The organism is Brevibacillus sp. BC25 (assembly GCF_000282075.1).
Classification (GTDB): Bacteria; Bacillota; Bacilli; order Brevibacillales; family Brevibacillaceae; genus Brevibacillus.
Genome location: NZ_AKIX01000110.1, coordinates 115,343 through 166,058 on the forward strand (window position 1 = coordinate 115,343; position 50,716 = coordinate 166,058).

Genomic DNA, 50,716 nt, shown 5'->3' on the forward strand with positions numbered 1-50,716 from the left:
GTCACCTTGTCCATTTTAAACAAGGGACTCGAGCAAAAAGATGCTGCCGACGTCATGGCGCAAATCGGCAATCTCGTTTATCACGTATATAGCCAGAAAGCGTAATCCATGTGGCCTGCCATCTCCATTGGCGGGCTTTTCTCTTTGAAACGTTGAATGAGAAAAAATAAGCAGGCATTCCTTTCACCAAGGAACACCCGCTCGTTATGGACTTATTCTTTTTCCAAGATCAGCTTGGAAACATTCATTGCGCTAGAGAAAGACAGCTCAGACAGCTGACCTTGTCCTTCACACCAGTCACCCGCGAAGAACAGGTTGCGATAATCTGGCAGGAAAGTAGGCATTGGCTTCTGATTCATGGTCCATTTGATCTCCTGTACAATTGCACGAGCAGAAACGCGCGGCACAACCAGTTGCTCACGCCAGCCTGGGAAATGCTTGTCATACAGGTTTTCAATCTCTTGTTTGCGAATTTCAGCTGCTTCCTTGTTCCCTACTTCATCCTGACGCATGTAAGCAGTCGCCTGCAGCAACTGCCCGCCTTCAGGTACACAAGTACGGTCATAATACGAAATATCGGTAATGAAAATATTGTTTGCTTTTTCGTAGATGTAGGAGAACGGTACGTCAATTCGCTCTTTCAAGCCAATGTCATACACCATAACAACAGTTGGCTCGTATTCAGCATGCTGTGCAATCGCATGTTCCAGGCGCGTCTCCGCAAAGACCTTCGCCATCTCCTTCGGCGGAATACAGCAAATAAATTCATCCGCCGTAAATTCTCCCTCCGGTGTCACCACTCCAACCACACGATCATTCTCTACTTGGAACTTTTCTACTTTGGTTTTGATCAGAATCGTCCCCTGATTTGCTTCAATCACACGCACGAATTCATTGATCAATGCTTGCCAGCCGCCACCGATATACGATACCGGTTTATTCGTTGTAAACAAACGGCTGTAGTAAGAAAAGAAAACGTCAGAAGGAATCTTTTCAGGCTCACGTGTGAAGAAGTTGGAAGAAGCAAGCGTCAACATCATTTCACGCACTTCTTCGTTGACTTGCTTTTTCTCCATCCACTTTTGAATCGACATATGTGGATGGCCTTTCTCCATTTTTAGCATCGTTTTCAAAATCTCAAACGTGAACAATACTTTGTCCATGCCTTTTAAGAGCTTCGTTTGGAAAAGTCCTTGTACATTCGCCGGAACTGCAGTCAGATCGCTACCAATATCGTACTTGGCTTTTGTCGGATTGAAATCCTGCCAATCGATGTTCAGACCCAATTCTTTTTCAAACGTTCTCAAAACGGAGCTGTCGCGAGCATAAATGGCGTGGGCACCGAAGTTGAAGTTAAATCCTTTGATCTTCAGTGTAACGGCACGTCCACCCAATTGACCGCGTTCCAAAACTGCAACTTTTTTGCCTTTCGACGACAGGTAGGCGGCACTGGATAGACCAGCAAGTCCTGCACCTACAATAACAACGTCATAGTGATTGGTTGTCATACACAATCTCCCCTACGCGCTAGCGATGTTGATTACATAAGCTTAAACCCTATCCTAGTCTAAGGGATGGATAAGGTGGAAGTCAACCATTATTGAACTGTGTCTATTTTTATACTGACTTATACCAATATTTGCCTAATAAACCAACTTGTTTACTGCTCTTCTTGAAGCAGTATGCCCTGCTATTCGCCGTATATCCAATCAGCGAAACCACGACAAAAAAGCCCTCTATAGCAATAATTTGCTTGATAGAGGGCTCTTACGCAACTGGAAGCAGCGAACTAATCGTTTCGGCGAGTCATTTGCTGCCAAACGGTACCGCTAGCCGCCTCGCCACTTTCAATGCGCTGCACGGCCATTTGGACTTGCAAGCTGACCTCGAACTCGGGATCGTTCTGTGCGGCACGCAAAGCGTCCAAGGCAGTATCATCCCCCACCTCAAACAAGTAGCGAGCAGCGCGCCAACGTACCAGCTTGTTTTTATCCTTCAACGCTTCACACATCGGTAGAATCGCGCGCGTGTCCCCCAAGTCGGACAAGGTATCGCCTGCTGTGCGTCGTACAGAGACAGAATCATCGCGGAGCGCTTCAAACAGCAGTGGGAAGACATCATCGCCACCGATCATGCCCAGATACACAACCGCAAGCCTGCGAATCGACGGCTTGCTATCACGAAGCGCTTTTTCCAAAACAGGCAAATCCTCTTCGGTAGGCTCCATCCGATCCAGCGCTTCATATCTTTTTTGCCAATCTGGATCATCGAGCATCTCCAGCGTAACGACTTTCTTTTCACGCACGACTGGCTCTGGGGTTTCCCCGGGACCAAGCACCATGGCCTGTTCCACGATTTCTTCCACACGGCTCTCCGGATAGGAGGCATCGACTTCCAATGCGACCTCCTCGCCAATCTCGCGCAAATCGCCATAGCGCACGCCTTGCTCTACCCATTTTCGCTCCATGATGAGGTTGGGCGATGCAGAGCCTGCACGCACGGCTGCCTGTCCAAAACGCTCTGGCAACGCTGCACGAATCTGTTCCGTTCCCATGGTCACCTTAACCTGCATCGGTACACCGCGGAACATTTGAATGTACACTTGCGCCTCTCCAAATGCCCCCGCTTCCTCCGCAGACATGTCAGGAACAGCCGCTCCTCCACCTACTTGCAAAACCTCGCGCGCGACAGTCAAAATACGCTGCCAATCTGCATTGGATTTTCGCTCCAGCGCGAGAAAATCTGCCGTATGAAAAATGGAGGTAACCCCTTCGATCTCCAAGAGCTTGTTCATGAGTTCTGGTGCTTTACTCGTATCTTTCTTTGTATAGACATGTTGGACCCCATCCGGCAAACGCTCGTCTACATTCAGCTTCATGACGTTTGGACTCGGCGTCGGTTCGATGGACAACAGTTTCATAGTGAGTCACTCCTTTTTACAGCGCACTTGCTTTCTCTTCTATCGTAGCATGTATCCTGATATGTTTTCCAACCTGAGAGATGGTCAAAAGCAGTTTGCCCGCTACAATGCCAGCTTGTAGTAATCATTGGCCGACTTTACAAAAAAGCCGCATGATTCATACAGCCCCAGAGCATTGCTGTTTTCACAGGCTACCTCAAGTGATATTTGCGGACATCCCTCACCCACCAGCATCTCGATCGTTTGTGCCAAAGCCTGGCGTCCATAGCCTTTCCCTTGGTAATCTGGGTGGACACAAAATCCATAAATAAACGCCTTGCCCTCATCCTTGTTCACGCTTATTTTTCCAACTGCCTTGTCATCGACAATCATCAAATGCGTGGTGGACTTGGGATCACCCGCCATGTTTTTGGCCATTTCCCTTGCGCGTTCTTCCTCCATTTGAAAACCATGGACGTTCAGCCAAATCAATGTTTCGTAGTCACTGGCAATCTCCGGTCGAAGCAGCACGTTTCCAGAAACCGTTGCTCTTTGCTTCTCCCCTAAATCCATCCAATATTCCGAGAATTGATACTCCCCGCCGATTCGCTCCATATATGACTTACCGCTTTGCGAATCTCGCTGAACGATAAACAACTGCGACGGAATGCCTCTTCGTCTGCATGCTTCTGCGGCTTGTGCTTGCAGCGCTGTGAATATGCCTTTTCTTCTGTAGGCTGGATGGACCATGCCGGCCACTTCTGCCTCACCGCCGTGAAACACGTAGAGCCCTAGAAAGCCAACCAGCTTTCCATCCGCATAACATACAAAATCTTCTTCATGCTCTCCCGAACGCTTTTCCAGCATACCCGGGTTTACTTTGAGATCAATGCCATCCTGCTCATTGCAAATCGCAACCAATTCTTTAATCTGTGCCAGTTCCTCTGAGGTGAGTGTTTTTCTTGCCGTGATCGTATACGTCATAGCGTAAGCACCCTTTCTATGATTAGAAGTATCGTCGTTGCATTTCAGCAACCATCTCTTCCAAATTATTGGCGACCTGCGGAATCGAATAGCCTACGTAAAGAGGCGAGGTAACAAATCTCGGAACTACTTTGGCGATCAGCTTTTCTCCCCAATGGTAAAAGAAAAAATTGTAGCTTTGGTTACGCGGATTGACATGAGTCAGTATCCAATGTGCTAAAATTTGTAAGTAGTCTGCCATTTTCGGCAATCGATCAAAGTCCGATAGAATGACATTGTATTCAAAAAATCCTGCACGCGGATGCGTAGACAGATTGCATTCAATCCCCGCCTCCTGATCGATGGTCATGCCAATAAAATCACTGTCTTTTACCTGATCTAGATAGTTGTAGTCATGTAATCCGACGATCTGCATGTGCGGATGACGGATGCTCCCCCCAGAATACGGGCCGTGGTTTTTGAAAAACAGAACGGAACGATAAGACTTGCTTTGCTCCATTTCAAGCCATTTCTCTACCCCGAATGCCAGCAATGCTCGTACATGCTCTTTGGAATAGACAGACCAATCCCCTTGGCATTCATCCGTCTCAATCAAAACAGTCTGATGTGTATCCTCCAGAACTGGAAATTTGTTCATGAGCCAAATCATGGAGCCCCGCTGCTCCAAAACGTCTGTGAGACTGTTTCGATCACAAAAAGGACAGGCCGTTTCTGTGTTGTTTACACTCACTGGCTTTTTTCTGCCTATTTGCATGTTAAAGTGCAAGTGCGTCTGCTTCATTCCCGTGTCCCTCCAGTTTGTGCTTACTTCCACTTTACACGCATTTCCTGGGAAAATCATGACGTTTTTTGCCCAGACGACACTTTTGAAACCTCAATTGGACTGCCTATTTTTCAATGCCTGTGGCGTTTGTTTCTTTTTTTATCTCAAATGTTTTACATACAATGGTAAGCAGTGAAACCTGGAAAGGTGTTGGAATTGGATGGAAAAATCATTTTATTATCCTGTTAGCTGGAGCGAGGCCCAACATTACAAAACGTTGCTTGATCAAGAGGGAGTCCCTTATGAAATTCAATCCCCGCTCGATTTGCCTGTCTTGGAAGAAGGTAAGCTGGCCATTGTCTTTCCTTCCATTCCTTTACGGATGTACGTCTGGGTGCGAACCTTGTTCTACCGTGACGGCCTGCGCTATCCGGATACGTTTTCGTTAGATTTCAAATTACATTAATCATGAGAGGAAAGGTACCGGTTCCGTTGGCTTTCATAACATAGTAAGAGCGGCATTTCGTATCGTCTGTGGGGGAGGTGAAGAAACTGCCGTCCTACAACATCCGCATCTCGATTGCGAAGCTACGTCTTGATTTGTTCGATGGAAACCGACTCATCCGCTCTTATCCTGTTGCCTTGGGCAAAATTGCCACTTCGACACCACGCGGGGATTTTACCATCATCAACAAAGTCCCCTATCCGAATTCCTATCCGGGAGGTCCTTTGAGTGCTTTCGGCACCTTATGGATGGGACTAAGCAAACCACACTATGGCATTCACGGTACGAACGATCCTTCTTCTATCGGCAAGTATGTATCTCACGGCTGTATTCGCATGTATAATAAGGACGTGAATGCGCTGGCAAAAATCGTGCCCATAGGTACGCCTGTTCGAATCAGACAGCAATAAACATAGACATAGACATGCAAAGACCCGCCTCTCTTAAACCAAGGCGGGTCTTCTTTACATAAGATGAGTCTTTTTCGTTCTTTCTGCTTCCGTTTCATCCGCTTCCAAGTATACAAGAAATCTTCTCGCTTGCTTATACATGATCGATAACGTCATTTCCCTGATCTTGTTCATGATCACTTCTTTATCCTCTGGATGCACTTCGGAAGAGAGCTGCTGTTCTTGCAGCTCTAGGTAAGACATCACCCATTCCGGGTCTAACTTATAGGCAGGCAACGACAGCGACTCCTCTACTCTAGTAATCTACTCTAGTCTACAGGTCGAAGCGTCGCTTTCCCAGCCCTCAATTACTGGCTACGCCACTAATTATTTCCCTTGCTCCAATTCCTCTACCAATGCTGATAATTCCGCCCAACGCTCAACGGTTGCCTCCAGCTCTGCCGCCACTTGCTGTTCTTCTGCATAGAGCTTTTCAATTTTGCCATAATCGCTGCCAGACGCTGCAATCTCTTGCTTTAGCTTGACGCTGCGCTCTTCCAAAGCCGCGATCTTGCCTTCAATCGCATCCCATTCCTTCTGATCCTTGTAAGACAGCTTGCGCGTGCGGTTGTTGCCGCGATTAGCTCCGCTGTTGCTTTGCGTCTTTTCTGCCTGTTGATCCGCTTCTTGCACCTGAGTTGCTTTTTCCTGGCGTCTTTCTTCCAGATACTCGGAGTAGTTGCCGAAGTATTGACGAATGTTTCCTTGCCCCTCAAAAGCAAACAAATGGTCGACTGTACGATCGAGGAAATAGCGGTCATGCGATACCGTGATGACTGCGCCTGGGAACTGCTCGAGATAGTCTTCCAAAATACTGAGCGTTTGAATATCCAAATCATTCGTAGGCTCATCTAAAAACAGCACATTCGGCTCTCCCATTAGCGTACGAAGCAGATAGAGACGTCTGCGCTCTCCCCCAGACAGGCGGGAAATCGGTGTCCATTGCATATGCGGCGAAAACAAGAACCGCTCAAGCATTTGCGAAGCCGTGATCGACTCGCCATTGCTCGTCTGAATGACCTCTGCTGCTTCCTTTACATATTCGATGACGCGCAGCTTTTCGTCCATCTCGACATTATCTTGCGTGTAGTAAGCGATTTTAACGGTCGTCCCGATTTCCAATGAACCGCTATCCGGTTGAATTCTTCCTGCGAGCATGTTCAAGAGTGTCGTTTTTCCGCTTCCGTTTGGCCCAATAATCCCTACACGATCACCCGGCAGGACAATATAACTGAAATCGTTGATCAGTTTTCGCTCACCGTACGCTTTATGGATGTTCGTAAGCTCGATTACCTTTTTGCCGAGACGGCTGGCCCCGAGTGCCATTTCCATCTTGGTAGCTGGTCCATCTACGGCTTTATCTCGCAACTCCTCAGCCCGTTGCACACGCGCCTTTTGTTTGGTCGTCCGCGCTTTTGCTCCACGACGAAGCCATGCCAGCTCGCGTCGAAGCAGATTTTGCCGCTTACTCTCAACGGCCGCTTCGTTTTCTTCACGCTCCGCTTTTTTCTCCAGGAACATCGCGTAGTTGCCTTCATAGCTGTACAGCTTGCCGCGATCCAGCTCAAACGTGCGGTTCGTCACGCGATCCAGGAAGTAACGATCATGGGTGACGAGCAGCAAAGCACCCTTGTAGCGGGACAAATACTCTTCCAGCCACTCAACTGTCTCATTGTCAATATGGTTCGTAGGCTCATCCAAAATGAGCAGGTCTGCTGGTTGGATCAGAGCACGTGCCATTGCTACCCGCTTTTTTTGTCCACCAGAGAGCTCTCCTACCTTTTGCGAGAAATTGTGCAGACCAAGCTTGGTCAGGATCATTTTGGCTTGCGTATTGCTCTCCCACGCATCAGCCGCATCCATCCTGTTTTGAACTGCAAACAATCGCGCCTGCTTTTTCTCGTCGTCAGGAGATTCCTGAACAGCCTCTAGTGCTGTTTCATAATCACGCAAAAGCTGAATGAGCGGAGAATCGCCGTAAAATACTTGTTCCAGTACGGAGGAGTTTTCGTCAAAATCGGGATTTTGCGGTAAATACTCCACACGGAAATGATTCGCGTGAACAATTTTCCCGCTATCCGCCGTATCCAGGCCCGCCACGATTTTCAAGAGCGAGGATTTTCCCGTACCATTGACACCAATCAGACCAATACGCTCTTGCTCGGCAATATGAAACGAAATGTTATCAAACAATACTTTTTCTCCATAACCTTTGGAGAGGTTTTCTACTGATAATATTTGCATAAACGTCACCTGTACTTTTCTATTTGCTTATCGAGAAGCCATATGAATCTTACACTCGATGGTATCATGTTTTTCGCGGAAGCTCTAGGGTGATTCAAATGGATCAAGCAAATATCGGAATGTTATCTCACTAATGGTAAAATATTGAATATTAAGTAATAATGACACCTGTATAAAAATAAAATAAGAAGCGTCACCGCAATAAGGCATGTCAACGAGCCCAAACAGGAAAAGCGTACTCTTTTCATCGAGCACGCCTGCTTTTATTTTCCTAACGACTGTCCTACTCTTTGCAGCACGTCGCCGATCCGTTCATTTTGGATGACCTCATCTGCCCACGCATCCAATGGGGTTGGTTCCTGATTGACGATGACCAGTTTGGCTCCTCTTTCTTTTGCATGCTGCGGAAACCAATTGGCTGGACTCACCGTAAGCGAAGAACCTAATACGATGAACAAATCGGCTTGTTCGGTCCACGAGATGGCCTGATCGACTTGCGATTGCGGCAAAGATTCGCCAAACAAGACAACACCCGGACGCAAAAATCCGCCGCATGCGCAAATCGTCCCTTGATCCTCCAGATAACGTGTATTGGCATACTCGGTCCCGCAGGCAAAACAGCAGATTTTCGCAAGGGAGCCATGGAGTTCGGCTACAGCCAAGCTTCCCGCCGTTTGATGAAAGCCATCTACATTTTGTGTAATGATCCCATGAACCAATCCACGCCGCTCCCATTCAGCTAAGCATTCGTGTCCGGCGTGTGGCTTACAAGACAGTAGTCCTTGAATACGCATCTGATAAAATTCCACAAACGCTTCCCGATTCTCCATCATCGCGCGTGTACTCGCAAGTTGCATCGGATCTTTGCCGCGCCATAACCCGGACTGTGAACGAAAATCAGGCAAGCCACTCTCTGTCGACATGCCTGCTCCGGTGAATACAACTGTAAAGGAAGATGTCCGCAACCAGTGTGCCAGATGATCCATCATAGTCTCCCCCTTCTTCTTTGAAAATGTGCTTCTCCTGATTGTAATAGAAGAATGCCGGATTTGGGAGACCTGCCCATCAAGACACTATCTGTCTTTCCATTCAATAGGATGGGTAAACGGGTTGGGGCAGGTATCCGGTATGGTAGGGATTCGTGCCATATTGCGGATAACCAGTCGGCTGTTGATAGACTGGGTGCTGTCCATACCCACCATGCTGCCCATAGTTGGCATCGTAATAACCGTAACTGTCTGGCAACTGGCTCGAGTAGCCATGGTACGGGTACTGACTTGAGGCAGCTCTATCTGGCAACTGCCCCTGCTGCTGACATCCTACTGGTGGGCCAATCACAACTGTTTTTGTAATAGGTGCAAAAGTTTCTTTTACCCTTGCTTCGTCTAAACAATACGTATGTGCCCACACACTTGCTGGAGTCAACCGTAAAATATCGGAGCCAAAGATCACCTCAGGAACAGGCGCATCAAAAATAGCCAGTAGATGCGTATCGTCTGTCAAAGCCATTTCATAATGCCACCAGCCCTGCGGGATATTAGCAACTTGTCTCGGTTTAATATTGTAGTTGAGCAATTGATTGGTAAAAGGATTGATTAAGGACACAATGGCCTCACCAGCGATGCAATACACCAGTTCCGCTGCATTTTGATGAATGTGTGGCTCGACAACATTTCCCGTTGTCAGAAAAATATCCAGCAGTGAGCTGTTGCCTAATGTATTTAATTGTGCGATCCCCAAGGCATCGATGAAATTCCGATCGTCCTTTTTGAAAAACAGATTATTTCTCATATCGTACGTGAACTGAGTATTTGGGGATGTATAGTCGCGATAGGAAGTAGCCATCTGTCGTTTGATCCTCCCACCCTATGGGTCTTTGACTCATTATGCATCTCTATTCCGGTTCACAAAATATGTGCACCCATCTATTCCATCGAGAAAGAGACACACCTTTCACCCTCCACTTTACACAAACATATCCTACTAAAAGGCATAACGGGTACTCGAGGAGGGTGATCTTGTTTGACTACTTATTTAGTCTCGGACATACATGGTCAGAATCAGGCTTTTCAAAAGGCGCTGCGGGACGTTTCCTTCTCTCCCCAAGCTGGCGATCATCTGTATGTATTGGGGGACATGATTGATCGAGGACCGGAATCAAAGGAAGTATTGCTCGATCTACTCGCTCTTCGGCAGACGTATCCGAACCAAATCTATCTCATAAAAGGCAACCACGAGCAAATGCTCGAGGACTGGCTATCCGGCAACGGCAATCCGGAGTTATACCTGCGCTACAATGGCGGCGATGCCACCATACGTTCTTTCTTAGGGAATCACCCGCTTCGGCGAGCTTTTCTTAACCGGATGCCTTCTATGCAGGACCAAGAAGAAGCGCGGCAATTCATCCTTTCTCGCTATCCAACAATTTTGCCAGCCTTGTCGTCTCTTCCTTTGTATATAGAGCTGCCAGCCGATCCGCGAACAGGAGCTCCAGCCGCACTTTTGGTACACGCAGGCATTCGACCCGGCATCCCCTTGCAGGAACAAAATCCGCAAGATTTACTATGGATTCGCGAGCCTTTTTACCTTTATTATGATGGAGAACTCCCTGTCATCTTTGGCCATACCCCTGTTCCAGGATTGCCTCAATACACAGGCAGCGGTCCTTGGCGCAGAAACAATATCGTCGGCATTGATGGTGGCGCAGGATATTGGCGAGGCGTCATGCTCGTCGAATGGCCTTCTCTTCAACCCATTTTCGTACCGATTCGGGATAGGCAATCCTCTCCACAAGTACGGGTCTACTGATCATGATCAGCAAAAACTGGGAGCTTTCGCACTGGTGCTCCTACCTGCTGCAAGCGCATCGGGTAGTGCATCCAGTATGATGCGAGAGACAAGCCCATTCGTTCAACAAATTATTACTTTTTATAATCTACTTTCGATTTGTAATATGTTAAGATATGGACGAGGTGTTTATATGAAACGTCAGCAAATCGTGGAACAAGCCATGTTTGCCGCTTGGGGAGTCTCCCTAATCGCAACAGGAGGCAGTTTGTTTTTTTCAGAGGTGTTAAAGTACATACCGTGTGACCTGTGCTGGTACCAGCGAATCTTGATGTACCCGCTCGTCATCTTACTCGGGGTGGCCACCGCGAAGAAAGATGACAAGATCGCGTCGTACGCCTTGATTCTCTCCATCATAGGAGGACTCACATCGCTGTATCATTACTCGATTCAAAAAATACCTGCCCTGCAAGATCTGGGTAGTGCTTGCGGCATTGTACCATGCAACACGGACTATATTAACTGGCTAGGCTTTATCACAATTCCGTTCCTTGCTCTCATTGCCTTCACCTTGATCAGCATCCTGCTTGTCATCGTTATGAAAAATGCAAAGGAGAAATGATTCATGAAGAAAGTCATCTTTCTATCCATCCTTGTGGCTGCGCTCCTGATCGGTGCGATTGTGTACTCTGACATTTCGAACCGTCAGCTTGCGGAAGGAAACCCTTACGGTAAAGCCAATTTGCACCCCGCTACTCTGGAACAATTGAGTGACCCGCTGTACGATAATCTCATTATGCCTAATGAGCTCAAAGGTAAGCTCGATAATCAAGAGGACGCGTTTGTTTACTTTTACAGCCCGGTTTGTGAGCATTGCAAAGCAACTACCCCCGTCCTAGTACCGATCGTGAAAAGCTTGGACATCGATATGAAAAAGCTCAATTTGCTGGAATTTAACGCCAGCTATGGTGAATACAACATCGAATTCACTCCGACCCTCGTTCATTACAAGGGCGGCAAGGAAGTAGCTCGACTCGTCGGTGGACGCGAAGCAAGCGAATGGAAAACTTGGTTGGAAGAACAGAAAAAATCATAACATTTGGTAGCCTCCCTCGATTCTTTGCGGGAGGCTCTTTTCATATTGGACATACGTGACAAATATGTGAAGATTTCCGTTCCCTTGGAAGAAATAGCCCGAACGAGTCATTAGGCTTTTCCAGTTATTTGCCTATAATGAGTACTGGGGATAATCCTTGAAAACGGAGGTAATCGCATGACCCTCACTTATTTCACTGAAACCTTTGGCTTTCGGGCAACATGGAATCCAGAGCTGATTCTTTTGACCTTCTTGATCGGTCTGGCTTATTTCTCATTGACCGGACCATTACGCCAAACTTTTCAAGATTCCACACCTGTTACACGAAAGCAAAAGACTTTTTTCACCCTCGGCTTAATTGGTTTTTACTTTAGTATGGGGAGTCCTCTGAACGTAGCTGGGCATTTTTTATTTAGTGCCCACATGCTGCAGCAATCGTTGCTCTATCTCGTAATGCCCTTGCTCCTCTTGGCAGGGACCCCGTCATGGTTGATCCGCGGCCTGTTCTATCGCCGGGGGCTCAAGCTGTTCATGCGCATAGCGAGTCACCCGATACCTGCTATTCTCATGTTCAATGCCCTGTTCTCGTTTTACCACATGCCTGTTATTTTAGACTTGGCAATGAACAACTTGGCCCTACATAATTTGATTCATTTACTGCTGCTGGTGACTGCGATTTTGATGTGGATGCCGGTTGTCGCACCGATACCGGAAATTCACCGTCTGTCGGAACTGCAAAAGCTTGCCTACATCTTTGCTAACGGCGTTTTGATTACGCCTGCATGCGCACTGATTATTTTTTCTGCAACACCGTTGTATACGACATATGTAGACGGTCCTTCCATGCTCTGCGCTCCATTCTTTTCCACGCCGATTGACAAATCGATGTTTGCCGTTCCTCTTCTCCCTCTCGAGGATCAACGGCTGGGCGGAATTGTGATGAAGCTCATGCAGGAACTGACATACGGAGTCGTCCTGGCTTACATCTTCTCTACCTGGTATCGAAAAGAAAAGAATCAGGAAGAGGACGGCCTCATGACGCCATAGCCAAAAAGAAACAGAAAGGAGGCGCCACACACGTGAATATCGCCCCTGCTACCGCAATCCGAATCCGACGGTTGCTCTTGTTGTTACCCGTCCTAGTCCTTGTTGCTCTTGTCGCTTCTTGGGTGTGGTTCGGGCCCAAAAACGCCCAGGCGAAATTACCTGATGTGACTCTGCAAACCATCGATGGACAATCCTATTCGCTAGCACCGCAAAAGAAAACGGTTCGCTTGGTAGAGCTGATTTATACCCGTTGCCCGGATATTTGTCCCACAACAACGGTAAAAATGGTTCAGTTGCAAAAGCGCTTGCTCGAAGCAAACTTGATGGGGCATGATGTTGAGTTTTTGACCATCACGATTGATCCACAAAACGACACCCCTGATGTCATGCGCTACTATGCCAAGCAGTTGGGGATTCAAGAACAAGGCTGGACCCTGCTTCGGGGTGATGAGGAAACGATCAAAACGGTGACAAATTCGCTTGGCTTTTTTGCCAATAAGATGGATGATGGATTTATCTCTCATACATCGAGTACGTATCTCGTGGATGATAACAATGCCGTCATTCAAAAATTCGGCATGGGTGACGATTTCGATCCCGAACAAATTTATCAGGAACTGTTGAAATTGAAGAAGGAAGGGTAATCCAACATGAAACGTACGATGATTCTGCTCTTATCCATGCTTATGCTCCTTTTAGCCGCTTGTGGAAAAGAGAACGAGCAACAAGCTTTTCAACCCGGAGCTCCCGTTGACGCTGCCTTTACATTGGAACCAAAGGAGCTTGTAGCGGGCGACACAGTTACCTTCTCCGTTAAAGTCACACAAGCTGGCCAACCCGTGGACGATGCCAAGGAAGTAAAGTTCGAATGGTGGAAAGATGGGCAAGAAAAGCATGAAACGATCCCGGCTTCACTGCAAGGAGACGGTGTCTACACGGCCCAACAAACCATTAGCGAGCCAGGTTCTTATTTTGTCTATTACCATGTAACGGCACGTGATTTCCACAATATGCAGAAGACCCCGTTTACCGTAAACAACAAGACTGGCGAGACGCCTGAGGCGACGCCATCCGCACCTCCAGCTGACGCAGGTCAGTCCCATGATCATGGGGCGGCAGGTCACGCGAATGGTGAAACAGTTGATTATCATTTCTCTCCAGCCGACAATATTCAAGTAGCAACGCCAGCTGCTCTCACCGTTCATCTGATGAAAGACAACAACGCGTTGGACAAAGCAACAGTCAAATTCGAGTTCTGGCGGGGAAATGACGAGAAGCACAGCTTCGTCGATGCAACGGAAACTGCGGCAGGCCAGTATGAAGGCAACGTACAGTTCCCTACTGCCGGGGATTATACAGTGAAGGTCCATGTGGAAAAAGGAGAGATTCATGATCACAAAGATTTCTCACTCTCCATAAAATAAGTCCTTCAAAATAAAAAGGCCATCCTCCCAGGGAATGGCCTTTTTGCTTGTGAATGAAGTTAGCATGTAAAATAGGCGATTCGATCCAAGTCTGTCCCGTAATACTCCCATCGATTCCCTCTCCAGCGATAACCGGTTACAGAGTTACGACTGACATAGACGGGGTAGAACCAGAAAGAGCGACCATTTCGCAGCCAAACGTACGTGTAACGATATAAACAGGGATAGAATCCGCCAGCATCGATCCGACGTGTTCCCCCATAGCCTCTTGCTCCCGGTGCACTTGGCGTCCTGCTCGGTGGAGGGCCTGGTGGCGGAGGGGGAAAACCTCTCGGTGAACCGGGGGAACCTGGGGAACCTTCTGGACCGCCAGGGGGAAATTGATATGACATGACGTGTCACCTCCTACTAGTCTCCCTATAGGAAATGCAGCAAACGCACAGATGGTATGTGCGTTTGCCCGCCGTCATTCACCTATTTTTTCCGCAATAGCCTGTATATAAAGTCCTTGTCCGTCACCCCGCAAGCGTCCCCACTCTTTCACCCTTTCGGAGTGTTTCGATTGGCTGTTACTCTGCACAAAAACTGTACAGTCTCTCCCATTTTCAACCGATTTGATCCTTTTACGAGGAAGGCTGTATTTGGCTTCAGCTGTTGTGCTAGACGACGATGCAAGCCTGCCTTGCTCAAGCAATGCCTGACCCGATTTGCCGGAAAACCGGAGAGAATCGCTGCTCTGGCAATATACCTAGCACTTCTTCCCAGCGTATATAAGTAGTCTACATTTTTTTGACTCAAATATTTCCCGACATCCTCATGACCTTTCACGTCGTATGTGCCCATTTCCAACATACTGGCGAGCACCGCGATCTTTGTGGAATGCCCTACCTGGCTTAACACATCAATCGCAGCCTTGGCCGCATCCGGATTCGAGCTGTAGGTATCATCCAGCACTTGAATGTTATTCGCGAGTCGATAGCTGGTTAGTCGTTTTCGCTGGCCGCGAAACTGGCTTAACCCACGCCGAATATCATCGACAGGAATCCCCATCGTATGTGCGACTGCGATAGCAGCCAGCGCGTTGTACAAATTATGCTCGCCGGGAATGGGGACAAAAAATGATTCCTTTTCTCCGCGCAAAGAACATTCGAATTGAAACCCATTGCCCTCTATTTTCGTTCTCCCCGCCTTATAGTCCGCCTCCTGCTCCTTGCCAAATGTTATGATTTTTCCCGTGAACGAACCCAGATAAGGCTGTTGAATAAACTGGCGAGAATAGGGACAATCCCAATTCAGAAAAATGGTTCCCGTGGATTTCATATGACGAATTAACTCCGTTTTTGCTAACGCTAGCTGCCTGGCATCACCACCAAAATTTCCGATATGAGCCGTGCCAATATTCGTAATGACTCCCATCGACGGCTGTATGATTTTGCAATGCTGTCGCAAATGACCACTTCGATAAATACCGTACTCAAGCACTGCGGCCTTGTGCTCGTCCCGAATTCTTTTGGTATGCGCTCTTGTATTTCCCAGGAAGTTCTTGTTGTACATCGATTTATATGTGGGCATACGTAGATTCAGGATGGAATAGATCATTTCTTTTGTTGTGGTCTTCCCTGCACTTCCCGTCACAGCGATAACCGGCTTGTCGAGAATCAGTGTCTTTACAGGTACAGCAACAGCTCTTCTCTTCTTTTTCACGGGTTTCACCCCTTTGCCTCGTTCTTCTCACGATCAGCTTTCCTATTGTATGAACGACATAGACAGCCTGTATAGACCATTATCTATGAAAACGTTCCGCTACAATCCAAATCAGACGGACGACTTCTGGAATAGAGTAGGAGGGGAGGTGAAGCGAATGAAAAAGAAGGCCACCATCGCCGCTGTAGGTGACATCCTGATGTGGAAAGAACAGGTGGCAACTGCCAGACTGCCAGGTACAGATCAATTCTCTTTTACGGATATGTTTCATCCCGTGGCACCGATTCTCTCAGCGGCAGATCTCACGATTGGCAATTTAGAAACCACCTTTTCCGGGAAAACACAGCCTTATCAAATCGGTTCGGCACGAACCGGTTACCCTCGGTTCAACTGTCCAGATGAATTGGCTCGGGACTTGAAAACTTCTGGATTTGACGTATTGACTACAGTGAATAACCACTGTCTGGATGGTGGAGTAACCGGACTTTGCAGAACTCTTGATGTTTTGGATCGATACAAGCTTGCTCATACCGGAACCTATCGAAGCCCCGAGGAGGCAAATAGCTACCTGATTAAGGATGTAAACGGCATTCGCATCGCCATGCTTGCATACACCTACGGGACAAACAAGCAGGTGATCCCCGCTCATACACCATGGATTGTCCGACTTCTTCATCTTGACACGATATTATCCGACCTGAGAAAAGTCCGTCCTCTCGTTGATGTTGTGATCATCTCCCTTCACTTTGGGATTGAATTCCGCTATACACCAACGACGCGCCAGCGACAGCTCGTACAAAGCCTGCTCGACAACGGTGCTGATGTCATCCTCGGAGCTCATCCACATGTTCTGCAACCTGTTGTCACCCCGAGTATCACGACTGCTCACGGAACAAAGAGACAAACACTAGTCGCGTATTCTTTGGGCAACTTCACATCAGAGAAAATGCTCTCGTTTGATCAATCTCAGTGCGGAGCAATCCTGCGATTTACTGTCGAAAAAGATGAGAGGAATCAGATTTCACTCGAGCAAATTTCCGTCATCCCGACGTTTTCGCAACGGTATGTAAGTCAGGGACGTATATGCTTTCGTGTCATCCCCATGCGTTCCTATTTGAAAAGCCCTGATCTGTATGTGCGACCCCTGCAGAGAAAAAAGCTCCAGTTGCTGTGGAATCGTGCCGTCCGCATCATAGGCAGGTCGCGTGGCGTATTGATTGAATAACACTGGAGCAAACGAGGGAGCAGGCAGTTTGCTCCCTACCCTTCCTCTTTTCCTACATTGATCACGATTGACGATTCACAGAACATTTTGGTAAAATCTCCTTGTAACCAATAAATCAACTTTAGATGGTTACAAAACAAAGGAGAGATGACCTGCATGATCACCGTTCGCCGTATCCACTCGGAGGATTTACCTGCATTTCTTGCCTTCCCGGACCATCTTGCGTCCGTTCGGGATGATATAGCTGCTTACCTTGACAAAATGTTCACACAAGGAGCCATGCGTCAGGACTGGTGCTTCGTTCTGGAGGTACAGGGTGAGATCGCTGGTCGTCTTGCCTTCTGGACATTGCCTGGCAGTAATCAAGCGACTGATTTGGTTTTGTGGGAGCTTCCATGGAAAAAGACAGAATGTCCTTCACTTGGAGCTCATTTCTTACGCGAAGTCTTTACACTCATGACAGGGAATCTTTCGGAGAAAATCGGCTATGTTCTGGATTCACCTTCCTCCTCTCCCCAATGGCAAACGGATCACCAAGAGCGAAGAAATGTTCTGGAAGCGCTCGGCTTTCGAATTATGCGGGAAACAAACCGCTTCGAATGGCATGCACCGATTGAGGCAACTGTTATACCGTCAAACGAAACCCATGATCCGATCGTGTACCGCAGTCTTCCTGAGGTTGGCGAGGTTGCATTTGTGGATGCCATCATGCGCGTCTCACAATTCACCCATGATCAACAAATTACAGAGGAGTGCTTGGAAAAAGGCCCTCTAACCCAAGCACAGGAAATGTTCAAAGATTTACAACAAATGAAGTACGAACCGGAATGGTGGCAGCTTGCCTATACAGCAAAAAATGAGCTTATTGGTTTTTTGATGCCTACGGTGAGCCCTACCTTTGCCACGATTGGATACATAGGTGTTCTCCCCGAGCAAAGAGGACACGGCTATATAGATCGATTGCTGAAGCAGGCCACAGACGTTCTTGTACAAGCAGGAGAAACATACATCCGCGCAGATACCGATGTAAAAAACACGCCAATGGCCAAAGCCTTTTTACGTGCTGGATACCACCAGTTTGCCAGTCGCCAAGAATTTTCCCTGGATTCTGGCTTGTTGCTGTAATTTGACATACAAAAAAGGGGGCGATTGTAGTAACAATCACTCCCCTTGCTTACCTCATATGGACAAAATTTATGGCACAATCTCAGACATTTCTTCTGGGCATACAGCTTGCTTTAGCATCACTGTTGCCTGACCCGTATCTACGTCTTTTACCAGTTCAATCTCACTAATGAGGAGCTGCTGCGCATTATCGAGCATCACTTTGTCACTCGTTCCCAATACCTTTTCTTTACTCATACCAACCAAATCGCGAATGACCTCAGATTGCTCGTAAATATCGCCACTCTTCATTTTTTCTGTATGAAGCTTGTAGCGCTGCGCTGCATTCAAGGTGGTGTCGCGTTGCCCCTCTCGCATGGCGGCCAAAACATTCTCCAGAATGTCGGCTTCGACCACCTTTCGAATACTAAGAGCGGACATCTTTTCAACCGGGACCATGATGTTTAACTCTTTCAGCAGCATGTTGAGCACATAATAGAGGTGTTTTTCACCGAGAAATTCTTTCTCCTCCATCGCGTCGATTACGCCTGCTCCGTGCATCGGATAAAAAACCTTGTCTCCAACTTGAAACATACGTCCACCTCCTTCAAAGCAATCTATATATATTATAGCACAAAAATTGAATTTAAAATTTTTTATTTTATCATGACGTTTAAAATTAAGTCAATAAAAATTTTACATCTTACTTATTGAGCGATTCTGTTGCCATTCGCCGCCTAGTTTAAATACGATCACACCCCCGACAATGACCAGAACCCCAAACAATTGCGTAAAAGTAATTGGCACTTGAACCAGCCCTAACCAGCCGATGGAATCCGACCATAAAGCAAAGCCAAGCTGGGCAGTGAGAACAATGGAGATGGCATACGTTGGGCCAAGCAGTCTCATCCCTTGCACCAGACAAAAGACCACCCCAACACCGATCATGCCACTGAACCAGTACCACGGTTGCATAACTGGAAGCGAAAACAACTGATTCCCTTCGAAAATGAGACCCATCGTTAAAGAAGACAGAAATCCCGTCCCAAGCACAAGTGTCGTGGTAGACCATGTTCCTGCCTGTTCACTTACTTTCTTGTTGAAAATATTTTGCAGGCTGACCAACAAGCCAGCCAGTAACGCGAAGAATAGCCCGACAACCATGATTTTGACACTCCTGTCTCATTATTCGTTCGGAGTCTCGCTCGCTATTTTAGCTAAACCTTCCCTATCCTTGATCAGAAGGAATCCATTGGCACGCTCAATCAGTCCCTCCTTGCAGAACTGCTGGATGACCCGATTCAAATGTCTGTAGCTCGTTCCAATCATATTCGCTGCATCCAAGAGATTGCTCGTACTGATCTGTTCTTTGTTGGCAGAATTCCACTCTTCTATCGAAACGGACAACAAATAACGAGCGAAACGTACTTCTACTGGGTACAGAAGGTTGATGCTTAATGAGTTGGACTTCACACAAAATTTATGCGTAATGATTTGCAGTAAAAATTGCAGGAGTGGAGCGTAGTCTGTACCGTATTTTTTCAACCAGCGATAATGAATCCCGATCATCAGAACAGACGAGGCCGCTTCCACCGAATTCAGATAAGAAATTCCCCTTACGTACTCAATATCTCCGATCACTTCAAGCGGCTTTTTAAAGGAAAGGATCAGGGTTTTTCCTTCGGGGGAAGTCGTAAAAATCTTTACTTTGCCTTTCACTAACACATACAGATGACAGGCCGTTTCGCCCTGAGCACAAATGAGCTCCCCTTGATCAAATTGGAACAAGGACAAATGCGGCAAAAAAGGCTCATGAAAAACAGACGCTAACTGATGGTCACGGAGATATTGTTGCAAATGCTCACGATTTTCGATTTCCTTCATTCCTCTGTTTCACCCTCTCGTCATCAGGCCCTCAGTATTAGTACCCCCAGAATCATCATTCCGATCCCAATAAAATGCGGCAGCCTCATCTTTTGTTTATCAACACCGAACCACCCATTACTGTCAATGAGAAACGTCAGGCTTAGCTGCGCAATCAAGAGAGCTGAAATCGTCATGGTTACCCCGATATGCTGGATGGCCGTAACATTGCTAAAAATGATAAACGCGGCGAATGCCCCACCTGTCAAATATAACGGTTTCACTCGCCTGTATGCCTGCCATTTTCCATCTCGAAAAAACAACAGGAGTAAAAAAGCCGTGAGGAAGCCTGTTAACTGCGTAAGTGTCGCGGTTTGCCAAGTACCAATATCCTGACTGATTCTTGAATTCGCTACACCTTGCAAGGTAATGAAAACGCCTCCCAAAATAGCAAAAATAATCCCTTTCATCCTCTCACCTCACACTGATCTGTTCCTAATTAAAAAGGATCGCAAGGTGGATAGGGAAGGACATATGTCCTCATGATTTTCGTTGCAAAAAACAAAGAAGAGGACCTTCCCTTTAGAAGGACCCCTCGCTCATTCTTCTTATTGAATCTTGCTTTGTTTCACGATTCCTATCACAAGGAGAACGATCACCCCAATGATGGTGATCGGCAGAAACCATTTCCCAAAGCCGCCTCCCCATCCTAGAGCAATGGAAACCGACTCCAACAAGATTACGGAAAAAATAATTAAGCAGCTATTTTTTATTTGGTTTACGATTTTTCGACTGTGCAAATAAAACTGCTCGGCATTCGATTCAGTGAAGCGTGCCGGATAGTTATGGAGCTCCGGATGTTTTTCGAGTACCTGCATGAGGAAAATAATAAAGACGCCAATCCCAGGTAAAAGAAGCAGTTCCCATTTTGAGCCCCAGCGATCTACTTCCCCCAAAGCATTGTAATGGGCAGGCACCTCGTCAGGAAGCTTATTCCATGCAAAGACTATAAAGAGTAGCGACCCCACGAAAAATAAACAACCAACTACATCCCATAACCATTCGCTGCCTGTCTTTGGTATTTCTATGATTGGTCTCTTCATATTCTCCCCCCCTTACTACTGCTCCTCCTACAAACATTTTACCATTTCTGTCCATTTGTGAGTCAATGTCAATCCGTCACACACTTCTGGGCGTTTTTACATATCTTGATGTGGAGTAAGGAGGGATCAACAGTGAACGACCAATTGCGAGAAAGTATGTTGTTTGAGCATCGTTTCTGGCTACAAATTCTGGGAGATCATGCCCGCTTTATTTTTCAATCACTCGCTCCGAATGAAGAGCGTGAGATTGAAAGAGCCGTATACTTTATCGTGTCATTCGATAGCTTACTGGATAACGCCAGACAAAGCCTCTCTTCCGATGAACTTCACACACTCAACCAGCAAGCAAGTGCACTCACCCAACAACTCCGTGATTTTAAACTCCATATTCTAGAAAGGCACCTCATCAGTAAAATATCCATCAGTCTTCCACCCACGTTTATGAACCACATGGTCAATGAACTAGAAGAATATGAACGAATCTTACATGCTTTCCTCTCCGGAAGCTTGCCACCTGCCAACCACCCGGTAGATCTCCACATCCTATGGCTTTCCGATGCGGTAGGGCATGCAGCCACCATCACTTCCCTTTTGGACATGGTGGAAAAAGACTATCAGCTCAAAAGTGAACAATTTACCAAAAAGTTCGAGCATTTTTACCTAAAAGCGGTGGAATTAGCCGGATATCTCCGAACAAACCTGAATAACTTCCCGGCACTACGCCGTTTTAACCATCAAGCAGAAATGGAAATGAAGCTTTTTCAGGTATTCTTGCATGAATTGGAAGAGCTGCGGATGCGCGATGAATTGCTAGGAGTCTTCTCCCCGCTCATGGCCGACCATATGTCTCGAGAAGAATGCTACTATTTGATGAAGCTATCTGAGGTTGCCGACGTGCAATCACCTGACTGTTTCCCGACCAGACCGCGAATTGAGTAAAAGATTCACCATGTTCAGAACGGGGCGAAAGCTAAGGGCTTTACGCCTCTTTTTCATTCTTTCTTTGCGATATCCACTCATGCATAAGCAAGCAGGGAGCTGTCCTCATATCCTATAAAGTACCAACGTTAAGGGGGAAGTGTCATGGATCCGATTGAGCATCATAGACAGCGAATGCATCACCACATGAGGCAAGCAGAACGTTTTCGCTCTTTAGCTTTTGAACATCGTCATGATCGCATGCGTCATCATACCTTTAGAGAAAGAGAACACTTCCATCGCATGCGGGCCCATCACCACAGAACGCAAATTCATTCCATGCGTCGTTTTTGACATGGAAAACTCCCGTTATTGGGAGTTTTTTTTATGGGACAAGCCAGAAAAAGCCCGAAACAATCGTATGGAGAAATGGGCATCATTCTTTTTTTGATTCTGTGCTCATGCCCATTCAAGAAACTGGGTAAACGCATAGACATACATCATGTGTGATCAAAAGTGGAAAATGGGCTATGATCCGCCCAAATCCTTATACGGAGGTACAAAATGACAGATGTTTTTGTTGATCGATCATTAGAGGAAATACGTTTTTGGTCTCGCATCATGAAAGAACATTCCCTGTTTCTCAAATTGGGCTTTAACTGCGAAGACACAAAATTAATTGAAGAAGCGAATCGCTTTTACAGCATTTTTGAAGAAATTGAAAACCAAGCACTTTCCTTTTCTTCTGACGTAGATCCTCAACGAATCTATGACTTTAATCAAATCGTTCACAATGCCGTTTCATATATTTGGGCTTTTAAACGCAAAGTACTCGGACTCATTATTCGTTGCAAAATCGGTGGTAACAACTTTCCGCTGTTGGTCGATCACGTGAGCAGGGAAGCCGCCTATTTTCGAAATCGATTAGAACAACTGAATACAGGAAACCTTGATCCCTTACCTGATGCGGTGATTAATGAGAATGTCTTCTTCCTACGAATCATGGCTGACCATGCGAAATTTATTAACCATTTGCTCGATCCTTCCGAAAGAAAGCTAGTGGATCAAGCTAGAGAGTTTAGTCATGATTTTGATCAATTATTGTTCCAAGCTCAGGATCTTGATTCCATGCGCCCCCAGTCTCAAACGCAACCGCTACTGAATCAATTTGTCGATCAAAATCGGGTATCCGTCCGTCAATTGCGTGACTTCAAAAAAACTGCTCGTGATCTGATTGAGGAATGCAAAATTAAGAGCATAATCCCCCCATTACTCGCTGACCATGTATTTAGAGAAGCCTCGCATTTTCTAGAGATTTTAGATGCCTTTGAGGTATCCCTTACACACGCCAAGTAGCGAAACAGGAGAATATCTTCTATTTAACAAAATTCACCCGTAAGCTTGTCACTTTATGCAAAGTGTATCTTACGGGTGATTGCTATTGGTCGTACCTGGGATCAACAGATTAGCCTAGACATAAAAACTAATTCAGCACCCTGCCGATGTGGATATTTATGTTCGACAATTGTGGATTGTATGGCCACTTCATTGTTCCACGGTTAGTTTCGAAACTTAGAGCCATATGTTTACCTCCGTATAAAAAGAGACGGGTCATTAATTCGACCCATCTTACATGCTTAGTTACTAGGCATTGTAATTGTAACACCGTGAGAATCAGCAAGATTTTTAACAGCAGCGTGATACTCTCGCATTAATTTTCTTCCTTCTGCAAGATTCTTATTAGCTTTAGCAATCTCAGTATAATCTTGCTTCTCTAGTGCTGATACGACCATGACAAACCCACTATGTTGAGAAGTAGCAGCTTCAATAAATTGTTCGTGAACTTCTTGTACTTCAGGAGTAGACGGCCTAATCTTTTCTAGTTCCCCTATAAACTGTGCATAAGTCGGTATAACTTTCTGGGTCAACGTTTCGTACATAACATCGTCATCTTGGAAGTTTGCCCCTGAAACTGCGGAATAATCAGCTATCGCTTTTTTCTCAAGTGACGCAATTTTAGGTACTTCGTTATTTATATAATTCAGCAAATCTTCCTGAACTGCATCTGTTCCACACCCTGGCAGTACCATTAATGAAAAAAGAAGTGTCAAAATAATAAGGATTTTTGAATTCAACATCGGAATCACCTTTCGACAAGACGAAATTATTATCATCAATTATCCCATCATACAAGGCATCTTTCATTCTATATATTCCGACAGAATTCGACTTTATTCTAATTGCCTCATTTTTACTGTTTGTTGTGGCGTTAAAGTTCGATCGTTATAAGTTCGTGAGGCGTAGTTTGAAATACCTTCCATTTGCACTTGAACCTCACGATTATCTTCAACAGTAACACGTAAATTATTGTAACAATCACATTTGCAAGCATCTAATCAATAGACGGTCGTGATTCTGTCGAAAACCTCCCAATAAAAAAGACCCGCCCAAAGACGGGTCAGAGTGTAGATAAAGTTCCTTACTGATTAAAAAGGGAGCTTTTAGGGATTCAAATATAGCTCCCTTTCTTTGAAATGTCATGATAAAACTCGAACGTTACCATTTTAGTGTAATATTATCGACAAAAGCTGAGTCAGATCCACTACTCCCACTACCATCTTTTACATACCTCAAAGTAATTGTATGGAGTCCGAATTGAACCGGAGTCTCGAACTTTGTCCAAGGAACGTTACCAGATACACTCAGAACTTTCATTCCTCCAATCAAAATTTCAAAAAAATCGTAGTTACTTTCTGAGCTAACTTTATAATCCATAGACAAAATTGCACTAGAGACAGTTGTAGGAATATTTAAATTAAAATAATTCTGGATTCTTGTCCGTCGGAAATATCTTTATTGGTAAAACTGTATGTGCCATCATATCGCTCTAGATTGGTACGTACCCAGTCGCCTGAGAAGTCAAATGCATATTGTGCGTCTTCAAAATCCTCCTTAACTACAGTTGGAGTTGAGCTATACAGTTCTAATGTAAAAGGACCTGTTTGAGAGTCATCTTCTCCAGAAACACTAATGTAAACTGTTTTTCCAGCATCAAGAAATACAGCTGCATTCGTTACTCCTGTCACTGTTCCATACGGACTAAACCCTAGCAATTTATAGCTTTCATCATAAACACGAATATGAGTTTTCATTTGATTAGTTGTTTTAAACAAGTATCTGGCGGATATTGGAGCCACATATTTAAAATGTTTTACACCACCATTAACTAAATTGCTATTAGTATGAGAACCTGTAATTGTAGTAGCGCTAGACGTTAATTTCCCTGTATATGCATTTCGTGGGGTCCATGGGGAAATAACCATTCCCTTTCCAAAGACGACATCCACACCATCTTTACCCAACTCTTCTACATTTGACAAAATCAAATTTTTAATTTGATTAGCCGTATAAGAAGGATTCATTTGCCAATACAAGGCAGCTAGTCCTGTTACGTGAGGAGTTGCACAAGAAGTACCAGTAAATAATCCGTACTCCTTAGAAATATCATAATGATTAATCTCATTTCTATTGGCGCTTGAAGGAATGGTTGTCATTACATTATGACCAGGAGCAGACACATCCAATTCAGGACCACGACTTGAATATACGGCAGGTTCTTTATTAGCCTTTAGACACCCTACAGATAATACAAAATCGTATCTTGCTGGATAAATCATATTGTCATTCATTGCCCCGCCTACATTTCCTTCATTACCCGCACCACAAATTATTAGAATATCATGAAACGATGCAGCATCTCGAAAGGCGATCTTACGGTTTTCCACATCTACAATTCCACCAAAGCTGCAATTAATAATTTTTACTCCTTGGCTAACCAACCACTCTATCGCTTCGATTTGAGCTGCTACGTCCAAACCATTTCCAGTTTCGTGGGTAATTTTTGCACAATAAAGAGACGCTCCAGGAGCAATTCCCACATAACCTTTATCATTGTTACGTGCGCCAATAATTCCTGCAACTGATGTTCCGTGACCCAGGTAGTCAGACTCTGGTGGCGTTGTATATCCATAGACTGCTGCATAAGCGTTATAGCGGCCTGCATATACAATGTCCTCATGATTTGCGAAACCTGAGTCGATAATACCCACTTTTACACCTGCACCCGTGTATCCTCTAGAAACGAATTCTGGTAAGCCAATTAATGTAGATGGCCATTCTGGTTGGTTTTGTGCCATTAAGGGCTGGTCTTCAATATTCTCCTCCACCGCGAGAATGTCTGGGTCATTTCTTAACGAAACAAGTACACTTTCATCTGGATCACTGATAATAAAGGTACGAGGTAAATTCTTGAGTTCTTTTTGTACTTTGGCTCCGTGCTTAATTAGCTTTTGCATGTTACTTTCATGTACTTCTTTTAATGTCGTTCTCTTGAAAGTTTTCTCCTTAAAAGAGACCAAGTAAATTTTTTTCTTCATAAATTTTCTCTCCTTTGATTTGTGAATTATCTGATCAGATGGCAAACAGAAAAGCCACCCGGCTGCCCGAGTGGCTCAGTTCCTATTTGCTGTCTCCATTTTATCAAAGAGTCCTATTCTCTCGCTGAAATCTCCTGGAGTGTAAAGTTTTGCAACTAACTGTAAGACTAGTAAACTTATCCCATTGAGTTTGTTTTCCAAAAGAAAAAGCACCCTCGTAGGTCTGTTATCTTCCTACTTGAGTGCTACTTGATATTATTTACTGATGCATGATAATAGGTTTAATTGACCGAATATACTGAGACATGTCCTTTTACATTTCCATCAATTTGTATGGTGTAAAGCGCATCCGGGTCTAAACCCGTGAAGAACCAACCTGCGCCACCATTAACAAGGTTCGTCTCGGACTTTTCTGGCATGAATTTTCCTGCCCAATGGCTGAACTTCATTAAAGTAACTGTATAAGTGGAATTACTTCCAGTGTTTTTTTCTGTACTTGTTCTAACCTCAACCTCGCTTTGATTCGTAAAAGAATCAGGCAATTGATAGAATCTTTCACATTCAAACCAAGCACTAATCAGCTCTGATCTTGCAAGACTTCTAGCTTCACTGCTCGCTACTTTATACTAAGTAATAGCAGTTGGTTCAGAGAATTTTGTTGCAGAAGGCGGACTTGCAAACACAGCACTAGGTAAGAGCAACGCAGTAGCAACAATTCCCAATGTAGATACCTTGAGTTTTCCTAACACAAGACTCATCTCCCTTTTCGAAATATACTATATTTTACATTTATGGTATCAGACACCTTTTTAATATGCAATATTTTCCATTTTTATTTTTACTTTAATAACCCACTTTTGAATGCTCTCTTAACTGATAGTCGTCACAACGCCCGCTGAACAAGGTGTTAGGGGTCGGAATCTACTCTCGCAAATAATCCCTGTTTGCTGGGCGTTACTTATCAGTCACTTTTTCTGTCTTATCTCTTTCGCAATCAGGTAACAAGCAATGCAACTTGTTCCCTTTCCCGCTGGCACATACACATCCGTATCATTGATGATCTGCTGGCAACCGAATTACTAGGGATGCTCGCCTTGACTTTGAGTATCTTTTCATCTTTCTCACTCATAGAAAAAGCCGCCCTTTCAACAGACGACTCAAGTCGGTATTTTTTGCTTTAACACGATCCAACCTTGAATATCAAACACAATTTCAAATATATGGAAAATATACAACTTTATGGTATTATGTTTGTGTATTCAAAATATTAGGAGGGTATATTATGAAGAAAAAGCTACTTTCTATTACTACTGCTCTTACCGTTTTTGGATCAATGTCTGTTGCCTACGCCGCTGATATCCATTATGTCTCAGTAGTGAAAAATGAGTGGGACTCAAGTTCCGTAGTTTTTGGCAAGGATGCATACGGGAGATATGGAGTAACAGTCAATAAAGGGAGAGCAAAGGCAACGATTCTAGAAAAGTGTTCGGATAACATCTGGTGGGAGAAACATGATATAGACATTTACTCTACAACTTCGAATAGTAGTTACCAAGACTATTGGATGAAAAATAGTTGTCAATATCGCGTTGAACTACAAGGACAAGATGTTGAAAAAGCAGAAGCTTACGTAAAAAACAGCACCAATTAATATTTTCAAATCAGTAAAATTCGTAGTAGGATTCATAAGCTTATGCAATAGCCACTCGGACAAGCTGGGTGGCTATCCTCATTCTTCGCTAATACTATATTAGCACCGTTAAACCCAAACAACTCGCCATCATGCGGCGGTATTCCTCATAGCGACTCACACTCTATCCGTAGGCAAAGATGAGAGGTACTGGACAATGGGCGAGAGCCGGTGCCGTATGTCTCGCATGTAATCCCCTGTCCGGTAAATCCCAGCAGAGTAGTTCGCGATTTTCCAAAGCTCCGAGAGGGGTTCCCTAAAACTTGAAAACCGCTGTAATGCATACAATGATAACTAATTGCATGGTTCCCTGCTACGGCTCATTGCAACTGGTGCGTTCAGGCTCAGAATGTCCCCCTCTCGTAAGATCACATTCGTCAGCACCCATAGATTCGTTCAGGTACGCACGCCATTGATAAGGGATAGACGGTATCTCCCAAGAGCCGATGTTGCTTGCTCTTGACTCAAGATTACCGATTCCACCATTTCAAATCGTCCTGCCTTTTATCCCTGATAAAGTCTAAGTTTTATCCCGCATTTTATCGTGGTTTTGTTGGGCTTTTTCGCACAAAAAAGGCACTCAGATCATCCCGAGTGCCGTAGCAATTTGCCTTATTGCATCTATCTTTTTTGTGTAGTATTGGTCTTTTGTTAGCCCTAAATCAACATTGATGTCTTTTACGCGTGATGTGCTGACATACTTCTCTTCGGTGATCTGACGCTCTACTTCATCCAACGAATACTGCAAAGCCCTTTCGATCTGTCGTGCTTTCAACTCATTCGTGGACTCAGACCTTTGAAGCTGTGGAAACAGTTGATCAATCCCCTTCTCCTGTCGCTCCTTTTTATTTTGTTTTTCTTGGTGAAAGAAATTATTAGGGCTCCCTGATTGGGGGCTTATTTTTTTGTCTATTTTTTACTCCCGAAATATTTTGTTAAATATCGCGATTTCTTTACTTTAATGCTATCATTCACGAAGGTACAAATTACCCAATGATTGCCAATTAAGGTGGTATTAAAATTGATGTATTAGTTTTTGGGATTGTGGTAATGATCTCACTTGTGAATTTGTATTATCTGCTGAAGCAAACCAATCAACATTTACAGAGAATCGAAGACCTGCTTACCAAGTTAATCGATAAGAAGGATTAACATAGTTCATCACCATTTCTCTTGTGTTGAATAGCCTGTAGCAGTTCTGGGTTCAAATTGTTCAGTCTGAGCTCTAATTATTGAATTCCCCCATTTTTTTAACTCATGTAAATTAGTCCAAGCATTATCTCTTTTCCTTCATATGTTGATCCTACAAAACGTAAATAAGCGTAGAAGGTGAAAACATGAAAAAAAAATCATCATCCAAGATTGTGAAAAAAAGAGGTGTAAAACGGACAAAAATCATCACCCTAAGTCGGAAAAATATACGTATAACAGATAGTCTCGGAAATGGCTTTTGGCGCCACCGTTTTCAGCCCATCGAGATTCGACCATATTCATATGAAAATATTAACTTGATACCAGCACCAGAAGGTACTAGGAGGGTTATCAGTGCTGGATGGCTCATTGAACAAAATGAACCTGTATATGTGCTTCAAAATTACCCACTTGGGCTAGATAGATGGTTTATGCGTATCTATAACCCCACTGGCTTTTTTAGAAGAGTATTTACTTGGGTAATAACTAAATCGCCATAAAAGGAAATTTGATGGACACGCAGTTGTGCAATTGCTTCGGTTTCGTCAGAAGTCCAGATATAGCGAGAAAACATTTTCGACTCCTGTCTCCTTACAGGAGTTAAATCTTTTCGCTAGCAAAATTATGTCTGCTGCATTCCTTCCTCCCCTTCTCACAAGTAATGTTTTGACAGATCAACTGCTTTCTTCACGCAGGAATTTCCACCCCCCTGTCCTATTTAATCAGGAAAAGGAGATGATCTGATGACTGAAGTAAAGAAGATCGCTTATAAGAAATTAATTCATCAAGCTTTCCTAGACCTAAAAAACAGTGGTGCTTTTGACGAGGCTACCTTTTATAGAAATTTCCGTATAGCGCATGCATTCCATAATCTCGCAGAGTTTATCGTCGTAGATTTTGTTGGCTTCAATGAAGATAAATTTTGGTCTACAGTCGACGCATTAGCCTCTCAATTTGATTTGCACTATTACAGAAAAATTTTCGATGAAGCCGTTATGGAAAGGTGATATTCCAAGATTTCTGATGTCTCTTCATTGGAGCGATCATCTTGTTTATCAAATCGATTTTTTTGTTTAACTAGGTTCATTTCTAAAGCTACCACTAAATGGGTTAACTTTAGTTAGAAGACAGATTTGAATATATAACCTATGTTAAAGTTGCCCGTTGTAAAAACTTTCTTATCCGTTGATGGAACGCCGTGTGCGATGAAAGTCGCCCGCACGGTGTAGGCTTGTTCGAATACCTTCGATTAGTGAAGGGAATAAGACGAGAATAGCGATACGAAACCAATTAATGATGTTGTAATTTCTGGGTCTGGTTGGCATGTGTCTCATGGAAGATTTGTTGATTTTTACTATACCGCCCCACAGGACGCCGCATCTGAGAAAGTCTTACAGTCTACGGACAATGGAGAAACTTGGGGGGATGCTTACCTGCCATTAGGGATTAAATCTGGCTCCGCTAATGGGATTCCCATGCATTCTGTACGTGCTGCTCAGTTAGAGGCAGGAAAAACCTATCTATTTAAGGTTGTCATTACAGGTGGTAAGAACGAAGGCGAATCAAATGTTATTACTCAAACAGTAACGTAATCCATCAATGGCCCTCGGGGATATTCCGGGGGTTATTTTTATCGCTGGGACTACGTTTGTACAAATCGTGTGTTTTGTAAATTTGTTTAGCTTTTGTTCAGTAGTGTTATATATACTGATATAGCCCGTTGTAATTTTTCACCTTTTTCCGTTGATGGAACGCCGTGTGCGATGAAAGTCGCCTGCACGGTGTAGGCTCGAACAAAAACCCTCACAAACAGAAGGGAATAAGTCGAGAATAGCAATCACAAACCTATAATTATCAAGCAAATCGATGTTTTCCAATTAACTTTGAGATTCCCGAATGGACTACTCGAGTTTTCGGATTATATTAGGGACCCCGACGATGATCCTCTAACTTATTCCATTACTCTAAGTGACAGTAGTATTGCTCAAGTATCCATTGACAGTTCAACTGGTAATGCTAACTTCACCGCATTAAAAGCAGGCCAAACTACTGGTACTATTACAGCAAGTGATGGAATAAGTGGTGAAGTATCTTATAGCTTCATTTTTAAAGTTATTGAGTAGTTTCCATCGACGAACCCTTAGGAAATCCTAGGGGTCTCTTTTTACTCAATAACTAATAAGTTAAAGGCGGTCCTTATTTATGGTATTGTATTTTGACTGAAAAATTTTGAGGTGAAGCAGTTGATTTATGCTAAAGTAAAAAACATTATTGATCGATGGGACCCGATTGGGTTAGTTGGTATAGATCCCGAACACGATCATTACCGATTTGAAATAAATGAGATTATTATACTTCTTCAATCTAACTACAGCACCCCTGAAGAGTTGGCCAAACATGTAGAAAGTATTTTCATCGAATACTTCGATGACAAAATTTATAATCGTCCGTTCGCAGAATGCCTGGATGTCGCTCGCATTCTATTTACAATCCCTAGCGATTAACAATACCTCTTTTAAGTGCTGCATCTACCTTTTTCCTCCATTCTCTTAATACACATTTTGTATCCTCACGCTGGAAGCCTGCTGCATGGGAACATTCGCCGCGTGGGTGCTTGCCAACGTAAGTTATGATTCCGTCCGTTGGCGGCACACCCCACATATTCCGAGTAATCCCCAGAGCTAGAACAATCAGGTGGCTCGATAGGAAATCTCCCTCATTTCGAAACAAAGTGCATTCCCACGCATCCCAGCCGTGATCCCTGATTCCGTGCCATGTCACCCACAAAGCCTTTTCATCCTCGGTGAGTAGAACCAGATTCTTTCCCGGTCGATAAAACTGATTGCTACCTGGTTTCTGTCGGGTGTAATGCCGATCAGCCAGAGCCAGCGCCCTTTTGTCGCCTTTATTTATCAGGTTCCACGACATTCCTTTCACCCTCCCATTTCAAATCGTGTGTTGTGTTCCCATTTCGAAGTAACGGCTTCACCCGCCGTACTCTCTATAAAACTAAATATCTATTCATGCACTTTACTAAAAACCGATTTAATGTTACCGTTTATTGTAAACAAAACCATGTTATTAGGAGGGACTAACAATGCAAAAACAAGATTTGTTTGATTTAGATGTACAGGTGACATTTGTAAATCTAGTGAATCCAGACTTGCACGAGCCTAATATGACACAATGGTGCGTAACATTTGTTGGACGCTGCAGCTTGACCTGCTGAGAAAAGCAGTCTTTTAACATAAGTCGGGATACAAAAAATTTCAACTCACTGGCGACAGTGGGTTTTTGTTTTGTCTTAAGTAAGTAATTGAGCCCATTATCCCCAATTACTGTTGTGTTAATTATTGCAGACTCTGTTCAAACTAACTTTGGTTAGTTGACTAGAAATCTTAATGCATTTTAATCTAAAGTTGCCCGTTGTAAATATCCTTTTTATCCGTTGATGGAACGCCGTGTGCGATGAAAGTCGCCCGCACGGTGTAGGCTCGAATGAAAACCCTCCCTAAGAGAAGGGGATAACTCGAGAATAGCAATCAAGCACCTGTAGTAGTTAGTACCATTCCGGATCAAGTAATGCCCCCTCTGATACCTATGATCACTGTTAACGTAGCAGGGAATTTTTCCGACCCGGATGGAGAACCTTTGACCTTCTCGGTTTCCTCGATTGATGGAAGTACCGCTACAGCCACTGTAAATGCATCCGGAATCGTACAAATTTCTAGATTTCCCAGTCAAATGGGTACCGTTACAGTGACAATCACAGCCACTGATACCAAAGGAGCAACAGTCTGGGATACTTTCCAAGTCGATATGCATTAGCCATTTCTGGTGCTTCATGATCATGTAAATGCAGAAATTCCATTAACGCACCCTTGGGATATCCAGGGGTGTATTTTTTTTCATTATTGAAAGTCTCTTCCTTCTTTACAAAATTACGGTTGTGTTAAGCACGCGTCTCAATCGCCTCAATCTTCCTTTTGGCTGCTTCACAAATGACCGCTGGATCAATAGCGAATATGAGTGGTGGAACATGAGATTCGAATGTAAATCTGATGTATACATCTGGCTCGTGCTTGAATCTATCAATAATCATCCACGCATCGGCTATGTTGTAGAGTGGCTGCCAGTGAGTTGCAACCTCTATTCCATTCTTCCGCTAAGAGTTAAAGAACTTTTTCGTCCCTCCATCGGTTAGATCAAGCTCTACTTCATGCTTTTCCCATCCCATCACCTTCGTTGCCAGCATGTTGATGACGTGTTCTTGTTCCTTCCCACGCTTTACCATCTGTTCGATTGCGCAATTGTCGCAAACGTCTGGCGTGCCGATCGGAATAATAGTAGCCCTGAGAGGTTCGTCAACCGAAAAATATATAGCCGTACCTCCAGGCTAACCGATTAACCTGGCTTCCTGGCACGCTGCTTTTCTGTCCCTTCTGCCATTGATTGCTCACCAGTAGCTTGTAATAGTAATTTGCGCTAGGCTATTTCTTTTGGTCCTCCATTCTTTTGATTCGTACAATTACCCCTTCCCCCTGCGCTTTGACTGATCCAATAAGAGCCTCTTGATCAGCAAGCAAATAGAAAAGCCACCCGGTATCCGAGTGGCTTCATCCTATTTACTTGTCTGTATTTTACGAGTGTGAATTCTAACCATTAAAAACACTTGTTGTGTAAACTTTTGTAATTCCCCTCAAAATAGTTCCTCCGCTGCAAACAAACTACCGATTCTGCGGCTGTTTCGTCCGATAAAACTCATTAAACAACTTCATTAACGCTCGCTTTTCGATACGGGATACATACGAACGAGAAATGCCCAGCTCACGCGCAATTTCACGCTGTGTCTTTTCTTTGTCCTGATCCAACCCAAATCTGCCGATGATGACCTCTTTTTCGCGCTCATCAAGGATGTGAATGTGCTGGTAAATTTTATTGGACTCCAGCTTGAGCTGTACTGCGTCGACCACTTCGTCGGTTTCTGTGCCAAGGACGTCGATTAAGGTAATTTCATTGCCTTCTTTATCCGTCCCGATTGGGTCGTGCAAGGATACGTCTTTTTTTGTTTTTTTCAAGCTTCTTAGATGCATGAGGATTTCATTCTCAATACAACGCGCAGCATACGTAGCCAGCTTGGTGCCCTTATCCACCTGGTAACTCTCAATTGCTTTGATCAGGCCGATGGTACCGATGGAAATCAGATCTTCACTGTCCTCACCTGTGTTCTCGAATTTCTTCACAATATGCGCCACCAAACGCAAATTGTGCTCAATCAGCTTGTTGCGGGCGTAAGGGTCGCCTTTGGCCATGAGTCGGAGGTACTTTTCTTCTTCCGTGTCCTGAAGCGGTTGCGGGAAGGCATTGTTCTTGACATAAGCCACAAAAACAAGAAGTTCTTTAAAAACAAGGGAAAGCGCCGCGATAATGCTGGACATGGCTGCCACCTCCACGTCTGGAATAGCTTACTTCTATCCATATGTGGGCGGTTGCCTATGCGTGCCTGTACGCAGGGAGTTGTTGTCGATTAATTCACTGTTGCTTGTATGGTAAAGGATTCACATTTGTGCATATGGATTGAAGCTTAGAAAAAATGAGATATTTTGGTAAAATGAACAAAACGAATGATTGGAGCGATCACCCATGGTAGAATTTGGCGCTGTGTCGATCGAATGGGGTACTGTACTCTTTCAGCTCTTTATCTTCTTCATGCCCATAGCACTTGTCATTGCTTGCTGCTTGTTCATCGTAAAACGCACGGAAACCAAGCAAAAAGCCATCGCCGAGCTGGAAAAACGTGTCGCAGCACTTGAGCAAGAAATAAAGCGTCCGAAATCATAACGGACGCTTAGCTTTTTCCCTATTCAAATAAAGCCATCATCTCTTCGTCTTCTCTCTCGCGTGCTATATCGTATGGTGTTTGCCCCTCCATGTCCTTTTTGTTAGGATTCGCACCTTTAGCCAGCAGCAACTCTACCACATCCACACGCTCCTCGCCATCCGCTACCTGCGTGTGCAGCGGGGTACTTCCATCATGAGCGCTGACATGTATGTCTGCACCGTGCGCGATGAGCGCCTCTGCGACCTCTGGATAGAGCGCGATATGCAACGGGGTAATACCCTCATCGTTTTTCGCATGGACATCGGCTCCCTGTGCGACCAAATACGCAATGAGGTCAACATCGTCTGTCATCACAGCGCCATGCAGTACGGAAAACTCATACTCATCCTTCTCATGCAGCAATTCCGGCTGTTTCGTGACGATCTTTTTTATGAGCTCAATGTCTCCCAATTCAGCCGCATCATATAAATCTGCGAAATGGTAAGCCATATCTGTCTCTCCTTTCTTAGGCATTCCTTCCTGCTCCTTACCGCTCCTCTGTCTCAAATACAAGTTTGGCGAGTAGGACCACCGGTGCATCTTTTTCTTGCCCGCCCTCAGTGAGATCGAACAATTTTTCGTTAATCGGACCGTACCGCGATTCATTGCCATACAGCAAAATCACATGTGGGTACTTGCCAATCTCCTCTGTTAGCTGTTTGGGCCATTCTTTTCTATCCAGTGTTGCATTCATCGCATATTCGTTTTCCAAATACGTGAAAAAGTCCGCTCTGGCCTCTGCATCCTGTACCTCATGCACTTCAAAAAAGTCCTCGTCCACCCATTCAAGGCCCGACGCTGTTAAAAAGCCAGACGGTATCACTTCCCCGTCCTCATCGTAAACCGGAGTCAGAAAATCCGCCAGTTCATCAGAAGACTGCAAGGCTGCTCCCCATACCGTTACCACATTTCTCATTGTCTTTCCCCCTTGCTTCATTCCTCTTGCACAAACACGGGTCAATGCCTCTTCGTCTAATGCTTTGCTGTTTCCAAGGAAGATCGAATGCGATCTACACGCTCCTTTTCCTTGCGCAGAATGGCTTTTTCGTACGCTGCATCCAACAACCGATTGATTTCTTGCCAATTCGCTTCACCTGAAGGCGACTCACCACTCGTCAGCATTTTCCCCCAAGCACTTAACGCAATCTGCCGCTGTGCTTCATTTCCGTCCAGCCAATGAATCAGATCATCCCATTGTGGACGTGATACGGCGAATAGATCATCCCAGCCTTCAATCGGGTACGCCACATGCGGTTTCATCCACATAATGACTTCACGGGAGCGAAAGTGATGCAAATGACTATTGGCAGCATATCCTACCAGACATTCTTTTCTGGCAACGACTTCGTCCATCTCAGCCAAAACTCGCTGCAAGCCCTCTTCTTCTGGCAAACAAGCCGCCGTTACATATGCACGTAGACTCGAGCCTATGCGTTCATAATGTGGCCCAGATTCCCAGAGCGAGCGTACCCAGCTCTCTGCCTGTTTGCCTACTGTCTCGACAATGAGCTGGCACCAGAGTAGCAGATTGCTTGATGAGGTTTCCTGCTCGATTTGCACTACCCATTTATGCAAAATCGGCTCCCAATCGTACTGAGCAAATGCCTTTTGGATACGTGAATCTCCTGCACCATGCATTTTGGCAAACAAGACCAGCTTCTCGAAATCTTGCGCGGCCTCTTCAAAGGTTAGCGTCCGATAGGTTTGCAGCCATTCTTTCCACTCTTGTGCGACTTGCCCCTCAACATCGAGTCCCTCTGCACCTGCGAGCGCTTCATAATTCCAGCACTCTGCCCCAATACAGCCGAGCTCTGTGACTCGCTCTACGAACTCTGTGAAGCTTTTGCCGAGCAAGAGGAACTCGTCTGTCTCATGTCCCCATGAATAGACGGGAGGGTCATCCGCGCCTGTCGACAAATCGATGAGCAGCATGTCGCCATTCCCGCCGACGTGAAAACAGAGATACCTTTTCTCGTCCTCACTCTCTTCGTCCCCGCCAAAGTACGGCCACTCAAATGCATCCAATGACCATCCCAAATCTCCACTGAGTGAAAAAGGATCTAACGCTCGAGAGGGCAACGACCAATTTATTTGAACCTGACTGCTGCCCGCATGCAAAATAGTACGGATCGTCGCAGGAAAGCTGATCCCGAGACTCTCCTCTTTTCTTTCGATTTCTTCCAGCCCCGCCGGTGGTTCTATAGTGAGCGGCCAAACCTGGGCACCTTGACGCTCCATATCATGCATAAGTAACTTCCATGCTTCAAACCACTTTTCTATTCGCTGCTGCATTGGCATAACGACCTCTCTCGTATGTCCTTTTCTATGTTACGAATTCTATTTCTATTTTCTTTATCTAAAATTCGATTTCATATCCTACTAAAGCACCAATTATATCCATTTTTTTCATGGTAAAATTATATATAAAGTCTCTGCTTTTACCGATATTAGTAGAAAAAACACGGAAATGAGGACCTAGCTGATGACCACCATTGGAATTGATTTGGGCACGACGAACAGTCTGGTGGCCTACTGGACTGAGAATGGACCCGTGCTCATTCCAAACGCGCTCGGAGAAACACTGACTCCTTCTGTGGTCAGCGTCGATGAAAACGGCGAAATTTTGATTGGAAAAATCGCCAGAGAGCGCCTCATAACTCACCCTGATCGGACTGCTTCTACCTTCAAACGGTTTATGGGGACAGAAAAAAGGTACCAACTGGGAAGATACTCCCTTTCTGCCGAAGACCTTTCCTCCTTTGTGATTAAATCTTTGAAGGCGGACGCTGAGGCTCATTTAGGGCACCCCGTTCACGAAGCGGTTATCAGTGTGCCTGCCTATTTCAACGACACCCAACGCAAAGCAACCAAACGAGCAGCAGAGCTTGCTGGACTGAAAGTAGAGCGTTTGATCAGCGAACCGACTGCCGCTGCGATCTCTTATGGGCTCCATCAGGAGGAAAGCGAAACACAATTCCTCGTATTCGATTTAGGTGGCGGAACGTTTGACGTTTCTATTTTGGAAATGTTCGAAGGTGTGATGGAAGTAAAATCAATCGCTGGAGACAACTTTTTGGGCGGCGAAGACTTTACCGATCTGATTGCCTCTTATTTTATAGAAGCCCATCGACTCGATATCAGCACGCTGGACAGCAAAACGCGTTCGTCCATCCACAAACAAGCTGAGTTGTGCAAGCGCGCCTTGTTTTCCGAGCAAGAAGGAAAAATGAGTGTCAATATACAGGGAGAGCTGGTTGAAACGACCCTCAGCCGGAATCAGCTGGAAGATCTCGCGTTTCCGCTGCTGCAACGACTGCGTCAGCCGATCGAGCGTGCTTTGCGAGACGCATCCATCTCCCCTCGGGAACTGGACGCAATCGTGCTTATTGGCGGTGCGACGCGGATGCCGCTTATCAAATCCATCGTAAGCAAAATATTTGGGAGACTGCCCTATTCCCATATTAATCCCGATGAGGCTGTTGCATTGGGAACAGCGATTCAAGCAGCACTCAAGGAACGCAACGAGGCGTTAAACGAGCTTGTTTTGACCGATGTTTGCCCATACACACTCGGTACGGGTATTGTACAAACCATGGCAAACGGCAAACACGAGGACGGCTACTTCTTTCCGATCATCGAGCGCAATACGCCAATCCCGGTCAGCCGGGTAGAACGGCTATACACCGTAGTCGATTATCAACGCTCCATTCTCGTTGACGTGTATCAAGGGGAAAGCCGACGCGTCGAACATAACCTCAAGCTTGGCGAATTGAATGTAAAAGTTCCCCCTGCTAAAAAGGGCGAGGAATCTATCGATGTTCGTTATACATATGACATCAACGGGATTCTGGAAGTCGAAGTGACTGTCGTCTCTACAGGAGTCAAAAGCAAGGCCGTCATCGAAAAAAATCCGGGCAGCCTATCACAAAAGGAAATTGAGGAGCGTTTTCAAGCTCTTCAAAACATTAAGATCCACCCCAGAGAGCGAACCGAAAATCGATTGCTTCTGGCAAAAGGCGAGCGTATGTATGAGGAAGCGTTGGGCGAAAACCGCATGATCATTGCGAATTATTTACGCCGGTTCGAAAGTGTCCTCTCCACCCAAAATGAAAGAGACATCGCCAAAGCAGCAGAAGAATTGAAGCAGCAGCTGGACATGTTTGAAGGGTGGAATGAGTATTAATGGGGATTTGGGAGATTCTCGGGATTGAACCGACGGACAATCCTGCCCAGATAAAAAAGGCTTATGCCAAAAAATTGAAGGTGCACAATCCAGAAGTTGATCCTGAAGGCTTTCAGCGATTGCGAGAGGCGTATGACCTCGCTCTGAAGTACACACGTAATACCAAGCGGAATCGTATGTGCGAAGAAACGCCCCTACCGGAAAGAAGACAGACGAGACAACTGGATGAAGGCGAGAATCATGAATCGGAAGAAGAATCGGTTCCCCTTCAGCCACCACGGCAGCGCTATGAGATGGCGAATACCGATTCCGAAGAAGAGGCAATTCACCTCCAGCCGCCAAGACGTCTTTACGAGCTGTTGCATTCTGAACCTGTAGAAGAAGAGCCGCCTAACTACGATCCACCGCAGCGACTCACACTGTTTGATAGGTTTCTAGAGGAAACAACGCAAGAAGTTGTCTCTCAAGAAGAAATCCCCATTCCCAAGAGGTACGATTTCACGGAGAGCTACGATCATTCCGAACGCTCCATGAACCCCGATGATATGGTGGAGCGTTTTTTCCGCCGTACGCAAGAGCTGTACGATAACTATCACGAACGAATCCAGCTTGACAACTGGCGTGAGTTGCTGAATGACGAGGCCATGTGGAATATCGGCTGCCATCAACTCATCGATACGCAATTTCTCCACTTTTTAGAAGAACACTATCACTTGCCTCATGAGGTGTGGAAGCTGCTCGATTCTCATTTTCAATGGCGGGAGAAATCGGAAAAGCTCGTAAGCCAGCTCTCTGGACGTTTTGTCGCTTACCTGAACGGCCAGCTCAATCAGACCTTCACGCTGCGTTACCACTCTTTTGAGAATCGTGAGGATTTGGATATTGAAGCGTTTCTAGAATGGCGCAGCGATGCGTTATTTGCCCTCATGGAAAATGATTGGGAAACGGCTCAGAGTTATTTGGCAAAAGCCCATGCCCTGTACGCGCTTGACCCCGATTTGATCCGTTTACAGGGCGAATATTTTTTGCGAACCGGAAATAAGAATCGTGCCTTTCATACCTTTGATCAATTGTTACGTCTTGATCCAGATAACATCGATGCGTATTTGTATCGTGCCCGGCTTTTCCTTGAAAAAGGGGATGCCGCCGATGCGATCAAAGATTGCGAGGAAATCCTCACTCGCATGCCGGAACTGTGGGACGCTCGTAGCTTGCTGGGGAAAGGCTATCTTCAGCTAGGGGAATGGGAGAAGGCTCAAGAGGTTTTTCAGGAGATGCTTTCGCATAATCCCTCCGATATCGACGTGAAGATATGCCTGACGCAAATACAGTCTCCGTTTAACAAGATGACCGAACCAACTGCAAACAAGCAAGCCAAAGCCGCTAGGAGAAAAAACTTACGCGCACTCGGGCTTCCTGGCAAGTTATCAAGGTTCAAGCAATTTTTTGCCATTTACACGAGACGTAACATTTGGACGATTATTTTTCTCCTTCTGCTCCATTACGCTATGTTTGCTGTCGTATCCATGAAGCTGGAGATGACTTCGGAGCAGATGTTTGATTCCTTGGTCAATCAATTTAAGCCTGTCCAAGTTAAGACGATGGACGAGTTAAAACAAACTCCGCTTGGCTACCAGGTGGAATTTACATTGACCAAAGCCTCCTATATCAATATGCTCCGCGTCTATGACAAAGAGAAGCATCTCGAGCCAAAAGCCGAGTTCATTCCATCTGCCAAAGCCGAAGAGCGAGATCTATTAAACTCTGACACCGGTTATGTAAATGTGGGCTATCTGGATAAAAAAGCGATCATTGTCATTACGGACTACGACCATGCCAAAGAAATTCATGACAAACATTCCATTACGATGCGAGGAACGCTCAAGGCGATACCGGATGGTGAGATGTTGCCTGTCATTGTGAATGCTTTGGACAAACGCAAGCATCCGCACAATGCAGTTCTCGTGACCGATACGTATATCAATGCCAAGCCTGACTTGGAAGAAAAAGGTTGGACGGGATCATGGCTTATGGGCATTCTCGCGATAATTTCCATGTTGTATTACATCCGCATCATTCGTGAGATTCCCAAAACTCGCAAAGCATTGACATTCCACTAAAGGAGGCAGGGAGGACTTCCATGACAAAAGAAGCAGAAAACGAAAAAGAGATCGACCCAAAGTTAAGTCGCTACTTGCATGCTCTCTCCTCTGTTTGCTTAAATCAGAAGCGGCTCGCGTATTATTTGGCAATCCACGAATACAACCGCCTGCGCGATACGTTTCTGCGGCTTCGAATTGATAACAGATGGGACACGGGAGATGCTGCGAAAACGCAAGAGCGCTTAACTTGGTTTTTGGAACATGGGCGAAGAGCTGAGTTTGATCAGCATCGCCACGTATTATCCGCACTCAGCGCTGCCAATCGTCCCAACTACCTCGCATCCTTAAAAAAAGGCGACCTGGAGTCAGCCCGGCAGTTGATCGTGTACTCGTACATGAACAGACTCCCACATGCAGGCATTGCCGCCTTTGATTACGCTTGGTATCTCATTATTTGCAAAGCAGGAGCCCAGCAGTCCTATCTCCCCAAGGCAGATGCCGTAGAAAGCATGCTGGACGTAGCCAAGCGAATCCAACTCGCTTATTCGAGCTGGGAAGAGTATTTATTTGCGTATGCATGCGGCAATCTATACGACGAAGCAGGCGCGTCCAAAAATACGAGTAAAGCGACCGAAGCTCATATTTTGAAGCTCCTGACGGGTAAGTACAGCCCGATCCGTGAATTTGACTGGAAGTTTGATCTCACACCTTACCTGTCCTCACCTCAAGTAGAAAGCGTGCCTTCTTTTAGCAGCTAAGCGTACGAAAAAACGTTTCCCTCGGACTTTTTGCGCTATGTCCAACTGGAAACGTTTTTTGTTCTTGTATCTAGCCTCGATAGAGATCTCTTATGCCTTTTCCGATAGGGCCTTCACCATATGGCTCAATTTATGCCCGCTTACGATCACTGTCCCATCCTCACGATAGCCGAGCGATTCATACAGCTTGCGCGCACGTGGTTTTTCCTCGTCAACGAGCAAAGCGATTCGGTCATGCCCGCGCTGAATCGCTTCTTTTTCAAAGGCATCCAGCAGAAGAGATCCGATCCCCTTCCCTCTGCATGAGGAATCAACCGCGACAGAATCCAAATAAAATTCGTCATCCTTTGCTTCTTTTACAAGCGTAATTGTCTCGCCAGTCAAACGTTGGACATGCTCAACGAAGGGGCGATCGAGCACCTCTGTTTGGCTCCCATGATAAAAGAGCGCCAGTCCTACCGGTACATCTCCATCCAGGGCAATCACCGCGTTTTCGTAGCTGAGTCGGTTATTTTCCTTCACAAAAAACTCTTCCATCATACGAATCGCATCCGCTGCCTCCGTTGCACCTGTCAGCGTATGCGCGATATCTCCAATGGCATCATAAATCAATGGCGCAGCAAAAGCTGCATCTGTAGGTTCCGCTTTGCGTATCATGTGTTTCCTCCTTGCATTTCGAGCATTCGCACGACACGACTCTTTTCGTTTCTTTGTCTATCATGCACACTTTCATTGTGTCACAATCTGCCAAGCGGATCGAGCTTTCCCGACGATCGTTCACAGATCAGCAACAATGTAACCGCTCTCATTTCTCAAGAGCGGTTTCACCTTTTTCGCATCGACGTTCCTATCCAATCATTTTTTCAATCGTCAGCTTGCGATCATGCCGTAAATCGAGGAATTCACCCATTCTTCGTACCAACGGACGCATCGGTTCATCCTGATGAATTAGAATCACTTCGACTTCTTCCCCGCTACTCAACCTCGCCTTCGCACCTACGTACAGCAAGGCAATGTAGCGCACAAACTGTGCAACGATCTCAACGTTCAATATTCCATTACAGGCTTCCTTCCACAGGAGCTGTGCCGCCTCGAATGGGGACGTCCTCCCTTTGTACACCCGATCAGAACAGATCGCATCAAACATGTCGGCAACGGCAAGCACCTGACATTCGATCGGAATGCTATCGCCTTTTCTTTGCTCCGGATAGCCAGACCCGTCAAGTCGCTCGTGATGCAGCAAGGCACACAATGCCAACAGCTCAGACCCACCCTTCATCTCACGGATCATTTCATAGCCGTAGTTGGTATGCTTCTTCATGATCGTAAACTCTTCTTCACTTAGCTTGCCTGGCTTAAGCAATATTTCCTTGGGTACCCTCATTTTTCCAATGTCATGCAAAAATCCTGCTGTCCCCATAAATGCGACTCGCTCTTCATCCCATTTCAACAAGCGAGCAATGAGCGAACAGAGAATGCCTACATTTAATGAATGTCGGTATGTATAGCTGTCTGCCCCTTCCAGTACGTACAGGTTCCGGAACAACCCCAAATGCTTCGTCGATTTTTCTGCTACATCAAAAAAGATATTGGAAAAATGATCAAGACTCGTTGCTACGCCAACTGTCAGTTCATCGAAGAGTAGTCTCGTTTTGTCGAGAGCTTGTACATAAGCAGCAACGGTTTCGGAATCAGCCTCTAGTTGGAATAGTTGAGAAGTCACTTCCTCACCCGTTCCCTCCGTCAGACTCTGTATAATGTCAACCTCACGGACTCGTTGCTTTTGCAATAAAATCACATGGGCAGGCGTGATCGTCGTGTTTTGTCCCAGCAGCAAAATTCCTTGTTCGGTGTACAAATCAGCCGCTAAAACTTGTCCAATCAGTGAGAGATCAACAGGTGCCAAAGGCATACAATCAACCTTTCCAGTCTCCGTCTTTTAGAGGTTGTTCAAAAAGTCGACTTTTTGAACTCACACTTTTACTCAAATTATAGAAAGGAAGAGGGTGAGTTACAATCTTTTTTTCGACAATTCATAACTTTGCTGGACGCCGGGACCTTTCATAATTTGCATACATATGATATCAAGCAAATGTCAGTGGTTTTATCAAGGAGGGACGAACGTCTCATGACGACGCTGTACATCACACCAAAAGCGTGGAAACAGATTGAGCAGGCCGTACGAAAAAAACCCTCACTGGAAACAGGAGGGGTTATGATGGGATACCCACTTGGTGAGGATAGATGGGTCGTTACGTATGCAAGTGAACCAGGCCCAAATGCGATTCACCAGCCACATTCTATTTTTTTCGATGACACGCATCTCAATAAGCTCGTCCGCAAATTAAGCAGACATCGACAATGGAAATACATTGGTGATTGGCATAGTCATACGGTAAAACGCCTATCTCCCAGCAAAGGTGATAAGAGAACCATTTGGTCAAAAGCGTCACAATCCATGTACATGTCCTCCTCTCCCCTCATGCTGATCGTCGGACTAGGTAAAAACAATCAAATTAACGCAAGAGGATTCATCCTCGGAAATACTCTTCGCGAGGTTGGGAAGATTGAGCTGTATGATCGGCAAGCTCAGCAACAGCTCGGTGAAACAGCTCCATAGCCTGGTTTTTTCCCCAGCTGGGCTGATTTTCTGCCACGACACAAATGGCGTAACGCGGCTCTTCTAACGGGGCGTACCCGAGAAACCACAGGTGGTTGTTTCCATTCGCATCCCCGATTTGCGCAGTCCCGCTTTTGCCTGCCACCTGCCAAGCGGAATTCATGAGCATCTGTCCTGTTCCCTCAGTGACGACTTTGCGCATCATTTTTCGCAATTTATTGGCAGTGACGTAGTCAATTCCGTCCAAAGAGAGCTCCTGCTCTGGGAATGCGTGGAACGACTGACCATTTCGGTATGCGATCTCTTTTACCAGCCTTACTTGAGAGCTTTGACCGCCACGCAAAATCGTTACCATCATGTTGGCCGCTTGCAAGGGGGATATTCGTACATCCCGCTGACCGATGGAGCTTTGAATCAGGACGCCTTCATCGTCGCGGGATACTCCCTCTGCAAAGACTCTACCCGGCTCTTCACCATCCAGCTGCTTGAAGTTTTTCAGTTTATACAGATGAGGCGTAACGTGCCCCACTTGAGTGGTCAAGCCCAGCTTTTTTGCATATTCCTCCAGCTTTTCTCCGCCCACCATCTTGGCGATATGGGCAATCGCAATGTTACAGGACTGGGCATACGCTTCTTCCAGTGTCACACTGCCGTGACCTTCTTTTTTCCAGCAGGAGAATTGGTATTTCCCGTACTCACCTGTACATGTGAAACGGTCAATTGGTGAAACGATTCCTTCCGCCAAGGCTGCTGCTGCTACCACTGTTTTATAGACAGAACCAGGTGGGAGTTGTTTGAATACGCGATTCTTCCAGTCGCTTGCGTTTCCCGTGACATTCGTTTGATCATAGGTAGGGCGGCTCACAGCTGCAAGAACATCGGCTGTTTGTACGTCCAAAACGACGATACTGCCCTCTTTTAACCCTACTTGATCGGCTGTTGCCTCCATGCTTCTCTGGATTGCTGCATCCAAGGTAGTCGTTAATGACAACGGATAGTATTGATTCGACTGCTTTGTATAGCGAATATCCAACCCTCGGAGCGGTTGTCCGTGCCCATCTACATAATAGGACAAGACAGACGGCTCTACCCCCTGTAAAAATCGGTCAAAGCTTCGCTCCAGACCCGATGCTCCCAGCGTGCTCTCGGCATTCATTTTGCCGCTGGTCCATTCATCTGGATACAGCTTCTGCACCATGTCGGGATTTTTATGGATAAAACCAATCAGATGCTTGGCTACTTCATCCGTGCGGTATCGCTCTGTCACCGCCAAAGCCACAACTCCCGGGATGGCAAGTGCATTGATTTCCTCAGCCTGCCGATCGGTGAGCATCACCAGCTTGCCGGACTCCTCTCGCATGAGCAGCGGTACTTTTGCCTTTTCCATCGTCTCCGACAGCCGTTCCTTGGATTCTCCGGTTATGTGAGCCAATCGCTGCAAGCCATCTGTTCCTTGCAGGCTCCCACGCGCCAATGGGAACAAAATCAAGGCGAGATGCTCTTCTCCGGTAAAGGCATACCCATTTCGATCCACGATATCGCCACGCCCGCTATGCAGCACGATGCTTTGCTGTCTTTGCTTTACTGATGCCTTTACCAAATCAACGCCATGCCGAGAAAACCGATGGGGCGATCCGAGTTGAATCCACCACAAGCGCGCGACCAAACCGAGCCATAACAACGACATGGACAGCAATACAAGAAAGTGACGTCTTTTGATTCGTCGATCCAGCTGCATCGAATTCCCTCCCTGGCTTTTTTCACCAGTATTGCCGGAATGTGCGCGACAGAAACAACGAACAAAGAAAAAAGCACACCGTATGTCACGGTGCACTTTTAGGTATTTATGATTGATTAGCGAATTGTTGCTTCTCCAATAAAATATTGCTGATCTTCGTGGACAACAGATCCAATGCTACTCGGTTGTAGCCGCCCTCTGGGATGATGACGTCTGCATATCGCTTGGTCGGCTCAATAAACTGCAAATGCATCGGTCGAACGACGTTTAGGTACTGTGACACTACAGAATCGAGGGAACGACCGCGCTCTTCGATGTCACGTACGATTCGGCGTACAATACGCACGTCCGCATCAGTATCGACGAATACCTTGATATCCATCAAATCACGAATCCGCTCATCCTCTAGAATCAGCATTCCTTCCAGAATGATGACATCCTTCGGGTCGACCTGGATTTGCTCCGACTTGCGGTTATGCTCCTTGAAGTCGTAGATCGGTTTTTGGATCGCTTTTCCTTGCATCAGCTCTTGCAAATGCGCAAGCAACAAATCGTTGTCAAAAGCAAAGGGGTGGTCGTAGTTCGTCAACGCCCGCTCTTCTGGGCTCAAGTGGCTTTGATCCTTGTAGTAGGAATCCTGCTCAATCATCGTTACACTGTCATTTTGGAACTGGCGGTACAGCTCCTTTGCTACAGTCGTTTTTCCAGAACCACTGCCTCCCGCTACCCCAATCAATACGGGGTTACCCATGCTTCATGTCCCCTTCCTCATGATGCTTTACACCTTTACGACCCTATGTTTTTACTTCTTTTTCATGCTGATGGCCAACCCATCTCCGACCGGAATAAATGTCGTTTCTAAATCAGGACGCTCCATCAGATGTGAATTATAAGAAAGCAGCTTGTCCACCATCGGACGCTGGCGCTTGCCCGCTTCTTCAGGGGTCGCCACCAGTCCTCGGAACAGGACATTGTCGCTGATTACCAAACCGCCTTCGCGAAGAAGCGGTAGATACAAATCGAGGAATACTCGATACTGACCTTTGGCTGCATCGATAAACAAGCAGTCAAATTGATACGACTCCGGCAGCCCTAAAGTGGCGTCACGTGAGAGTATTTCCACACGATCTGCACATCCTGCTTCTTTTATATTTTCCCGTGCTCTCACCAATCGATCTTCATCTATGTCCATCGTGACAATTCGCGCTTCCGGTGCAGCTTCTGCAAGCCAAATGGTGGAATAGCCAATTGCCGTACCCACTTCAAGAATCGCTTTGGGACGATGCAGCAACAACAACATCCGCATGACTTGAGCGGACGGGAGCTGCACAATCGGAATGTTTTCCTCTGCCGCCTCCTGCTCCAGTCGCTTGAGCAGCGGAGAACGCTCGGGAACCAGGCTTGACACGTAGTCGTCAATTGCCGGATTGGTAATCATGATTTCACTCCTCTTTCGTTACAACCGAATTATTATAGCACACCTTGAGAAAGCTTGGCTACGTCAAGCGCTGTTGATCGCATGCAAAAAAAAAGAGGAAACTTGGTTAGTTTCCTCTGCTTTTCTTATCATTTGCTTCATGCTCTTGCAGTGTTTTGGAAAAGTAATGCTCGGACGTTCCGTCTTTTTTCGTCACGTAGAAAAAGTAATCGTGTTTCGCCGGAATGACGACAGCTTCAAGCGAAGCTCTGCCTGGGCTTGCAATCGGCCCCGGTGGCAATCCAGGATTTGTGTACGTGTTGTACGGACTTTTTACTTTTAGGTCCTCGAAGGTCAGACGGTCTCGTTGTTTACCGAGAACAAATTGAACCGTAGCATCAGCCTGTAACGGCCACTTATCGCGAATCCGATTGTAGTACACGCCTGCTACAAGCGGACGCTCCTTGTCTACTGTTACTTCACGCTCAACGATCGATGCGAGATTAACCGCTTCATCCAGTGTTAAATCGTGCTGCTTCAGCTGCTCTGTCCACTCTGGCTTCCATTCCTTTTGGAATTGAGCCAGCATACGCGAAACGACATCATGTGCCGTAGCGTCTTTGTCCACCTCATACGTTTCCGGGAACAGATACCCTTCCAGACGGTGTTTTCGGTCTGCGTGCTTCGGAATGGCTGCGACAAAAGGATAGTCGGGGAATGCACCTTCATTTACTTCTTTTAAGAATGCCGCCTTCTCTACAATGCCTTCTTTCTCGAGATGATCTGCGATCTGTTCGACATTCCAGCCTTCTGGGATCGTAAATCGGTTCGCATTGATCACCGTGTTTCCTTCCACCATAGCGGTTAGTATCTCGTCAATGGCTTGGCCAGTCGTAAATTGGTATTCTCCCGCCTTAAGATCAGCGGCCACGCCTTTATACTTCACGTAGTAATTAAATACATCGGCATTTCGGATCAGGCCTTGTTCTTCCAGTAATCGACCGATTTTTTGTACGGATGAACCGGACGGAATCGCCACGTTTTTGACCGTCTGTTCACCTGCAACCGGCTGTAATTGCTGGTACACGTACCACGCTGCTCCCCCCGCAGCCAAAATGATCAACAACAATAAGGCAACCAGCCACATCACAATTCGTCCGCCGCGTCTGCGTCGATGCGTCATAGGGCGGCCAGGGTTAAAATCAGGCTTCGCTGACATTGGTTTCAAGCTAGAAATCCTCCCTTTAGGGTCTCTTTATCTCCATCCCATCCATTATACAAGAGGCTTATCCAACTGTCACTTCATGGGTGATTTTGGCGAAAAAAGTCATAAAAAAAGAGCCCGCCAGTTACGGGCCCTTTTCTCACGAATCTATTAAATTCCGTCTTTCTCCAAATCAGCAATCAAAGTTTCGAAGGTAGCTTCTACTTGCTCCCACTCTTCATCATCTTCGATTGGCATGAGCATGTCTGTACCATCATAACGCAGGAAGTGAACCTCGTACTCTTCTTCCTCTTCCTGATCTACTGGTACGAGCACCAAATAGCTGCGGTCTTCAATGTCAAAAATGTACATGATACGAAAATCGCGCGGTTCCTCGGTACCTTCTTCCGTTAGCGCGATCACATCGCCCACTTCGAACTCTTCCATCATCTCTTCACTCATTGTGGTCACCTCGATTTCGCGTCCAAATATCCTTGGAGGATTAAAATGGCCGCCATTTTATCTATCACTGTCTTTCGCTTTTGACGGCTGACATCAGCAGAAATCAGCATACGCTCTGCCGCCATCGTCGTCAAGCGTTCGTCCCACATGTGGACAGGAAGAGACGTGCGTTCCTCCAAAAGCTTGCCAAATGCTTGACACATTTCAGCACGCGGGCCTATGGTTCCGTTCATGTTTTTGGGCAAACCAACGACGAAAGCCCCAATTTGATACTGCGAAACTAATTCGCTCAGGCGGGCAAGATCCTTTTCCTTGGATTGTCGCTTGATGGTCTCTACTCCTTGCGCAGTCCATCCCAGCTCATCGCTGACAGCCACTCCAATCGTCTTGTCGCCTACATCCAACCCCATCAATCGTGTCATCGTTAAGGTCTACTTGCGCTCTGACAAGTAAACGGTCACCAACTCTTCTATGATTTTGTCCCGTTCCAATTTCCCGATCAGGCTCCGCGCGTTGTTGTGGCGTGGGATAAACGCCGGGTCGCCAGAAAGCAAGTAACCTACGATCTGGGTGATCGGGTTGTATCCTTTTTCCTGCAGGGCTTTGTACACCTCTGTCAATGTTTCTTGCACATCCGCCGCATTCGCTTCCTTGGGCACCGTGAATTTCATGGTATTATCCAACGAACTCACAATCAACACCTCGATTTCCTTTGAGACTCTTTTGATTACCTACTCTTTTTTGTATTCGACTCGGATTTCGTTTACTCCTGTCGATTATACAAATTTCTCGTGCAATCGCACTATTTCGCTACTGCTTGACTCTTCACGAAGTCAACCACTGCATCCAGTGCTTCTTGCAGCTTGGATGGATCCTTACCACCGGCTTGTGCCATATCAGGACGTCCACCACCGCCGCC

Annotated in this window: 56 protein-coding genes and 1 pseudogene (1 of these 57 only partly in view); 23 read left to right on the forward strand and 34 right to left on the reverse strand. The window is 45.8% G+C overall.

Annotated elements, in window-relative coordinates; translation table 11 throughout:
• Nucleotides 1-105, forward strand: partial view of a serine hydrolase gene (locus PMI05_RS24710; RefSeq protein ID WP_007727796.1) — the final stretch only. It extends 708 nt beyond the left edge of the window; 105 of the gene's 813 nt are visible here — the last part of the coding sequence; the start codon falls outside the window, past its left edge; its stop codon occupies nucleotides 103-105.
• A 107-nt stretch (nucleotides 106-212) separates the two neighbouring features.
• Here PMI05_RS24710 and PMI05_RS24715 read toward each other — a convergent pair whose 3' ends face one another.
• The 4 genes from PMI05_RS24715 to PMI05_RS24730 form a co-directional block, all read right to left on the reverse strand.
• Nucleotides 213-1,508, reverse strand: coding sequence for an NAD(P)/FAD-dependent oxidoreductase (locus PMI05_RS24715; protein WP_007727797.1), 1,296 nt, complete (start codon nucleotides 1,506-1,508; stop codon nucleotides 213-215).
• Between the two features lie 281 nt (nucleotides 1,509-1,789).
• The gene (locus PMI05_RS24720; protein ID WP_007727798.1) at nucleotides 1,790-2,920 is read right to left on the reverse strand and encodes a virulence factor; all 1,131 of its coding nucleotides are present in this window, start codon (nucleotides 2,918-2,920) and stop codon (nucleotides 1,790-1,792) included.
• 102 nt (nucleotides 2,921-3,022) lie between these two features.
• Nucleotides 3,023-3,883 (reverse strand): GNAT family N-acetyltransferase, encoded by an 861-nt coding sequence (locus tag PMI05_RS24725; RefSeq protein ID WP_007727799.1) that lies wholly within the window; start codon nucleotides 3,881-3,883, stop codon nucleotides 3,023-3,025.
• 22 nt (nucleotides 3,884-3,905) lie between these two features.
• Nucleotides 3,906-4,664, reverse strand: coding sequence for a DUF4931 domain-containing protein (locus PMI05_RS24730; protein ID WP_007727800.1), 759 nt, complete (start codon nucleotides 4,662-4,664; stop codon nucleotides 3,906-3,908).
• Between the two features lie 202 nt (nucleotides 4,665-4,866).
• Between PMI05_RS24730 and PMI05_RS24735 the strand changes: the two genes are divergently transcribed.
• Nucleotides 4,867-5,112 (forward strand): hypothetical protein, encoded by a 246-nt coding sequence (locus PMI05_RS24735; RefSeq protein ID WP_007727802.1) that lies wholly within the window; start codon nucleotides 4,867-4,869, stop codon nucleotides 5,110-5,112.
• A 77-nt stretch (nucleotides 5,113-5,189) separates the two neighbouring features.
• Entirely contained in the window at nucleotides 5,190-5,561 is a 372-nt protein-coding gene (locus PMI05_RS24740) for a L,D-transpeptidase (protein WP_039961305.1), read from the forward strand.
• Nucleotides 5,562-5,615: 54 nt separating this feature from the next.
• Here the strand turns inward: PMI05_RS24740 and PMI05_RS24745 are convergent, their stop codons facing one another.
• From PMI05_RS24745 to PMI05_RS24760, 4 genes are all read right to left on the reverse strand, one after another.
• Nucleotides 5,616-5,837 (reverse strand): hypothetical protein, encoded by a 222-nt coding sequence (locus PMI05_RS24745; protein ID WP_007727805.1) that lies wholly within the window; start codon nucleotides 5,835-5,837, stop codon nucleotides 5,616-5,618.
• 90 nt (nucleotides 5,838-5,927) lie between these two features.
• Nucleotides 5,928-7,844 carry an ABC-F family ATP-binding cassette domain-containing protein gene (locus tag PMI05_RS24750; RefSeq protein WP_007727807.1) on the reverse strand — a complete coding sequence of 639 codons (1,917 nt, stop codon included), beginning with the start codon at nucleotides 7,842-7,844 and terminating at the stop codon, nucleotides 5,928-5,930.
• A gap of 263 nt (nucleotides 7,845-8,107) precedes the next feature.
• Nucleotides 8,108-8,830, reverse strand: a complete 723-nt coding sequence (locus PMI05_RS24755; protein ID WP_039961307.1) for an NAD-dependent deacylase — start codon at nucleotides 8,828-8,830, stop codon at nucleotides 8,108-8,110.
• A 103-nt stretch (nucleotides 8,831-8,933) separates the two neighbouring features.
• The gene (locus PMI05_RS24760; protein WP_007727811.1) at nucleotides 8,934-9,689 is read right to left on the reverse strand and encodes a cupin domain-containing protein; all 756 of its coding nucleotides are present in this window, start codon (nucleotides 9,687-9,689) and stop codon (nucleotides 8,934-8,936) included.
• A gap of 177 nt (nucleotides 9,690-9,866) precedes the next feature.
• On the opposite strand from PMI05_RS24760, the gene PMI05_RS24765 reads away from it, so the two are divergent.
• The 6 genes from PMI05_RS24765 (at nucleotide 9,867) to PMI05_RS24790 (ending at nucleotide 14,198) form a co-directional block, all read left to right on the forward strand.
• Complete coding sequence (locus PMI05_RS24765; protein ID WP_007727813.1) at nucleotides 9,867-10,652, forward strand: metallophosphoesterase family protein; 786 nt, start codon at nucleotides 9,867-9,869, stop codon at nucleotides 10,650-10,652.
• Nucleotides 10,653-10,824: 172 nt separating this feature from the next.
• A complete protein-coding gene (locus PMI05_RS24770; RefSeq protein ID WP_007727820.1) occupies nucleotides 10,825-11,253 on the forward strand; it encodes a disulfide oxidoreductase in 429 nt (142 codons plus the stop codon).
• Nucleotides 11,254-11,256: 3 nt separating this feature from the next.
• On the forward strand, nucleotides 11,257-11,727 hold the full coding sequence (locus tag PMI05_RS24775) for a co-chaperone YbbN (RefSeq protein ID WP_007727821.1): 471 nt from the start codon (nucleotides 11,257-11,259) through the stop codon (nucleotides 11,725-11,727).
• A 177-nt stretch (nucleotides 11,728-11,904) separates the two neighbouring features.
• Nucleotides 11,905-12,774: a cytochrome c oxidase assembly factor CtaG gene (gene ctaG, locus PMI05_RS24780; protein WP_007727822.1), complete on the forward strand. Its 870-nt coding sequence runs from the start codon at nucleotides 11,905-11,907 to the stop codon at nucleotides 12,772-12,774.
• A 32-nt stretch (nucleotides 12,775-12,806) separates the two neighbouring features.
• Nucleotides 12,807-13,418: an SCO family protein gene (locus tag PMI05_RS24785; protein WP_007727823.1), complete on the forward strand. Its 612-nt coding sequence runs from the start codon at nucleotides 12,807-12,809 to the stop codon at nucleotides 13,416-13,418.
• 6 nt (nucleotides 13,419-13,424) lie between these two features.
• Nucleotides 13,425-14,198, forward strand: a complete 774-nt coding sequence (locus PMI05_RS24790; protein ID WP_007727824.1) for a FixH family protein — start codon at nucleotides 13,425-13,427, stop codon at nucleotides 14,196-14,198.
• Nucleotides 14,199-14,257: 59 nt separating this feature from the next.
• Here the strand turns inward: PMI05_RS24790 and PMI05_RS30305 are convergent, their stop codons facing one another.
• Both PMI05_RS30305 and murF read right to left on the reverse strand, forming a co-directional pair.
• Nucleotides 14,258-14,590 (reverse strand): hypothetical protein, encoded by a 333-nt coding sequence (locus PMI05_RS30305; RefSeq protein ID WP_007727826.1) that lies wholly within the window; start codon nucleotides 14,588-14,590, stop codon nucleotides 14,258-14,260.
• Nucleotides 14,591-14,738: 148 nt separating this feature from the next.
• A complete protein-coding gene (gene murF / locus PMI05_RS24795) occupies nucleotides 14,739-15,797 on the reverse strand; it encodes a UDP-N-acetylmuramoyl-tripeptide--D-alanyl-D-alanine ligase (protein WP_238543355.1) in 1,059 nt (352 codons plus the stop codon).
• A gap of 262 nt (nucleotides 15,798-16,059) precedes the next feature.
• Here murF and PMI05_RS24800 point away from each other — a divergent pair, with 262 nt between their 5' ends.
• Together PMI05_RS24800 and PMI05_RS24805 are read left to right on the forward strand one after the other, a co-directional pair.
• On the forward strand, nucleotides 16,060-17,127 hold the full coding sequence (locus PMI05_RS24800; protein WP_007727834.1) for a CapA family protein: 1,068 nt from the start codon (nucleotides 16,060-16,062) through the stop codon (nucleotides 17,125-17,127).
• A gap of 156 nt (nucleotides 17,128-17,283) precedes the next feature.
• On the forward strand, nucleotides 17,284-18,252 hold the full coding sequence (locus PMI05_RS24805) for an N-acetyltransferase (protein ID WP_007727836.1): 969 nt from the start codon (nucleotides 17,284-17,286) through the stop codon (nucleotides 18,250-18,252).
• Between the two features lie 69 nt (nucleotides 18,253-18,321).
• Here the strand turns inward: PMI05_RS24805 and PMI05_RS24810 are convergent, their stop codons facing one another.
• The 5 genes from PMI05_RS24810 to PMI05_RS24830 all read right to left on the reverse strand — a co-directional run bounded on the left by PMI05_RS24810 (nucleotide 18,322) and on the right by PMI05_RS24830 (nucleotide 21,197).
• Nucleotides 18,322-18,825 (reverse strand): CarD family transcriptional regulator, encoded by a 504-nt coding sequence (locus PMI05_RS24810; RefSeq protein WP_007727839.1) that lies wholly within the window; start codon nucleotides 18,823-18,825, stop codon nucleotides 18,322-18,324.
• A 102-nt stretch (nucleotides 18,826-18,927) separates the two neighbouring features.
• A complete protein-coding gene (locus tag PMI05_RS24815; protein ID WP_007727841.1) occupies nucleotides 18,928-19,395 on the reverse strand; it encodes a DMT family transporter in 468 nt (155 codons plus the stop codon).
• Nucleotides 19,396-19,416: 21 nt separating this feature from the next.
• Nucleotides 19,417-20,115: a Crp/Fnr family transcriptional regulator gene (locus tag PMI05_RS24820; RefSeq protein ID WP_007727842.1), complete on the reverse strand. Its 699-nt coding sequence runs from the start codon at nucleotides 20,113-20,115 to the stop codon at nucleotides 19,417-19,419.
• Between the two features lie 23 nt (nucleotides 20,116-20,138).
• Nucleotides 20,139-20,564, reverse strand: a complete 426-nt coding sequence (locus PMI05_RS24825; protein WP_007727844.1) for a DMT family transporter — start codon at nucleotides 20,562-20,564, stop codon at nucleotides 20,139-20,141.
• Between the two features lie 138 nt (nucleotides 20,565-20,702).
• Entirely contained in the window at nucleotides 20,703-21,197 is a 495-nt protein-coding gene (locus PMI05_RS24830; protein WP_007727846.1) for a DUF1648 domain-containing protein, read from the reverse strand.
• Nucleotides 21,198-21,305: 108 nt separating this feature from the next.
• On the opposite strand from PMI05_RS24830, the gene PMI05_RS24835 reads away from it, so the two are divergent.
• The gene (locus PMI05_RS24835; RefSeq protein WP_369751249.1) at nucleotides 21,306-22,136 is read left to right on the forward strand and encodes a DUF2935 domain-containing protein; all 831 of its coding nucleotides are present in this window, start codon (nucleotides 21,306-21,308) and stop codon (nucleotides 22,134-22,136) included.
• Nucleotides 22,137-22,349: 213 nt separating this feature from the next.
• Here PMI05_RS24835 and PMI05_RS31695 read toward each other — a convergent pair whose 3' ends face one another.
• Entirely contained in the window at nucleotides 22,350-22,472 is a 123-nt protein-coding gene (locus tag PMI05_RS31695; protein WP_007727855.1) for a hypothetical protein, read from the reverse strand.
• A gap of 207 nt (nucleotides 22,473-22,679) precedes the next feature.
• Here PMI05_RS31695 and PMI05_RS24845 point away from each other — a divergent pair, with 207 nt between their 5' ends.
• The gene (locus tag PMI05_RS24845) at nucleotides 22,680-23,471 is read left to right on the forward strand and encodes a DUF2935 domain-containing protein (protein WP_007727858.1); all 792 of its coding nucleotides are present in this window, start codon (nucleotides 22,680-22,682) and stop codon (nucleotides 23,469-23,471) included.
• A gap of 281 nt (nucleotides 23,472-23,752) precedes the next feature.
• On the opposite strand, the gene PMI05_RS24850 is transcribed toward PMI05_RS24845, so the two are convergent.
• Entirely contained in the window at nucleotides 23,753-24,253 is a 501-nt protein-coding gene (locus tag PMI05_RS24850; protein WP_039961311.1) for a hypothetical protein, read from the reverse strand.
• A 672-nt stretch (nucleotides 24,254-24,925) separates the two neighbouring features.
• Nucleotides 24,926-26,551: a S8 family serine peptidase gene (locus PMI05_RS24855; RefSeq protein WP_007727863.1), complete on the reverse strand. Its 1,626-nt coding sequence runs from the start codon at nucleotides 26,549-26,551 to the stop codon at nucleotides 24,926-24,928.
• Between the two features lie 1,282 nt (nucleotides 26,552-27,833).
• Between PMI05_RS24855 and PMI05_RS24860 the strand changes: the two genes are divergently transcribed.
• Nucleotides 27,834-28,202, forward strand: coding sequence for a hypothetical protein (locus tag PMI05_RS24860; RefSeq protein WP_007727867.1), 369 nt, complete (start codon nucleotides 27,834-27,836; stop codon nucleotides 28,200-28,202).
• A 619-nt stretch (nucleotides 28,203-28,821) separates the two neighbouring features.
• Here PMI05_RS24860 and PMI05_RS30310 read toward each other — a convergent pair.
• The gene (locus PMI05_RS30310; protein WP_238543353.1) at nucleotides 28,822-29,016 is read right to left on the reverse strand and encodes a hypothetical protein; all 195 of its coding nucleotides are present in this window, start codon (nucleotides 29,014-29,016) and stop codon (nucleotides 28,822-28,824) included.
• Between the two features lie 562 nt (nucleotides 29,017-29,578).
• Between PMI05_RS30310 and PMI05_RS24865 the strand changes: the two genes are divergently transcribed.
• The 3 genes from PMI05_RS24865 to PMI05_RS31840 all read left to right on the forward strand — a co-directional run bounded on the left by PMI05_RS24865 (nucleotide 29,579) and on the right by PMI05_RS31840 (nucleotide 31,936).
• Nucleotides 29,579-29,932 carry a hypothetical protein gene (locus PMI05_RS24865; RefSeq protein ID WP_007727869.1) on the forward strand — a complete coding sequence of 118 codons (354 nt, stop codon included), beginning with the start codon at nucleotides 29,579-29,581 and terminating at the stop codon, nucleotides 29,930-29,932.
• Nucleotides 29,933-30,175: 243 nt separating this feature from the next.
• A complete protein-coding gene (locus PMI05_RS24870) occupies nucleotides 30,176-30,439 on the forward strand; it encodes a hypothetical protein (RefSeq protein WP_007727880.1) in 264 nt (87 codons plus the stop codon).
• 1,227 nt (nucleotides 30,440-31,666) lie between these two features.
• Nucleotides 31,667-31,936 (forward strand): DUF1871 family protein, encoded by a 270-nt coding sequence (locus tag PMI05_RS31840; RefSeq protein WP_369751247.1) that lies wholly within the window; start codon nucleotides 31,667-31,669, stop codon nucleotides 31,934-31,936.
• Here PMI05_RS31840 and PMI05_RS24880 read toward each other — a convergent pair.
• Nucleotides 31,926-32,360: a hypothetical protein gene (locus PMI05_RS24880; protein ID WP_007727884.1), complete on the reverse strand. Its 435-nt coding sequence runs from the start codon at nucleotides 32,358-32,360 to the stop codon at nucleotides 31,926-31,928. The two genes, PMI05_RS31840 and PMI05_RS24880, sit on opposite strands and share 11 nt — an antisense overlap.
• Nucleotides 32,361-32,978: 618 nt before the next feature.
• On the opposite strand from PMI05_RS24880, the pseudogene PMI05_RS31845 reads away from it, so the two are divergent.
• Nucleotides 32,979-33,260: pseudogene (locus PMI05_RS31845) on the forward strand (Ig-like domain-containing protein); the annotation flags it as partial.
• Between the two features lie 899 nt (nucleotides 33,261-34,159).
• Here the strand turns inward: PMI05_RS31845 and sigK are convergent.
• Entirely contained in the window at nucleotides 34,160-34,870 is a 711-nt protein-coding gene (gene sigK, locus PMI05_RS24885; RefSeq protein WP_007727902.1) for an RNA polymerase sporulation sigma factor SigK, read from the reverse strand.
• 205 nt (nucleotides 34,871-35,075) lie between these two features.
• Between sigK and PMI05_RS24890 the strand changes: the two genes are divergently transcribed.
• A complete protein-coding gene (locus PMI05_RS24890; RefSeq protein ID WP_007727903.1) occupies nucleotides 35,076-35,273 on the forward strand; it encodes a hypothetical protein in 198 nt (65 codons plus the stop codon).
• A gap of 19 nt (nucleotides 35,274-35,292) precedes the next feature.
• Here the strand turns inward: PMI05_RS24890 and PMI05_RS24895 are convergent, their stop codons facing one another.
• Genes PMI05_RS24895 through PMI05_RS24905 form a run of 3 tightly spaced genes read right to left on the reverse strand, consistent with a single transcriptional unit; the run spans nucleotide 35,293 to nucleotide 37,611 of the window.
• Nucleotides 35,293-35,787 (reverse strand): ankyrin repeat domain-containing protein, encoded by a 495-nt coding sequence (locus PMI05_RS24895; RefSeq protein ID WP_007727905.1) that lies wholly within the window; start codon nucleotides 35,785-35,787, stop codon nucleotides 35,293-35,295.
• Nucleotides 35,788-35,800: 13 nt separating this feature from the next.
• The gene (locus PMI05_RS24900) at nucleotides 35,801-36,229 is read right to left on the reverse strand and encodes an immunity 22 family protein (RefSeq protein WP_007727908.1); all 429 of its coding nucleotides are present in this window, start codon (nucleotides 36,227-36,229) and stop codon (nucleotides 35,801-35,803) included.
• A 56-nt stretch (nucleotides 36,230-36,285) separates the two neighbouring features.
• Nucleotides 36,286-37,611 carry an SMI1/KNR4 family protein gene (locus tag PMI05_RS24905; RefSeq protein ID WP_007727913.1) on the reverse strand — a complete coding sequence of 442 codons (1,326 nt, stop codon included), beginning with the start codon at nucleotides 37,609-37,611 and terminating at the stop codon, nucleotides 36,286-36,288.
• 184 nt (nucleotides 37,612-37,795) lie between these two features.
• On the opposite strand from PMI05_RS24905, the gene PMI05_RS24910 reads away from it, so the two are divergent.
• The 3 genes from PMI05_RS24910 to PMI05_RS24920 are packed head-to-tail and all read left to right on the forward strand — an operon-like array spanning nucleotide 37,796 to nucleotide 42,356.
• Nucleotides 37,796-39,496, forward strand: coding sequence for a molecular chaperone HscC (locus PMI05_RS24910; RefSeq protein ID WP_007727915.1), 1,701 nt, complete (start codon nucleotides 37,796-37,798; stop codon nucleotides 39,494-39,496).
• Nucleotides 39,496-41,616 carry a J domain-containing protein gene (locus PMI05_RS24915; protein ID WP_007727918.1) on the forward strand — a complete coding sequence of 707 codons (2,121 nt, stop codon included), beginning with the start codon at nucleotides 39,496-39,498 and terminating at the stop codon, nucleotides 41,614-41,616. Before PMI05_RS24910 ends, PMI05_RS24915 begins: the two co-directional genes overlap by 1 nt.
• Nucleotides 41,617-41,636: 20 nt before the next feature.
• Complete coding sequence (locus tag PMI05_RS24920; RefSeq protein ID WP_007727922.1) at nucleotides 41,637-42,356, forward strand: DUF1266 domain-containing protein; 720 nt, start codon at nucleotides 41,637-41,639, stop codon at nucleotides 42,354-42,356.
• Between the two features lie 90 nt (nucleotides 42,357-42,446).
• Here the strand turns inward: PMI05_RS24920 and PMI05_RS24925 are convergent, their stop codons facing one another.
• Together PMI05_RS24925 and PMI05_RS24930 are read right to left on the reverse strand one after the other, a co-directional pair.
• On the reverse strand, nucleotides 42,447-43,013 hold the full coding sequence (locus PMI05_RS24925) for a GNAT family N-acetyltransferase (protein WP_007727924.1): 567 nt from the start codon (nucleotides 43,011-43,013) through the stop codon (nucleotides 42,447-42,449).
• Between the two features lie 190 nt (nucleotides 43,014-43,203).
• Nucleotides 43,204-44,268, reverse strand: coding sequence for an HD-GYP domain-containing protein (locus tag PMI05_RS24930; RefSeq protein WP_007727925.1), 1,065 nt, complete (start codon nucleotides 44,266-44,268; stop codon nucleotides 43,204-43,206).
• A gap of 216 nt (nucleotides 44,269-44,484) precedes the next feature.
• Between PMI05_RS24930 and PMI05_RS24935 the strand changes: the two genes are divergently transcribed.
• Nucleotides 44,485-44,976: a Mov34/MPN/PAD-1 family protein gene (locus tag PMI05_RS24935; RefSeq protein WP_007727927.1), complete on the forward strand. Its 492-nt coding sequence runs from the start codon at nucleotides 44,485-44,487 to the stop codon at nucleotides 44,974-44,976.
• Here the strand turns inward: PMI05_RS24935 and PMI05_RS24940 are convergent.
• The 8 genes from PMI05_RS24940 to PMI05_RS31850 all read right to left on the reverse strand — a co-directional run.
• Complete coding sequence (locus PMI05_RS24940) at nucleotides 44,888-46,714, reverse strand: penicillin-binding protein 2 (RefSeq protein WP_007727928.1); 1,827 nt, start codon at nucleotides 46,712-46,714, stop codon at nucleotides 44,888-44,890. The two genes, PMI05_RS24935 and PMI05_RS24940, sit on opposite strands and share 89 nt — an antisense overlap.
• 106 nt (nucleotides 46,715-46,820) lie before the next feature.
• Nucleotides 46,821-47,465 carry a uridine kinase gene (udk, locus tag PMI05_RS24945; RefSeq protein ID WP_007727929.1) on the reverse strand — a complete coding sequence of 215 codons (645 nt, stop codon included), beginning with the start codon at nucleotides 47,463-47,465 and terminating at the stop codon, nucleotides 46,821-46,823.
• Nucleotides 47,466-47,516: 51 nt separating this feature from the next.
• The gene (locus tag PMI05_RS24950) at nucleotides 47,517-48,152 is read right to left on the reverse strand and encodes an O-methyltransferase (protein ID WP_007727930.1); all 636 of its coding nucleotides are present in this window, start codon (nucleotides 48,150-48,152) and stop codon (nucleotides 47,517-47,519) included.
• Nucleotides 48,153-48,258: 106 nt separating this feature from the next.
• Nucleotides 48,259-49,359 carry an endolytic transglycosylase MltG gene (gene mltG / locus PMI05_RS24955; protein WP_007727931.1) on the reverse strand — a complete coding sequence of 367 codons (1,101 nt, stop codon included), beginning with the start codon at nucleotides 49,357-49,359 and terminating at the stop codon, nucleotides 48,259-48,261.
• A 147-nt stretch (nucleotides 49,360-49,506) separates the two neighbouring features.
• Nucleotides 49,507-49,797 carry a DUF1292 domain-containing protein gene (locus PMI05_RS24960; protein WP_007727932.1) on the reverse strand — a complete coding sequence of 97 codons (291 nt, stop codon included), beginning with the start codon at nucleotides 49,795-49,797 and terminating at the stop codon, nucleotides 49,507-49,509.
• Between the two features lie 5 nt (nucleotides 49,798-49,802).
• The gene (ruvX, locus tag PMI05_RS24965) at nucleotides 49,803-50,219 is read right to left on the reverse strand and encodes a Holliday junction resolvase RuvX (RefSeq protein ID WP_007727933.1); all 417 of its coding nucleotides are present in this window, start codon (nucleotides 50,217-50,219) and stop codon (nucleotides 49,803-49,805) included.
• A gap of 9 nt (nucleotides 50,220-50,228) precedes the next feature.
• Nucleotides 50,229-50,489, reverse strand: a complete 261-nt coding sequence (locus tag PMI05_RS24970; RefSeq protein WP_007727936.1) for an IreB family regulatory phosphoprotein — start codon at nucleotides 50,487-50,489, stop codon at nucleotides 50,229-50,231.
• A 110-nt stretch (nucleotides 50,490-50,599) separates the two neighbouring features.
• Nucleotides 50,600-50,716 (reverse strand): DHHA1 domain-containing protein (locus tag PMI05_RS31850; protein WP_007727938.1); only part of this gene is annotated, 117 nt, incomplete at its 5' end.

Bases quoted from the DNA above. Each gene is read 5' to 3' on its own strand.
- PMI05_RS24715 (WP_007727797.1), bottom strand. From the start codon at position 1,508: ATGACAACCAATCACTATGACGTTGTTATTGTAGGTGCAGGACTTGCT.
- PMI05_RS24720 (WP_007727798.1), bottom strand. From the start codon at position 2,920: ATGAAACTGTTGTCCATCGAACCGACGCCGAGTCCAAACGTCATGAAG.
- PMI05_RS24725 (WP_007727799.1), bottom strand. From the start codon at position 3,883: ATGACGTATACGATCACGGCAAGAAAAACACTCACCTCAGAGGAACTG.
- PMI05_RS24730 (WP_007727800.1), bottom strand. From the start codon at position 4,664: ATGAAGCAGACGCACTTGCACTTTAACATGCAAATAGGCAGAAAAAAG.
- PMI05_RS24735 (WP_007727802.1), top strand. From the start codon at position 4,867: ATGGAAAAATCATTTTATTATCCTGTTAGCTGGAGCGAGGCCCAACAT.
- PMI05_RS24750 (WP_007727807.1), bottom strand. From the start codon at position 7,844: ATGCAAATATTATCAGTAGAAAACCTCTCCAAAGGTTATGGAGAAAAA.
- PMI05_RS24755 (WP_039961307.1), bottom strand. From the start codon at position 8,830: ATGGATCATCTGGCACACTGGTTGCGGACATCTTCCTTTACAGTTGTA.
- PMI05_RS24760 (WP_007727811.1), bottom strand. From the start codon at position 9,689: ATGGCTACTTCCTATCGCGACTATACATCCCCAAATACTCAGTTCACG.
- PMI05_RS24770 (WP_007727820.1), top strand. From the start codon at position 10,825: ATGAAACGTCAGCAAATCGTGGAACAAGCCATGTTTGCCGCTTGGGGA.
- PMI05_RS24775 (WP_007727821.1), top strand. From the start codon at position 11,257: ATGAAGAAAGTCATCTTTCTATCCATCCTTGTGGCTGCGCTCCTGATC.
- ctaG (WP_007727822.1), top strand. From the start codon at position 11,905: ATGACCCTCACTTATTTCACTGAAACCTTTGGCTTTCGGGCAACATGG.
- PMI05_RS24790 (WP_007727824.1), top strand. From the start codon at position 13,425: ATGAAACGTACGATGATTCTGCTCTTATCCATGCTTATGCTCCTTTTA.
- PMI05_RS30305 (WP_007727826.1), bottom strand. From the start codon at position 14,590: ATGTCATATCAATTTCCCCCTGGCGGTCCAGAAGGTTCCCCAGGTTCC.
- murF (WP_238543355.1), bottom strand. From the start codon at position 15,797: ATGATCTATTCCATCCTGAATCTACGTATGCCCACATATAAATCGATG.
- PMI05_RS24800 (WP_007727834.1), top strand. From the start codon at position 16,060: ATGAAAAAGAAGGCCACCATCGCCGCTGTAGGTGACATCCTGATGTGG.
- PMI05_RS24805 (WP_007727836.1), top strand. From the start codon at position 17,284: ATGATCACCGTTCGCCGTATCCACTCGGAGGATTTACCTGCATTTCTT.
- PMI05_RS24810 (WP_007727839.1), bottom strand. From the start codon at position 18,825: ATGTTTCAAGTTGGAGACAAGGTTTTTTATCCGATGCACGGAGCAGGC.
- PMI05_RS24815 (WP_007727841.1), bottom strand. From the start codon at position 19,395: ATGGTTGTCGGGCTATTCTTCGCGTTACTGGCTGGCTTGTTGGTCAGC.
- PMI05_RS24820 (WP_007727842.1), bottom strand. From the start codon at position 20,115: ATGAAGGAAATCGAAAATCGTGAGCATTTGCAACAATATCTCCGTGAC.
- PMI05_RS24825 (WP_007727844.1), bottom strand. From the start codon at position 20,564: ATGAAAGGGATTATTTTTGCTATTTTGGGAGGCGTTTTCATTACCTTG.
- PMI05_RS24830 (WP_007727846.1), bottom strand. From the start codon at position 21,197: ATGAAGAGACCAATCATAGAAATACCAAAGACAGGCAGCGAATGGTTA.
- PMI05_RS24835 (WP_369751249.1), top strand. From the start codon at position 21,306: ATGTGGAGTAAGGAGGGATCAACAGTGAACGACCAATTGCGAGAAAGT.
- PMI05_RS31695 (WP_007727855.1), bottom strand. From the start codon at position 22,472: ATGTCAAAAACGACGCATGGAATGAATTTGCGTTCTGTGGTGATGGGC.
- PMI05_RS24845 (WP_007727858.1), top strand. From the start codon at position 22,680: ATGACAGATGTTTTTGTTGATCGATCATTAGAGGAAATACGTTTTTGG.
- PMI05_RS24850 (WP_039961311.1), bottom strand. From the start codon at position 24,253: ATGTTGAATTCAAAAATCCTTATTATTTTGACACTTCTTTTTTCATTA.
- PMI05_RS24855 (WP_007727863.1), bottom strand. From the start codon at position 26,551: ATGAAGAAAAAAATTTACTTGGTCTCTTTTAAGGAGAAAACTTTCAAG.
- PMI05_RS24860 (WP_007727867.1), top strand. From the start codon at position 27,834: ATGAAGAAAAAGCTACTTTCTATTACTACTGCTCTTACCGTTTTTGGA.
- PMI05_RS24865 (WP_007727869.1), top strand. From the start codon at position 29,579: ATGAAAAAAAAATCATCATCCAAGATTGTGAAAAAAAGAGGTGTAAAA.
- PMI05_RS24870 (WP_007727880.1), top strand. From the start codon at position 30,176: ATGACTGAAGTAAAGAAGATCGCTTATAAGAAATTAATTCATCAAGCT.
- PMI05_RS24880 (WP_007727884.1), bottom strand. From the start codon at position 32,360: ATGTCGTGGAACCTGATAAATAAAGGCGACAAAAGGGCGCTGGCTCTG.
- sigK (WP_007727902.1), bottom strand. From the start codon at position 34,870: ATGTCCAGCATTATCGCGGCGCTTTCCCTTGTTTTTAAAGAACTTCTT.
- PMI05_RS24890 (WP_007727903.1), top strand. From the start codon at position 35,076: ATGGTAGAATTTGGCGCTGTGTCGATCGAATGGGGTACTGTACTCTTT.
- PMI05_RS24895 (WP_007727905.1), bottom strand. From the start codon at position 35,787: ATGCCTAAGAAAGGAGAGACAGATATGGCTTACCATTTCGCAGATTTA.
- PMI05_RS24900 (WP_007727908.1), bottom strand. From the start codon at position 36,229: ATGAGAAATGTGGTAACGGTATGGGGAGCAGCCTTGCAGTCTTCTGAT.
- PMI05_RS24905 (WP_007727913.1), bottom strand. From the start codon at position 37,611: ATGCCAATGCAGCAGCGAATAGAAAAGTGGTTTGAAGCATGGAAGTTA.
- PMI05_RS24910 (WP_007727915.1), top strand. From the start codon at position 37,796: ATGACCACCATTGGAATTGATTTGGGCACGACGAACAGTCTGGTGGCC.
- PMI05_RS24915 (WP_007727918.1), top strand. From the start codon at position 39,496: ATGGGGATTTGGGAGATTCTCGGGATTGAACCGACGGACAATCCTGCC.
- PMI05_RS24920 (WP_007727922.1), top strand. From the start codon at position 41,637: ATGACAAAAGAAGCAGAAAACGAAAAAGAGATCGACCCAAAGTTAAGT.
- PMI05_RS24925 (WP_007727924.1), bottom strand. From the start codon at position 43,013: ATGATACGCAAAGCGGAACCTACAGATGCAGCTTTTGCTGCGCCATTG.
- PMI05_RS24930 (WP_007727925.1), bottom strand. From the start codon at position 44,268: ATGCCTTTGGCACCTGTTGATCTCTCACTGATTGGACAAGTTTTAGCG.
- PMI05_RS24935 (WP_007727927.1), top strand. From the start codon at position 44,485: ATGACGACGCTGTACATCACACCAAAAGCGTGGAAACAGATTGAGCAG.
- PMI05_RS24940 (WP_007727928.1), bottom strand. From the start codon at position 46,714: ATGCAGCTGGATCGACGAATCAAAAGACGTCACTTTCTTGTATTGCTG.
- udk (WP_007727929.1), bottom strand. From the start codon at position 47,465: ATGGGTAACCCCGTATTGATTGGGGTAGCGGGAGGCAGTGGTTCTGGA.
- PMI05_RS24950 (WP_007727930.1), bottom strand. From the start codon at position 48,152: ATGATTACCAATCCGGCAATTGACGACTACGTGTCAAGCCTGGTTCCC.
- PMI05_RS24960 (WP_007727932.1), bottom strand. From the start codon at position 49,797: ATGAGTGAAGAGATGATGGAAGAGTTCGAAGTGGGCGATGTGATCGCG.
- ruvX (WP_007727933.1), bottom strand. From the start codon at position 50,219: ATGACACGATTGATGGGGTTGGATGTAGGCGACAAGACGATTGGAGTG.